At 54.4% G+C, this 56,107-nt stretch carries 58 protein-coding genes and 1 tRNA gene (1 of these 59 cut by a window edge); 32 read left to right on the top strand and 27 right to left on the bottom strand.

From position 1 onward, the window contains the following. On the top strand, window positions 1–105 hold the end of the coding sequence (gene dhbA / locus MWH02_RS11180; RefSeq protein ID WP_271460645.1) for a 2,3-dihydro-2,3-dihydroxybenzoate dehydrogenase. Its footprint begins 654 nt before the window's first position; only the last 105 of its 759 coding nucleotides appear in the window; the start codon falls outside the window, past its left edge; its stop codon occupies window positions 103–105. Window positions 106–108: 3 nt separating this feature from the next. Next, a complete protein-coding gene (locus MWH02_RS11175; RefSeq protein WP_110868079.1) occupies window positions 109–525 on the top strand; it encodes a hotdog fold thioesterase in 417 nt (138 codons plus the stop codon). A 147-nt stretch (window positions 526–672) separates the two neighbouring features. On the opposite strand, the gene cgtA is transcribed toward MWH02_RS11175, so the two are convergent. The 3 genes from cgtA to rplU form a co-directional block, all read right to left on the bottom strand. Further along, on the bottom strand, window positions 673–1,848 hold the full coding sequence (gene cgtA, locus MWH02_RS11170) for an Obg family GTPase CgtA (protein WP_101762271.1): 1,176 nt from the start codon (window positions 1,846–1,848) through the stop codon (window positions 673–675). Window positions 1,849–2,097: 249 nt separating this feature from the next. After that, window positions 2,098–2,355 (bottom strand): 50S ribosomal protein L27, encoded by a 258-nt coding sequence (gene rpmA / locus MWH02_RS11165; RefSeq protein WP_007886647.1) that lies wholly within the window; start codon window positions 2,353–2,355, stop codon window positions 2,098–2,100. 15 nt (window positions 2,356–2,370) lie between these two features. Further along, window positions 2,371–2,682, bottom strand: coding sequence for a 50S ribosomal protein L21 (rplU, locus tag MWH02_RS11160; protein ID WP_007886644.1), 312 nt, complete (start codon window positions 2,680–2,682; stop codon window positions 2,371–2,373). Between the two features lie 252 nt (window positions 2,683–2,934). Between rplU and ispB the strand changes: the two genes are divergently transcribed. Beyond that, window positions 2,935–3,906, top strand: coding sequence for an octaprenyl diphosphate synthase (ispB, locus tag MWH02_RS11155; protein ID WP_101762272.1), 972 nt, complete (start codon window positions 2,935–2,937; stop codon window positions 3,904–3,906). A gap of 237 nt (window positions 3,907–4,143) precedes the next feature. Further along, a complete protein-coding gene (locus MWH02_RS11150) occupies window positions 4,144–4,425 on the top strand; it encodes a helix-turn-helix domain-containing protein (protein WP_271460644.1) in 282 nt (93 codons plus the stop codon). Between the two features lie 68 nt (window positions 4,426–4,493). On the opposite strand, the gene murA is transcribed toward MWH02_RS11150, so the two are convergent. The 7 genes from murA to mlaF form a co-directional block, all read right to left on the bottom strand. Beyond that, window positions 4,494–5,753, bottom strand: coding sequence for a UDP-N-acetylglucosamine 1-carboxyvinyltransferase (murA, locus tag MWH02_RS11145; protein WP_271460643.1), 1,260 nt, complete (start codon window positions 5,751–5,753; stop codon window positions 4,494–4,496). A 46-nt stretch (window positions 5,754–5,799) separates the two neighbouring features. Beyond that, on the bottom strand, window positions 5,800–6,057 hold the full coding sequence (ibaG, locus tag MWH02_RS11140) for a BolA family iron metabolism protein IbaG (RefSeq protein WP_008104351.1): 258 nt from the start codon (window positions 6,055–6,057) through the stop codon (window positions 5,800–5,802). A gap of 114 nt (window positions 6,058–6,171) precedes the next feature. Further along, the gene (mlaB, locus tag MWH02_RS11135) at window positions 6,172–6,477 is read right to left on the bottom strand and encodes a lipid asymmetry maintenance protein MlaB (protein ID WP_008104353.1); all 306 of its coding nucleotides are present in this window, start codon (window positions 6,475–6,477) and stop codon (window positions 6,172–6,174) included. After that, entirely contained in the window at window positions 6,477–7,112 is a 636-nt protein-coding gene (gene mlaC / locus MWH02_RS11130) for a phospholipid-binding protein MlaC (RefSeq protein WP_101762276.1), read from the bottom strand. Before mlaC ends, mlaB begins: the two co-directional genes overlap by 1 nt. An 18-nt stretch (window positions 7,113–7,130) precedes the next feature. Continuing rightward, window positions 7,131–7,667: an outer membrane lipid asymmetry maintenance protein MlaD gene (gene mlaD, locus MWH02_RS11125; RefSeq protein ID WP_101762277.1), complete on the bottom strand. Its 537-nt coding sequence runs from the start codon at window positions 7,665–7,667 to the stop codon at window positions 7,131–7,133. A 4-nt stretch (window positions 7,668–7,671) separates the two neighbouring features. Next, entirely contained in the window at window positions 7,672–8,454 is a 783-nt protein-coding gene (mlaE, locus tag MWH02_RS11120) for a lipid asymmetry maintenance ABC transporter permease subunit MlaE (RefSeq protein ID WP_271460642.1), read from the bottom strand. 4 nt (window positions 8,455–8,458) lie between these two features. Next, window positions 8,459–9,274, bottom strand: coding sequence for a phospholipid ABC transporter ATP-binding protein MlaF (gene mlaF, locus MWH02_RS11115; protein ID WP_008104360.1), 816 nt, complete (start codon window positions 9,272–9,274; stop codon window positions 8,459–8,461). A 227-nt stretch (window positions 9,275–9,501) separates the two neighbouring features. Between mlaF and MWH02_RS11110 the strand changes: the two genes are divergently transcribed. The 11 genes from MWH02_RS11110 to npr all read left to right on the top strand — a co-directional run bounded on the left by MWH02_RS11110 (window position 9,502) and on the right by npr (window position 17,503). After that, complete coding sequence (locus tag MWH02_RS11110) at window positions 9,502–10,485, top strand: calcium/sodium antiporter (protein WP_101762278.1); 984 nt, start codon at window positions 9,502–9,504, stop codon at window positions 10,483–10,485. A gap of 13 nt (window positions 10,486–10,498) precedes the next feature. Next, the gene (gene kdsD, locus MWH02_RS11105) at window positions 10,499–11,479 is read left to right on the top strand and encodes an arabinose-5-phosphate isomerase KdsD (protein WP_101762279.1); all 981 of its coding nucleotides are present in this window, start codon (window positions 10,499–10,501) and stop codon (window positions 11,477–11,479) included. A 12-nt stretch (window positions 11,480–11,491) separates the two neighbouring features. Next, on the top strand, window positions 11,492–12,058 hold the full coding sequence (gene kdsC / locus MWH02_RS11100) for a 3-deoxy-manno-octulosonate-8-phosphatase KdsC (protein WP_222185112.1): 567 nt from the start codon (window positions 11,492–11,494) through the stop codon (window positions 12,056–12,058). Continuing rightward, a complete protein-coding gene (gene lptC / locus MWH02_RS11095) occupies window positions 12,055–12,627 on the top strand; it encodes an LPS export ABC transporter periplasmic protein LptC (protein WP_101762281.1) in 573 nt (190 codons plus the stop codon). The genes kdsC and lptC overlap by 4 nt, the downstream gene beginning before the upstream one ends. Then, on the top strand, window positions 12,602–13,156 hold the full coding sequence (gene lptA, locus MWH02_RS11090) for a lipopolysaccharide ABC transporter substrate-binding protein LptA (RefSeq protein WP_271460641.1): 555 nt from the start codon (window positions 12,602–12,604) through the stop codon (window positions 13,154–13,156). The genes lptC and lptA overlap by 26 nt, the downstream gene beginning before the upstream one ends. Window positions 13,157–13,161: 5 nt before the next feature. Beyond that, window positions 13,162–13,887, top strand: coding sequence for an LPS export ABC transporter ATP-binding protein (lptB, locus tag MWH02_RS11085; protein WP_008104371.1), 726 nt, complete (start codon window positions 13,162–13,164; stop codon window positions 13,885–13,887). Between the two features lie 48 nt (window positions 13,888–13,935). Continuing rightward, window positions 13,936–15,375 carry an RNA polymerase factor sigma-54 gene (gene rpoN, locus MWH02_RS11080; protein WP_101762282.1) on the top strand — a complete coding sequence of 480 codons (1,440 nt, stop codon included), beginning with the start codon at window positions 13,936–13,938 and terminating at the stop codon, window positions 15,373–15,375. Between the two features lie 21 nt (window positions 15,376–15,396). Beyond that, window positions 15,397–15,684, top strand: a complete 288-nt coding sequence (gene hpf / locus MWH02_RS11075) for a ribosome hibernation promoting factor (protein ID WP_101762283.1) — start codon at window positions 15,397–15,399, stop codon at window positions 15,682–15,684. A gap of 160 nt (window positions 15,685–15,844) precedes the next feature. After that, window positions 15,845–16,327, top strand: a complete 483-nt coding sequence (ptsN, locus tag MWH02_RS11070) for a PTS IIA-like nitrogen regulatory protein PtsN (protein ID WP_176970221.1) — start codon at window positions 15,845–15,847, stop codon at window positions 16,325–16,327. A 52-nt stretch (window positions 16,328–16,379) separates the two neighbouring features. Beyond that, window positions 16,380–17,234, top strand: coding sequence for an RNase adapter RapZ (rapZ, locus tag MWH02_RS11065; protein WP_101762285.1), 855 nt, complete (start codon window positions 16,380–16,382; stop codon window positions 17,232–17,234). Then, complete coding sequence (gene npr, locus MWH02_RS11060) at window positions 17,231–17,503, top strand: PTS phosphocarrier protein NPr (protein WP_008104379.1); 273 nt, start codon at window positions 17,231–17,233, stop codon at window positions 17,501–17,503. Before rapZ ends, npr begins: the two co-directional genes overlap by 4 nt. Window positions 17,504–17,508: 5 nt before the next feature. Here the strand turns inward: npr and mtgA are convergent, their stop codons facing one another. Together mtgA and arcB are read right to left on the bottom strand one after the other, a co-directional pair. Beyond that, window positions 17,509–18,231 (bottom strand): monofunctional biosynthetic peptidoglycan transglycosylase, encoded by a 723-nt coding sequence (mtgA, locus tag MWH02_RS11055; protein ID WP_271460640.1) that lies wholly within the window; start codon window positions 18,229–18,231, stop codon window positions 17,509–17,511. A gap of 875 nt (window positions 18,232–19,106) precedes the next feature. Beyond that, complete coding sequence (gene arcB, locus MWH02_RS11050; RefSeq protein WP_192412546.1) at window positions 19,107–21,461, bottom strand: aerobic respiration two-component sensor histidine kinase ArcB; 2,355 nt, start codon at window positions 21,459–21,461, stop codon at window positions 19,107–19,109. Window positions 21,462–22,363: 902 nt separating this feature from the next. Between arcB and MWH02_RS11045 the strand changes: the two genes are divergently transcribed. Together MWH02_RS11045 and MWH02_RS11040 are read left to right on the top strand one after the other, a co-directional pair. Beyond that, window positions 22,364–27,895 carry a glutamate synthase-related protein gene (locus MWH02_RS11045; protein ID WP_192235892.1) on the top strand — a complete coding sequence of 1,844 codons (5,532 nt, stop codon included), beginning with the start codon at window positions 22,364–22,366 and terminating at the stop codon, window positions 27,893–27,895. Window positions 27,896–28,024: 129 nt separating this feature from the next. Then, complete coding sequence (locus MWH02_RS11040; protein ID WP_101762289.1) at window positions 28,025–29,779, top strand: sulfite reductase subunit alpha; 1,755 nt, start codon at window positions 28,025–28,027, stop codon at window positions 29,777–29,779. A gap of 52 nt (window positions 29,780–29,831) precedes the next feature. On the opposite strand, the gene sspB is transcribed toward MWH02_RS11040, so the two are convergent. From sspB to zapE, 5 genes are all read right to left on the bottom strand, one after another. Then, complete coding sequence (gene sspB, locus MWH02_RS11035; RefSeq protein ID WP_064737765.1) at window positions 29,832–30,320, bottom strand: ClpXP protease specificity-enhancing factor; 489 nt, start codon at window positions 30,318–30,320, stop codon at window positions 29,832–29,834. Window positions 30,321–30,323: 3 nt separating this feature from the next. Then, window positions 30,324–30,965 carry a stringent starvation protein SspA gene (gene sspA / locus MWH02_RS11030; RefSeq protein ID WP_008104394.1) on the bottom strand — a complete coding sequence of 214 codons (642 nt, stop codon included), beginning with the start codon at window positions 30,963–30,965 and terminating at the stop codon, window positions 30,324–30,326. 329 nt (window positions 30,966–31,294) lie between these two features. Further along, entirely contained in the window at window positions 31,295–31,687 is a 393-nt protein-coding gene (gene rpsI / locus MWH02_RS11025) for a 30S ribosomal protein S9 (RefSeq protein WP_007886600.1), read from the bottom strand. Window positions 31,688–31,702: 15 nt separating this feature from the next. Further along, window positions 31,703–32,131 (bottom strand): 50S ribosomal protein L13, encoded by a 429-nt coding sequence (gene rplM, locus MWH02_RS11020; protein ID WP_007886599.1) that lies wholly within the window; start codon window positions 32,129–32,131, stop codon window positions 31,703–31,705. Window positions 32,132–32,369: 238 nt separating this feature from the next. Beyond that, window positions 32,370–33,497, bottom strand: coding sequence for a cell division protein ZapE (zapE, locus tag MWH02_RS11015; RefSeq protein WP_271460639.1), 1,128 nt, complete (start codon window positions 33,495–33,497; stop codon window positions 32,370–32,372). Between the two features lie 190 nt (window positions 33,498–33,687). Here zapE and zapG point away from each other — a divergent pair, with 190 nt between their 5' ends. The 3 genes from zapG to degS all read left to right on the top strand — a co-directional run bounded on the left by zapG (window position 33,688) and on the right by degS (window position 36,733). Beyond that, the gene (gene zapG / locus MWH02_RS11010; protein ID WP_064737767.1) at window positions 33,688–34,092 is read left to right on the top strand and encodes a Z-ring associated protein ZapG; all 405 of its coding nucleotides are present in this window, start codon (window positions 33,688–33,690) and stop codon (window positions 34,090–34,092) included. 104 nt (window positions 34,093–34,196) lie between these two features. Continuing rightward, window positions 34,197–35,567 (top strand): serine endoprotease DegQ, encoded by a 1,371-nt coding sequence (gene degQ / locus MWH02_RS11005; protein ID WP_101762291.1) that lies wholly within the window; start codon window positions 34,197–34,199, stop codon window positions 35,565–35,567. 86 nt (window positions 35,568–35,653) lie between these two features. Then, complete coding sequence (degS, locus tag MWH02_RS11000; protein WP_110868088.1) at window positions 35,654–36,733, top strand: outer membrane-stress sensor serine endopeptidase DegS; 1,080 nt, start codon at window positions 35,654–35,656, stop codon at window positions 36,731–36,733. A 23-nt stretch (window positions 36,734–36,756) separates the two neighbouring features. Here the strand turns inward: degS and epmA are convergent, their stop codons facing one another. Next, window positions 36,757–37,734: an elongation factor P--(R)-beta-lysine ligase gene (epmA, locus tag MWH02_RS10995; protein ID WP_101762293.1), complete on the bottom strand. Its 978-nt coding sequence runs from the start codon at window positions 37,732–37,734 to the stop codon at window positions 36,757–36,759. A 136-nt stretch (window positions 37,735–37,870) separates the two neighbouring features. Here epmA and MWH02_RS10990 point away from each other — a divergent pair, with 136 nt between their 5' ends. Continuing rightward, the gene (locus tag MWH02_RS10990) at window positions 37,871–38,395 is read left to right on the top strand and encodes a lipocalin family protein (protein WP_271460638.1); all 525 of its coding nucleotides are present in this window, start codon (window positions 37,871–37,873) and stop codon (window positions 38,393–38,395) included. Window positions 38,396–38,434: 39 nt separating this feature from the next. Here MWH02_RS10990 and MWH02_RS10985 read toward each other — a convergent pair whose 3' ends face one another. After that, on the bottom strand, window positions 38,435–38,569 hold the full coding sequence (locus tag MWH02_RS10985) for an entericidin A/B family lipoprotein (protein WP_007886592.1): 135 nt from the start codon (window positions 38,567–38,569) through the stop codon (window positions 38,435–38,437). Between the two features lie 145 nt (window positions 38,570–38,714). After that, on the bottom strand, window positions 38,715–39,281 hold the full coding sequence (efp, locus tag MWH02_RS10980) for an elongation factor P (RefSeq protein WP_034826669.1): 567 nt from the start codon (window positions 39,279–39,281) through the stop codon (window positions 38,715–38,717). A 42-nt stretch (window positions 39,282–39,323) separates the two neighbouring features. Between efp and epmB the strand changes: the two genes are divergently transcribed. After that, window positions 39,324–40,352, top strand: coding sequence for an EF-P beta-lysylation protein EpmB (epmB, locus tag MWH02_RS10975; RefSeq protein ID WP_192235896.1), 1,029 nt, complete (start codon window positions 39,324–39,326; stop codon window positions 40,350–40,352). 37 nt (window positions 40,353–40,389) lie between these two features. Here the strand turns inward: epmB and MWH02_RS10970 are convergent, their stop codons facing one another. The 4 genes from MWH02_RS10970 to MWH02_RS10955 form a co-directional block, all read right to left on the bottom strand. Then, window positions 40,390–40,737, bottom strand: a complete 348-nt coding sequence (locus MWH02_RS10970) for a DUF4156 domain-containing protein (protein ID WP_008104416.1) — start codon at window positions 40,735–40,737, stop codon at window positions 40,390–40,392. Between the two features lie 197 nt (window positions 40,738–40,934). Further along, window positions 40,935–42,587 carry a chaperonin GroEL gene (groL, locus tag MWH02_RS10965; RefSeq protein WP_101762297.1) on the bottom strand — a complete coding sequence of 551 codons (1,653 nt, stop codon included), beginning with the start codon at window positions 42,585–42,587 and terminating at the stop codon, window positions 40,935–40,937. 46 nt (window positions 42,588–42,633) lie between these two features. Next, entirely contained in the window at window positions 42,634–42,927 is a 294-nt protein-coding gene (locus MWH02_RS10960) for a co-chaperone GroES (protein ID WP_101762298.1), read from the bottom strand. Window positions 42,928–43,118: 191 nt separating this feature from the next. Next, window positions 43,119–43,571 carry an FxsA family protein gene (locus tag MWH02_RS10955; RefSeq protein ID WP_192236087.1) on the bottom strand — a complete coding sequence of 151 codons (453 nt, stop codon included), beginning with the start codon at window positions 43,569–43,571 and terminating at the stop codon, window positions 43,119–43,121. Between the two features lie 375 nt (window positions 43,572–43,946). Between MWH02_RS10955 and aspA the strand changes: the two genes are divergently transcribed. The 5 genes from aspA (at window position 43,947) to MWH02_RS10930 (ending at window position 49,415) form a co-directional block, all read left to right on the top strand. Beyond that, window positions 43,947–45,383 (top strand): aspartate ammonia-lyase, encoded by a 1,437-nt coding sequence (aspA, locus tag MWH02_RS10950; RefSeq protein ID WP_101762300.1) that lies wholly within the window; start codon window positions 43,947–43,949, stop codon window positions 45,381–45,383. A gap of 117 nt (window positions 45,384–45,500) precedes the next feature. Next, complete coding sequence (locus MWH02_RS10945) at window positions 45,501–46,802, top strand: anaerobic C4-dicarboxylate transporter (RefSeq protein ID WP_101762301.1); 1,302 nt, start codon at window positions 45,501–45,503, stop codon at window positions 46,800–46,802. Between the two features lie 83 nt (window positions 46,803–46,885). Beyond that, complete coding sequence (locus MWH02_RS10940) at window positions 46,886–48,586, top strand: protein-disulfide reductase DsbD (protein ID WP_271460637.1); 1,701 nt, start codon at window positions 46,886–46,888, stop codon at window positions 48,584–48,586. A 66-nt stretch (window positions 48,587–48,652) separates the two neighbouring features. Beyond that, window positions 48,653–49,231 carry a division control transcriptional repressor DicD gene (gene dicD / locus MWH02_RS10935; protein WP_101762303.1) on the top strand — a complete coding sequence of 193 codons (579 nt, stop codon included), beginning with the start codon at window positions 48,653–48,655 and terminating at the stop codon, window positions 49,229–49,231. 108 nt (window positions 49,232–49,339) lie between these two features. After that, window positions 49,340–49,415 (top strand) — tRNA-Phe (locus tag MWH02_RS10930). An 88-nt stretch (window positions 49,416–49,503) separates the two neighbouring features. Here the strand turns inward: MWH02_RS10930 and MWH02_RS10925 are convergent. Beyond that, window positions 49,504–49,803: a helix-turn-helix domain-containing protein gene (locus MWH02_RS10925; protein ID WP_176970147.1), complete on the bottom strand. Its 300-nt coding sequence runs from the start codon at window positions 49,801–49,803 to the stop codon at window positions 49,504–49,506. Continuing rightward, window positions 49,790–50,155, bottom strand: a complete 366-nt coding sequence (locus MWH02_RS10920; protein ID WP_192412568.1) for a type II toxin-antitoxin system RelE/ParE family toxin — start codon at window positions 50,153–50,155, stop codon at window positions 49,790–49,792. The genes MWH02_RS10925 and MWH02_RS10920 overlap by 14 nt, the downstream gene beginning before the upstream one ends. Before the next feature lie 461 nt (window positions 50,156–50,616). Here MWH02_RS10920 and MWH02_RS10915 point away from each other — a divergent pair, with 461 nt between their 5' ends. Next, complete coding sequence (locus tag MWH02_RS10915) at window positions 50,617–51,312, top strand: RraA family protein (protein WP_101762304.1); 696 nt, start codon at window positions 50,617–50,619, stop codon at window positions 51,310–51,312. Between the two features lie 134 nt (window positions 51,313–51,446). On the opposite strand, the gene MWH02_RS10910 is transcribed toward MWH02_RS10915, so the two are convergent. Then, on the bottom strand, window positions 51,447–52,367 hold the full coding sequence (locus MWH02_RS10910) for a DMT family transporter (RefSeq protein WP_271460636.1): 921 nt from the start codon (window positions 52,365–52,367) through the stop codon (window positions 51,447–51,449). Between the two features lie 270 nt (window positions 52,368–52,637). On the opposite strand from MWH02_RS10910, the gene MWH02_RS10905 reads away from it, so the two are divergent. The 4 genes from MWH02_RS10905 to MWH02_RS10890 are packed head-to-tail and all read left to right on the top strand — an operon-like array spanning window position 52,638 to window position 55,964. Next, window positions 52,638–53,477: a transporter substrate-binding domain-containing protein gene (locus MWH02_RS10905; RefSeq protein WP_271460635.1), complete on the top strand. Its 840-nt coding sequence runs from the start codon at window positions 52,638–52,640 to the stop codon at window positions 53,475–53,477. Window positions 53,478–53,479: 2 nt separating this feature from the next. Continuing rightward, window positions 53,480–54,190, top strand: coding sequence for a 5-oxoprolinase subunit PxpB (pxpB, locus tag MWH02_RS10900; protein WP_101762307.1), 711 nt, complete (start codon window positions 53,480–53,482; stop codon window positions 54,188–54,190). Then, window positions 54,187–55,173: a 5-oxoprolinase subunit C family protein gene (locus tag MWH02_RS10895; protein ID WP_110868096.1), complete on the top strand. Its 987-nt coding sequence runs from the start codon at window positions 54,187–54,189 to the stop codon at window positions 55,171–55,173. Before pxpB ends, MWH02_RS10895 begins: the two co-directional genes overlap by 4 nt. Before the next feature lie 20 nt (window positions 55,174–55,193). After that, on the top strand, window positions 55,194–55,964 hold the full coding sequence (locus tag MWH02_RS10890) for a 5-oxoprolinase subunit PxpA (protein WP_271460634.1): 771 nt from the start codon (window positions 55,194–55,196) through the stop codon (window positions 55,962–55,964). Window positions 55,965–56,107 lie beyond the last annotated feature (143 nt).

The raw sequence follows: 56,107 nt of genomic DNA, 5'->3' as shown, positions 1-56,107 counted from the left end.
CCGCAGGAGATCGTTGCTAACGTGATGTTCCTCGCGTCGGATCTTGCCAGCCACGTGGTGCTGCAGGATATTGTGGTCGACGGTGGCGCAACGCTGGGATCCTAAGTTATGGCAATCTGGAAACGTTCGGTCGATGTTGAAACGTTGAATAAGATGGGTGAAAACTCGCTGGTGGCACACGTTGGCATTGTGTTTACCAACATCGGTGAAGATTATCTCGAAGCCACCATGCCGGTGGATGCCCGCACGCATCAGCCGTTTGGCCTGCTGCACGGCGGCGCTTCTGTGGTGCTGGCGGAGTCGATGGGATCGATTGCCGGTTATCTCAGCATCGAAGAAGGTAAAAGCGTGGTGGGGATTGAGGTGAGCGCCAGCCACCATCGTGCAGTAAGCAGCGGTGAAGTGCGCGGTATTTGCCGCCCGTTACACCTTGGTGCGCGTAATCAAAGCTGGCAGATTGAGATTCGTAACGCCCGCGACCAACTGTGCTGCACCTCGAGATTGACGGTGGCGGTGCTGGGTTAGCTCATCTGCTGCCTGATGCCCTCACCCCGGCCTTTCCCACAGGAAGAGGTAGATGCTGTAGCTCGATCGGTTCCCTCTCCCGCCTGCGGGAGAGGGTTAGGGTGAGGGAATAAAAAAAGCGGCCTTCGGGCCGCTTTTTTTGTGCGATTAACGCTGGTAAATGATTTCGACGCCTTCGTCGTCCTCTTCGTCCCAGTCGTCATCCCAATCGTCGTCTTCTTCCACTTCCTGCGCCGTTTCCATGGCTTCACGGTGATAATCATCCCACATGAAGGCCACTTTCTCTGGCTCTTTAGTTTCTTCTTCGGCTTCTTTTGGATTTTCGATGATAAAGCTCATCACATCCCAGCAAAGATCTTTCACGCCATCATGGCTAGCCGCAGAGATTAGGTAATATTTTTCTTCCCAGCCTAATGCTTCCACTACCGCTTTGGCACGGCTTTCCGCTTCTTCGCGGCTCAGCAGGTCACATTTGTTGAATACTAACCAGCGCGGCTTCTGGAACAGTTTATCGCTGTATTTCTCCAGTTCGCCGAGAATGATGCGGGCATTTTCTACCGGATCAGATTCATCGATAGGGGCAAGATCGATCAGGTGCAACAGCACGCGGCAGCGCTCAAGGTGCTTCAGGAAGCGAATACCCAGACCTGCGCCATCCGCTGCGCCTTCAATCAGGCCCGGAATGTCGGCGACAACAAAGCTCTTTTCATTGTCCATACGCACCACGCCAAGGCTTGGCACCAGCGTAGTGAACGGATAATCCGCAACTTTGGGTTTCGCTGCGGATACCGAGCGAATAAAGGTCGATTTACCGGCATTCGGCAGACCCAACATACCAACGTCAGCCAGCAGCATCAGTTCCAGTTGCAGATCACGCTTCTCGCCCGGTGTTCCCATGGTTTTTTGACGCGGGGATCGGTTAACTGAGGATTTAAAGCGCGTGTTACCAAGGCCATGCCAGCCGCCTTTCGCCACCATCAGCTTCTGCTCATGACGCGTCATGTCGCCCAGCGTTTCGCCGGTACCCTGGTCAATTACGCGGGTACCAACGGGCACTTTAACGATAATGTCTTTACCACGTTTACCGGTGCAATCACGGCTTTGGCCATTCTGGCCACGTTCGGCACGGAAAGACTTTTCAAAGCGATAATCGATCAGGGTGTTGAGGTTTTCATCCGCCAACAAATACACGTCGCCGCCGTCGCCGCCGTCGCCGCCATCCGGGCCGCCTCTTGGAATATATTTTTCACGGCGGAAGCTTACGCAACCATTGCCGCCATCACCCGCGACCGCAAGGATCGTCGCTTCATCTACAAACTTCATTTTATTTCTCCGTCACGCTGTCGTTCACGGCAGCTTGCAGGCCGCAAACGGGTCCGCCAGGGTCTTCTGCGCTGACCGACGGCGGATAATACAAGACTGGCAAAGCCAGGAGTACATAAATTGTACAACAACTGTGCTAAAGCGTAACTGTTATCCAGCAAGCTCAGTAGCAGAATGTAAAAAGCCCCGCAAAGCTGCGGGGCCTTTCATTCGTGTATTCAGACGTTAGACGTCTGCAGCACGACAACCTTACTCAGCAACGATGCTGATATATTTACGGTTGTTCGGGCCTTTAATCTCGAATTTTACTTTGCCGTCTGCGGTGGCAAACAGGGTGTGGTCACGACCACAACCTACGTTGCTACCTGCGTGGAATTTAGTGCCACGCTGACGAACGATGATGCTACCTGCCAGAACAGATTCGCCACCGAAACGTTTTACACCCAGACGTTTTGCGTTGGAGTCGCGACCGTTACGGGTCGAGCCACCAGCCTTCTTATGTGCCATTTGTCAGATCTCCTCTTACGCGCCGATCACAGTGATTTTCACATCTGTGAACCACTGACGGTGACCAGCTTGCTTACGGTAGTGTTTACGACGACGAAACTTAACGATTTTAATTTTCTCGCCACGACCGTGAGCAACAACTTCTGCCTTGATCACACCGCCTGAAACCAGTGGCGCGCCGATTTTCACGTCTTCGCCATTTGCGATCATCAGAACCTGGTCAAACTCAATGGTTTCACCGGTTGCGATGTCCAGCTTTTCCAGGCGAACGGTCTGACCTTCGCTTACTCGGTGTTGTTTACCACCACTTTGGAAAACCGCGTACATATAAAACTCCGCTTCTGCGCGTGCCTTTCTATTCATCAGGCGGCGCGATAAATATTCACAATAGGGCGCGAATTCTACGCAATACTCCAGCAGAAGACAAGAGCACTTTGCACTCTCTTGCAGAAAAAAAGCGCAAGGCGAATGCAAACGTTTCGCAACCCGATTTTTCAAGTACAATCAGTAACAGATTACCTGAACTCACGCTGTGTAAAGCGCTTACCATGCAAAAAACGAGTAAAGCTGAAAAGACGAATGAACTTAGAACAGATTAATGAATTAACCGCGCAGGACATGGCGGCCGTCAACCAGACCATCCTCGAGCAGCTGAATTCAGAAGTCTCACTGATTAACCAGTTGGGCTATTACATCATCAGCGGCGGGGGCAAACGCATCCGTCCGATGATCGCTGTGCTGTCGGCACGCGCGCTGAATTATCAGGGATCGTTGCACATCACTAATGCGGCGCTGATCGAATTTATCCATACGGCGACGCTGCTGCACGATGATGTGGTGGATGAATCCGATATGCGCCGTGGCAAAGCCACTGCTAACGCCGCGTTCGGTAATGCGGCAAGCGTGCTGGTGGGCGATTTTATCTATACGCGCTCATTCCAGATGATGACCAGCATGGGATCCTTAAAGATCCTTGCGCTGATGTCGGAAGCGGTCAACGTGATCGCCGAAGGAGAAGTGCTGCAGTTAATGAACTGCAACGATCCCGATATCACTGAAGAGAGCTACATGCGGGTGATCTACAGCAAAACCGCTCGCCTGTTCGAAGCTGCTTCGCAAGCGTCGGCGATTTTAGCTGAGGCGACGCCCGCGCAGGAAAAGGCGTTACAGGATTATGGTCGCTACCTTGGCACCGCTTTCCAGTTAATTGATGATTTGCTGGATTACAGCGCAGATGGTGAAACGCTGGGCAAAAATACCGGTGATGACCTGAGCGAAGGTAAACCGACGCTGCCATTGCTGCACGCGATGCACAACGGAACGCTTGAGCAGGCGCAGATGATCCGTAAAGCCATTGAAGAAGGTAACGGTCGTCATCTGCTGGAACCGGTGCTGGCAGCGATGCAACAGACTGGCTCGCTGGAGTGGACGCGCAAACGCGCTGAAGAAGAGGCAGATAAAGCCATCGCAGCACTGCAGGTATTACCCGAAAGCCCGTGGCGCAGCGCCCTCGAAGCGCTGGCGCACATGTCAGTACAGCGCGATTTCTGATTTCAACGGGGGCCTTCTCTGGCCCCGTTTCCTTCCTCACTCTTCTCCCTTTTTACTTACATCTCTTGCATCGCTTTTGCGAAAAGCGACGCAGTTTCGTGCGCCGGCCAAACATTTACTGGAAAATTACGGGAAACATTTGCTATAAAAACGCGGGTTTTTTCCAGATATCTCTGCCACGGGAGCGCCTTTTTACAGCGGAGATGAAGTAATAACACGGACATGGAGAAGAGAGTTATGTACACAAGGAAAGCGGATTGGCACCCGGCAGATATCATTGCTGCATTACGTAAGAAAGGCACATCACTGGCAGCGCTGTCACGCGAATCAGGGCTCAGCTCCTCAACGCTGGCCAATGCGCTGTCGCGTCCCTGGCCCAAAGGTGAGTGGCTAATCGCCAATGCGATCAAGGTTCATCCGGCAGACATCTGGCCAAGCCGATATTACGATCCTGTTACCGGCCAGTTATTGGATCGCAAGAAGTGCATACGATCGACGAAGGATCGTAAAAAGATCTGACTGTAATACCAATGAAAAAAAACCAGCCGCGTTGCCGTGACTGGTTTTTTTGATCTACGAAGCAGAAATTATTCGCCGCTTACGCGCTCGATATTTGCACCCATCGCTTTCAACTTATCTTCGATGTGCTCGTAGCCACGGTCGATGTGATAGATACGATCCACTATCGTGGTGCCTTCCGCGATACAACCCGCCAGCACCAGACTCGCTGATGCACGCAGATCGGTGGCCATCACCTGCGCGCCCGACAAGGTTTCTACGCCATGACAAATCGCTGTATTGCTCTCAATTTCCGCGTGCGCGCCCATACGAATCAGCTCAGGGATATGCATAAAGCGGTTTTCGAAGATGGTTTCGGTAATCACACCGGTTCCTTCTGCCACCAGGTTCAACAGTGTGAACTGCGCCTGCATGTCAGTAGGGAAGCCAGGATGCGGCGAGGTACGGATATTCACCGCTTTTGGACGCTTACCGTGCATATCCAGGCTGATCCAATCTTCGCCCACTTCGATCTCTGCACCAGCCTCACGCAATTTAGACAGCACGGCATCCAGCGTATCTGGCTTCGTGTTGTGGCAAACAACTTTGCCCCGTGAAATGGCTGCTGCGACCAGGAAAGTACCGGTTTCGATACGATCTGGCAGCACGCGATAAACGCCGCCGCCCAAACGCTCAACACCTTCAATGGTGATTTTGTCTGTGCCCGCGCCGGTGATTTTCGCACCCAGCGTGTTGAGGAAGTTTGCCGTATCGACAATCTCCGGCTCACGCGCGGCGTTCTCAATGATGGTGATGCCGGTGGCCAGCGTGGCCGCGCTCATGATGGTAACGGTAGCGCCGACAGACACTTTATCCATCACGATATGCGCGCCCTTCAGACGGCCATTGACAGAAGCTTTAACGTAGCCCTCTTCCAGCTTAATTTCCGCACCCAGCTGTTCCAGGCCAGTAATGTGCAGATCGACCGGGCGTGCACCGATAGCGCAGCCGCCCGGCAGTGAAACCTGGCCCTGACCAAAACGCGCCACCAGCGGACCCAGCGCCCAAATCGAAGCACGCATGGTTTTCACTAAATCGTATGGCGCACTGAAAACATTAACTTCGCGAGCATCAACGTGGACCGAACCATTGCGCTCAACGCGCGCACCCAGCAGATTCAGCAGCTTCATGGTGGTATCGATATCACGCAGCTTCGGTACGTTCTGAATCTCTACCGGCTCTTCAGCCAGCAGCGCAGCAAACAGAATCGGCAACGCAGCATTCTTCGCCCCGGAAATGGTCACTTCACCACTTAAACGGGTGGGGCCTTGCACACGAAATTTGTCCATTAACACCGCTCTCAATTATCTATCAATAAAACAACCGGTGAGGCACTTAGAAACCGTTGAGTTTACGGTCGCGCGCCCACTCGGCTGGGGTATAAGTTTTGATGGAAACCGCATGAATACGGTTATCCGCAATATATTCCATCAGCGGCGCGTACACAGCCTGCTGCTTCTTCACGCGGCTCAGTTCGCCGAACATTTCGCCCACCGCGATGACCTGAAAATGGCTGCCATCGTTGCTAAGTACGTGTACTTCTTCTAATGCCAGCGCCTGCATCAGCACGGCCTGAACTTCACTATTTTCCATCGCTCATTACTTCGCTTAATAATAATAAGGCAGACATCTTAGAGGAAAGCGTCTGACTCTTAAATACGCAAAAGCCCCTGAAAAAATCAGGGGCTTAGCATCGACATCATTTGATCAGGCGATTTTTTCCGCAGAAACAATAATCTGCTGCAGGTTATACAGCGTGATCAGTGACTGGAGTTTATCGGAGATCCCAGAGAAAAGTGGTGCGCTGCCTTGAGCACGCGCAATTTCACGCAGATGCACCAACAGCGCTAAACCCGCTGAATCCACCCTTTCCAGCCCGGCGACATCAATGGTGGTGATATCCGCCACCGCAGTGTCACGTTCCTGCCACAAGGTCAGCAAAGTATCACGATCTAATTTGCCGCTTAAGGCCAGCGTGCTGGCAGTGCGCTGCCAGCGTAACGGTTCACTCATTATTGCTTTTTATCCAGGGTGATCGGCTGTGCGGCATAGGTTTTCAGCTGAGCCGTCAAGCCATCAATGCCTTTGGTACGCAGCAGATCGCCCCACTCATTCTGTTTCGTGGTGATCATGCTGATGCCCTCGGCCACCATATCATACGCCTGCCAGTTGCCAGTTTGGCTGTTCTTACGCCACTGGAAATCGAGACGCACAGGCGGACGCCCATTAGGATCGATGATGGTGACGCGAATCGCCACGATATTGGCATCGCCAATCGGCTGCTCCGGCTGAATCTGGTAGGTTTGACCGTTGTACAGCGCCAGCGCCTGGCCGTAAGCCTGTGCCAGATAATCACCGAACGCGGCAAAGTAGGCATCACGTTGCGCCGGTGTCGCATCGCGATAATAGCGACCAAGAACCAACGCACCGGCATATTTTATCTGTACGTACGGCATCAGTTCCTGACGTACCACTTCGCGTAGATAGTTCGGATCCTGCTTAATCTTCGGCTGTTCGTTTTTCAGGCGGGTGAAGGTCTTTTCCGCCGCTTCGTTCATCAGCTTGTAAGGATTAGTTTGATCCGCTGCGGCGTTGGCTGCCAGCGGTGCGATTGCCAACAGGGCAATCATCAGTAAACGTTTAAACATCATGTTTTACCTCGTAGGTTATTCCGTTGTTGCAGGTGCTGCCGGTGCACTCTGCGCACCCTGTGATTTATCGTCAGATTTGTTATCGCCGCTTTTATAGAGGAATTGACCGATCAGGTCTTCCAGTACCAGCGCCGACTTGGTGTCACGCAGCGTGCCGCCATCTTTCAGCATAGAAGAGCCAAGCTCGGGATCGTCAAAACCTAAATTCAGCGCTAGGAACTGCTCACCGAGTAGGCCTTGAGTGCGGATGGCTAATGAGCTGGTGTCGGGAATCTTATTAGCGTATTTATCGCTAATATCCATGGTCACACGCGGTGAGAGGGTTTTCTCATCTAGCGCAATATCTGACACCCGGCCAATCAACACGCCGCCAATTTTCACCGGAGAACTGACTTTCAGTCCGCCGATATTATCGAAGGTGGCATACATCTTCCACGTTGGTTCGGTGCCGATAGTTTTGAGATCGGCAACGCGCAGGCCGAGGAATAACAGCGCCAGCAGCGCAGCCAGCATGAAGACGCCAACCCAGATTTCGTTTTTCTTGCTTTGCATTGCATCAATTCCCAAACATCAGTGCTGTCAGCACAAAATCCAAACCGAGTACCGCCAGTGAAGCATGCACCACGGTACGCGTTGTCGCACGACTGATCCCTTCCGAGGTCGGGATGGCATCATAGCCATTAAAGAGCGCAATCCAGGTTACCGTGACGGCAAAGACTGCGCTTTTGATCATGCAGTTAACGACATCAGTGCGGAAATCTACCGCGTTCTGCATCGCCGACCAGAAGAAACCGGGATCGATCCCTTTCCAGCTCACGCCAACCAGCGCGCCACCGGCAATACCAACGGAGGTAAAGATCAACGCCAGCAACGGCATGCTGATAAATCCGGCCCAGAAACGCGGTGATACCACGCGACGTAGCGGATCGACGGCCATCATCTCCATGCTGGAGAGCTGTTCGGTGGCTTTCATCAGCCCGATTTCAGCGGTTAACGCTGAACCCGCACGGCCTGCAAACAGCAACGCCGTGACGACCGGACCGAGCTCACGCAGCAGCGAGAGCGCCACCAGCATGCCAAGGCTGGTTTCCGCATTGTAAGTGGTGAGCACCAGATAGCCTTGCAGACCCAGCACCATGCCAATAAACAAGCCAGATACCACGATGATCAGTAACGATAACACGCCCACGCTATACAGCTGTTTCACCAGCAGCGGCGCATGGCGACGAAACGCCGGCTTACCGACTAACGCATGAAATAACATGAGGCCTGCGCGGCCAAAAGCGGCACAGGTATTGATTCCCTGACGTCCAAATGACGCTAGCGCCTGTAACAACATCAGTTTACGTTCTCCCTGAGCGGGTCAAGTCGCTGAGATAATCGCCAGCGGCAAAGCGGAAAGGCACCGGACCATCCGCATGACCCTCGATAAACTGGCGCACACGCGGATCGGGATTTTCCCGCAGTTCCGGCGCGCTACCCTGAGCAATGATTTTTTGTCCGGCAACAATATAGGCATGATCGGCAATGCTCAAGACCTCAGGCACATCGTGTGAAACCACGATGCAGGTCAGGCCCAGAGCATGATTCAGTTCGTCAATTAACTTCACCAGCACGCCCATGGTAATCGGATCCTGGCCGACAAAAGGCTCATCGAACATGATCAGTTCGGGTTCCAGCGCGATAGCACGCGCCAGCGCCGCACGGCGGGCCATACCGCCAGAAAGTTCGGCAGGCATTAGTTTAGCGGCTCCACGCAAACCCACCGCTTCCAGCTTCATCAATACGGTGCTGTGCAACAGCTCTGGCGGCAGCTGCGTATGTTCACGCAACGGCCAGGCAACGTTTTCATACACGTTGAGATCGGTAAACAGCGCGCCGGACTGAAACAGCATGCTCATTTTTTTACGCGCTTCGTACAATTTGGTGCGGGAAAGCGTCGGGATATTTTGATCGCGGAACCAAATCTCGCCTTTATCAGGCTGTAATTGCCCACCGATCAGACGCAATAATGTGGTTTTGCCAATTCCGGACGGGCCCATAATCGCGGTGACTTTACCGGCAGGTACCGTTAACGAGATGTCGTCGAAGATAGTACGATCTCCGCGCGTGAAACTGACGCCACGAACCTCAACCAGATTCGTTTGCTGCTGGATCATCTTTACCTCTTTATGCGGATCGGGCGCTATCAAAGCTGTGGATGGTAGCCTGGTAGCCTCGAATGCACGATAGTTTTACAGAAACTTACCCACTTAGTGTGGCGAAAACGGCCTTAAAATTTACTTTTGCCTCTCAGACAGTCAAAATCAGCGCCTGTTAGTGCGTGCAGAATGTTTTTACCCGTCGGACAAGGTTCGCCGACACCTCCATCCATCAAGGATTTTTAATGTTCGTAGCCTCTGCCTTGCTGTTTATCGGATTGATATTACTGGTTTACGGTGCCGACCGTTTGGTATTTAGCGCCGCGATACTCTGTCGATCCTTTGGCATCCCACCGCTGATCATTGGTATGACGGTGGTAAGCATTGGCACATCATTACCGGAATTGATCGTCTCGTTTTCGGCCGCACAGCATGGGCAGATGGATTTAGCGGTTGGCACCGCGTTGGGCTCGAACATCACCAATATTCTATTAATTCTGGGCGGCGCGGCACTGCTCCACCCATTGACAGTACACTCCAATCTGATTCGGCGCGAATTGCCATTAATGCTGCTAGTCTCACTGCTCAGCGGCATCATGCTGTTTGATAACTATTTAAGTCGACTCGACGGCATCGCATTACTGCTGATTGCATTGGGTTATCTGCTGGTGGTGATTCGCATTGCTCGTCGTGCTGAACGCGATAACAACGACACGCTAACCCGCGAACAGCTGGCGGAGCTGCCGCGCGATGAAGCCGGCAACACCGTGGCCTTTCTGTGGCTGGCGGTTGCACTGATTATTTTGCCGATGTCGACGCGTATGGTGATCGACAACGCTACCGTCTTTGCCGACTACTTTGGTGTGAGCGAACTGGTGATGGGCCTGACGCTAATCGCCGTCGGCACCAGTTTGCCCGAACTGGCCACCGTGGTGGCTGGCGCGCTGAAAGGTGAGGACGATATCGCGATCGGTAACCTGATCGGCGCCAATATTTTCAATCTGGCGATTGTTCTCGGCCTGCCGGCGCTGATTCATCCCGGCAGCGTTGATGCGCATGCCTTCGCACGTGATTACTGGGTGATGCTGGCAGTGAGCGTACTGTTCGCCCTGCTCTGCCTGCTGCGCAAACGCCGTATTGGTCGTATCGCAGGCACACTATTATTAGGTGGTTTTATCGCGTGGGTGCTGTGGCTATGGCTGAGCCCCATGCTTATCACAAGCTATTAAGGACGGACTGACCATGTCACATCAGCAACCGGATTTCGATTTTCAGCAAGCAGGCAAAGCGGTGCTGCGCATCGAACGCGAAGGGCTGGAGCAGCTTGATCAATATATCAATGATGATTTCGATCGCGCCTGCGCGATGATCTTTGCCTGCCGCGGCAAAGTGGTGGTGATGGGCATGGGCAAATCCGGGCATATCGGGAAAAAAATGGCCGCGACTTTTGCCAGCACCGGTACACCCTCGTTCTTTGTGCATCCCGGCGAAGCCAGCCACGGCGATCTCGGGATGGTCAGCACCAATGATGTGGTTATCGCGATTTCTAACAGCGGTGAATCCGGAGAAATCCTTGCGTTGGTGCCGGTGTTAAAGCGCCAGAAAGTGCAGCTGATTTGTATCACCGGTCGTCCAGATAGTGCGATGGGCCGCGCTGCGGATGTGCATCTGTGTGTGAAAGTGCCGCAGGAAGCTTGTCCGCTCGGCCTGGCACCAACCACCAGCACCACCGCGACTTTAGTGATGGGCGATGCGCTGGCCGTGGCGTTGCTGGAAGCACGCGGATTTACCCAGGAAGATTTTGCGCTGTCGCATCCCGGCGGTGCGCTGGGCCGCAAACTGCTGCTACACGTTAGCGATATCATGCACAGCGGCGATGAGATCCCGCACGTAAGCCGTGATGCGTCGATGCGGGATGCGCTGCTGGAAATTACCCGTAAGAATCTCGGTTTGACGGTCATCGTCGATGACCTAATGAAAATCGAAGGCATCTTCACCGATGGTGACTTGCGTCGCGTGTTTGATATGGGCATCGATTTCCAGAAAGCCACCATTCAGGAAGTGATGACCAGCGGCGGCATTCGCGTGCGCCCCAATATGCTGGCCGTTGACGCCCTTAATTTGATGCAAAACAAAAACATCACCGCCTTGCTGGTGGCCGATGACGATCGCCTGCTCGGTGTGGTACATATGCATGACATGCTGCGCGCTGGCGTGGTCTAACAGGAAGAAATAATGAGTGCTGAAACGGCGATGGTCGAGACTTGCTACGGTCCGGTGAGCGCGGACGTCATGGCGCGTGCTGCGAAGATTCGCCTGCTGATTTGTGACGTTGATGGCGTGATGTCCGATGGCGTCATTTATATGGGCAACAGTGGTGAAGAGCTGAAAGCTTTTAACGTGCGTGATGGTTATGGCGTGCGTTGCCTGCTGACCTCCGGCGTCGAAGTGGCTATTATTACCGGCCGCAAAGCAAAACTGCTGGAAGATCGCTGTAAGACGCTCGGCATTACGCATCTTTACCAGGGACAATCGGATAAGCTTTTGGCCTGGCGGGAACTCCTGGATAAACTGTCATTAACGGCCGATCAGGTCGCCTACATTGGCGATGACCTGATCGACTGGCCGGTAATGGCGCAGGCGGGGTTGGGCGTTGCCGTTGCTGATGCTCACCCGATTTTACTGCCGCGCGCGCATTATGTGACCCGCATTGCCGGTGGTCGCGGTGCGGTACGTGAGTTGTGCGATCTGATTTTGATGGCGCAGAACAAATTTGAGGATGCCAAAGGGCAATCAATATGAGTAAGAGCAGGCGTTGGATGACGCTGATCCTGGCCTTGATCGCCTTAGTGCTGATCGGCTGGAATCTCACCAACCAGGATGACGACAGAACGCCGGTGGCAACCAACGATCAAGCGCCAACCTACACCAGCGAGAAATCGAACACGGTGGTGTATAACCCCACAGGCGCGCTGGGCTATAAGCTGGTCTCCGATAAAGTGACCTACTTTGCTGCCGATGAGATAAGTTGGTTCGATAATCCGGTGATGACCACCTATGACGTTAATAAAGTGGCGACATGGTCGGTGCGCGCCGATAAGGCAAAGCTGACCAAAGATCGTATGCTTTATCTTTACGGCAACGTTGTTGTCAATTCTTTGACTCAGGATTCACAGCTTGAGCGCATCCTTACCGATAACGCTCAGGTTAATTTGGTCACCCAGGATGTGACATCTGACGATCAAGTCACCCTTTTTGGCCGCAGTTTTAATTCCACTGGCATGAAAATGCGCGGCAATTTACGGACGAAACATGCTGAGCTGCTTGAAAAGGTCAAAACTTCCTATGAAATTCAAAATGAACAAAAATAGCCTTAAGTTATTGCTGGTGAGTACGCTGCTGGCAACGAGCCTGCCTGCGCTGGCATTAACCGGCGACTCAGACAAACCGGTAAATATCGACTCCGTTAACCAAGCGTTGGATCTGCAGGGCAACGTCGCGACCTTTACCGGCAACGTAATTGTGACGCAGGGTTCCATCAAGATTACCGCCGATAAAGTGGTGGTCACTCGTCCGAGCGGCGATAGCAAAAAAACCATCGTTGATGCTTACGGCACGCCAGCCACCTTCTATCAGATGCAGGATAACGGCAAGCCGGTGCAAGGCCACGCCAGTAAACTGCACTATGAATTGGCGAACGATTTTGTTGAGCTGACCGGCAATGCCTTCATTCAGCAGCAGGACAGCAACATCAAAGGCGACCGCATTACTTACCTGGTGAAAGAGCAGAAAATGCAGGCGTTCAGCCAGGGCGACAGCAAGCGCGTGACCACCGTTCTGGTACCGTCGCAGCTGCAGGACAAAAACGGTTCGTCCGCGAGCCCTAAAAAGAGTAACTGATTGCTATGGCTACACTAATCGCTGAAAACCTGGCGAAAGCCTACAAAGGCCGCCGCGTGGTGGAAGATGTTAGCCTGCAGGTAAAATCCGGCGAGATTGTCGGCCTGCTGGGCCCAAACGGTGCCGGTAAAACCACCACCTTTTACATGGTGGTGGGTATTGTGCCGCGCGATGCCGGCCGCATCGTGATTGATGATGAAGACATCAGCATTCTGCCGCTGCATGCGCGCGCCCGTCGCGGCATCGGCTATCTGCCGCAGGAAGCCTCGATCTTCCGTCGCCTGAGCGTGTACGACAACCTGATGGCTGTGCTGCAGATCCGTGATGATTTAACCGAAGAACAGCGTCAGGATCGGGCCAACGAGCTGATGGAAGAGTTCCATATTGGCCATCTGCGCGACAGCATGGGCCAGGCGCTGTCGGGTGGTGAACGCCGTCGTGTGGAAATTGCCCGCGCGCTGGCGGCTAATCCGAAATTCATCCTGCTGGACGAACCTTTTGCCGGTGTTGACCCGATCTCGGTTATCGACATCAAGAAAATCATCGAGCATCTGCGTGACAGCGGCCTTGGCGTGCTGATTACCGACCACAACGTGCGTGAAACCCTCGCGGTGTGTGAACGCGCTTATATCGTCAGCCAGGGACATTTAATTGCCCATGGCACGCCTGATGAAATTCTTGTAGATGAGCAGGTTAAGCGTGTTTATTTGGGCGAAGAGTTCAGACTCTGATAAGGTGTTGTAACACCCTACGTTTGCTTAGGAAATTCTTACCGAATTATGAAGCAAGGTTTGCAACTCAGGCTCAGCCAACAGCTGGCGATGACTCCACAGTTGCAGCAAGCCATTCGCTTGCTGCAACTCTCTACGCTTGAACTCCAGCAAGAACTGCAACTGGCGCTGGAAAGCAATCCGCTGCTTGAACAAACCGAACTGCACGAAGAAGTTGACGCACGTGAATTTCAGGATCAGGAAAGTGATTCGTTAGACACGCGCGAAGCGCTTGAGCAGAAAGATATGCCTGAAGAGCTTCCGCTCGACGCTACCTGGGACGAAATCTACACCGCAGGCACACCGTCAGGCACCGGCACCGATTACCAGGATGACGAACTGCCGATCTACCAAGGCGAAACCACCCAATCGCTGCAGGATTACCTGATGTGGCAGGTTGAGTTAACGCCGTTCACTGATACCGATCGCGCGATTGCCACGTCAATTGTTGATGCCATTGATGACACCGGCTACCTCACCGTCAGCTTACAAGACATTTATGACAGTATTGGTGATGAAGAGCTGGCGCTGGAAGAAGTCGAAGCCGTGCTCAAGCGCGTGCAGCGTTTTGATCCAATCGGCGTCGGTGCACGTGATTTGCGTGATTGCCTGTTAGTCCAGCTGTCGCAATATGCTGCCGACACGCCCATGCTGGCGGAAGCACGCCTGATTGTTAGCGAACATCTCGATCTGCTGGCCAACCATGATTTCCGCAGCCTAATGCGCGTAACCCGTCTGAAGGAAGAAGTGCTGAAAGAGGCGATGCTGCTGATTCAGTCACTCGATCCGCGCCCAGGCCAGTCAATTAACACCAGCGAACCGGAATATGTCATTCCCGATGTTCTGGTGCGCAAAATCAGCAAGCGCTGGACGGTTGAACTCAATTCGGACAGCATGCCGCGCCTGAAAATCAATCAGCAGTATGCGGCGATGGGCGGAGCTGGCCGTAATGAAAGCGATAACCAGTTTATTCGCAGCAACTTACAGGAAGCCAAGTGGCTGATTAAGAGCCTGGAGAGCCGCAACGACACGCTGCTGAAAGTGACACGCTGTATCGTTGAACAGCAGCAGGCGTTTTTTGAGCAGGGTGAGGAGTACATGCGTCCGATGGTGTTGGCGGATATCGCTCAAGCTGTTGATATGCATGAATCCACCATTTCCCGCGTGACCACGCAAAAGTATTTACACAGCCCGCGTGGCATCTTTGAACTGAAGTATTTTTTCTCCAGTCACGTCAACACCGAAGGCGGCGGCGAAGCCTCTTCCACGGCGATTCGTGCATTAGTGAAAAAATTAATCTCGGCGGAAAACCCCGCAAAACCCTTGAGCGACAGCAAACTGACCTCCATGTTGTCTGAACAGGGCATCATGGTTGCGCGACGTACGGTTGCTAAATATCGCGAGTCTTTATCTATACCGCCATCAAACCAGCGCAAGCAATTGGTTTGACCGAACGAAGAAGGAAGACCTATGCAGCTAAACCTTACCGGACTTAATGTTGAAATTACCGAACCTCTGCGTGAATTTGTAAATACCAAATTTGCCAAACTGGAACACTATTTTGATCGTATCAATCAGGTTTATATTGTTCTGAAGGTAGAGAAGGTGACGCAGGTTGCGGATGCAACACTGCACGTTAACGGCGGAGAGCTGCACGCCACATCGGAAGCGGAAGACATGTACGCGGCCATCGACGGGTTAATCGATAAACTTTCCCGTCAGCTGACCAAACACAAAGACAAACTGAAAAAACACTAACCTTCACGCTTGCAGAGTGCTGACTGATTCGGCACTTAGAGCATAAATGGGGCGGAACTTACCGCCCCGTTTTGTCATCTGCGCAAGCGCCAGCGGGTGAACGGTAATGAAATCAATTGCCTGAAACTCGCGGCTATGTGAACTCGCAAGTGAAACGATGATGAACAACGATCTAACACTGGAATTGAGCTCGGTCCTATCACTGGACTGTACCCGTAGCGGCGTACACTGCCAGAGTAAAAAACGCGCGCTGGAGATTATCAGCGAGCTGGCAGCGAAGCAGCTCAATCTGCCGCACCAGACGCTTTTCGAAGCCATCCTGACCCGCGAACGCATGGGCAGTACCGGTATTGGTAACGGCATCGCCATTCCACATGGCAAGCTGGAAGAGGACACCTTACGCGCTGTCGGCGTGTTTATTAGCCTCGATCAGCCTATCGCTTTTGATGCGGTAGATAATCAGCCGGTTGACCTGCTGTTTGCCCTGCTGGTACCCGCGGACCAGTGTAAAACCCACTTACACACGCTTTCGCTGGTTGCCAAACGCCTCGCAGATAAAACCGTCTGTCGTCGTTTGCGCGCGGCACAGAGCGACCAAGAGCTCTACGCCATTATCACAGAAGCTCAGGAAGCACACTCTTAAGCGAGAAACACTTTTACCGGCGTATTCGCCGGTTTAAAACGGGAGAAATGTGATGGTGCTGATGATCGTTAGCGGTCGGTCAGGCTCAGGAAAATCAGTCGCGCTGCGTGCCCTCGAAGATATGGGCTTTTACTGTGTCGACAACTTGCCGGTAGTCCTGCTACCGGAGCTGGCGAATACCTTAACCGAACGCAATATTTCTGCGGCAGTCAGCATTGATGTGCGTAACATGCCGGAATCACCGGAAGTCTTTGAAGCGGCGCTCAACAATCTGCCCGATGCCTTTTCGCCGCAGCTGCTGTTTCTTGATACCGATCGCAACACGTTGATTCGCCGCTACAGCGATACGCGTCGCCTGCATCCGCTCTCCAGCAAAAACTTGTCGCTGGAGAGTGCTATCGATGAAGAGAACGATCTGCTGGAGCCACTGCGCTCACGCGCCGATCTGATTATCGATACCTCTGAGATGTCGGTTCATGAGCTGGCGGAGATGCTGCGTACCCGCCTGTTAGGCAAGCGTGAGCGTGAACTGACCATGGTGTTTGAGTCATTCGGCTTCAAACACGGCATTCCGATCGACGCCGATTATGTCTTCGATGTGCGCTTCCTGCCAAACCCGCACTGGGATCCTAAGCTGCGTCCGATGACCGGCCTGGATCGTCCGGTGGCCGCCTTCCTCGATCGTCACACCGAAGTGCACAACTTTATCTATCAAACGCGCAGCTATCTGGAACTGTGGCTGCCGATGCTGGAAACCAATAACCGTAGCTATCTCACCGTCGCCATTGGCTGTACCGGCGGTAAGCATCGTTCGGTGTATATCGCGGAACAACTGGCGGATTATTTCCGTTCACGCGGTAAAAACGTGCAGTCTCGTCATCGCACTCTGGAAAAACGCAAATCATGACCGTGAAGCAAACCGTTGAAATTCGTAACAAGCTGGGCATGCACGCGCGCCCAGCGATGAAGCTGTTCGAGCTGGTGCAGAGTTTTGATGCTGAAGTGTTGCTGCGTAACGAATCGGGCACCGAAGCGGAAGCCAGCAGCGTGATTGCGTTGCTGATGCTCGACTCAGCGAAAGGCGGTCATATTGAAATCGAAGCCAGCGGCCCGCAGGAAGAGCAGGCGCTGGCAGCGGTCATCGAACTGTTTGAAGCGGGCTTTGACGAAGATTAAGCCTTTCAATGCAGCTTGTAGCGATTCAGGAAACCCTCGCCGCCTAACTGGCGCATCTGCCGCATAATCCACTGCTGGCGCTGTCGCGTGTAGCCTGAAGGCGCATCGGCACGGAAGCGGATCGGATTGGGTAGAACCGCCGCCAGTAACGCGGCTTCAGACATCGTCATGCGGCTGGCGGGTTTATGGAAATAGCGCTGTGAGGCCTCTTCCACGCCAAATACGCCATCGCCAAATTCTGCAATATTGAGATAAACCGTCAGGATGCGCCGCTTGGTCCACACGGTTTCGATTCCCACCGTGAGTCCCGCTTCCAGCCCTTTACGTACCCAGCTGCGGCCATCCCATAGAAACAGGTTTTTCGCCGTCTGCTGAGACAAGGTTGAAGCTCCGCGCATGCGTTCATTGCCATCGTTATCCAGCACTGATTGAATGGCATCAACATCAAAGCCCCAATGCTCGGGAAACTTTTGATCTTCAGAAGCGATAACCGCTAAAGCCATCCACGGCGAGATCTCGTCCATGCCGACCCAATCCGAGTGCGCCACATAATCAAAACGCCCTGTAAACCAGGCACCGATTTGCCGCTCCATCATTACCGCCGAAAACGGTACCGGTAAAAAAGCAAACAGCAGAATGCCCGCTAACCAGATGCCGAGCCAGGCCAGCAGCACTTTAGCAATCAGTACTTTAATACGTTTTCCCAGCGTCCCTTTACTCTTGCTCATGCAATTTTCTCTTACCTGTTCCCTGTATTAATCAATCACCCAAGTCACAATAGCTAACACCAACGATTAACCACTAAATTTTATCCTCTGATTGGCAAAACGTCAGTGAAATTGTTGCCTGCGCAATCAACGTTCCTCTATTAGAGCCAATCACATCAAGCACTTCCGCCAAAAAGGAATCGGTTCCATGATGTTAAATGCACCGGGCGCTGCGTGCATGAACACTTAACTGAATGTGATATCGCTCACGCAAAAGCTTTCATGAAGCTTAACTATAATTTTTTATGATGTTCGAACTTGTTCATTGATTACAGAGACCAATCTGAAAAATGCGACCAAATCTGTATGATCCTGCCTGCATTGGGCCTCAATGATGGTAAAGCGATTTACCGCACAATTGGTTTACATCATTCAATAAACTATAAACTGGAACTTTCCGTTTAAGGTTTCCAAAACGATTTGGATAAGCCGTCAGAAAACCTTACTTTATTCATCAATATCAGCATGTTAATCTAACTTAACTTCAATTTTTTGTCAGAATCACATTTTCCATGCTCGTGTCAGGCTTTTCCTGCTAACGACTGAAGCAAAACCAGGCAAAAAGCAGAACAATTGGTCAAAAAAGGTGCAATATGGCAAAGAAATTAATTCCTTGCTTGACTGTGTCAGCAAATTAATGTTTTCTGTATTTAATCGCTGCTCAACATCACACAATTTAATGAATCTTGTCGCAAGCATTGGCGAATTTGTTAAGGTGATTTGGAAGCGTTAACCAATACCGAACTGCTGCTTTCTTATTCGATTTCTAATAATAGCAGCAGTGCCCATTTCCCTGGTGTTGGCGCAGTATTCGCGCACCCCAGTTTCGACTGGGGTCATTTTTTTCTAACGTCCTGTAATTTTTCCCGCTCCGCTACCCATTCACGTAACACGTTCACGTCTTTCAGCCACTCTTGTTTTAACTCATCGACCCACTCTTGCACGTTGTCCCACCACGCTGGCAATTCCGGCGACTGAATCTGCTTCGCCAACTGCTGTATATGCAGTAAGCCAACCGAACCTGCCGCACCTTTGATCTTGTGCCCTTCTTCAGCAATGCCTTTTTGATCGCGCGCCATCATGTTGGAATCCAGCACCTCGAGGTAGCCCGGCATCATCTGCTCAAACATGGTCAGGCTTTGGGTAATCAATCCTGGGCCAACCAGTTCAATGTATTGCTCCAGCATCGCCACATCTAACAGCGTGCGCGACTGCGCGTCTGATGATTCGGTGGCGATCTCTTCCAGCTCCGGCTGATAATCCCAGAACTTCTTGATCACCGCCGTAAGCGCTGGCACAGCAAGCGGTTTGCTCAACACATCATCCATGCCGGCATCGAGATACTCTTTTTTGTCTTTCAGCACATTGGCGGTCAATGCCACCAGCGGCGGCAGCGCCACATCTGCGTAATGCTGATGGATGGCACGTGACACGTCGAGGCCCGTCATATCCGGAAGCTGAATATCGAGCAGCACCAGATCGAACTCCTGCGGATCAAACATCGCCAGCGCGTCCGTACCGGTCATCGCGACTTCGACGCTGCAACCCAGCTTCTCCAGTACCGAACGCGCAACAATCACGTTGAGTTCAATATCTTCCACCAGTAATACGTGCAGCGCCGGCAACGGCATACTGTCATCCAGATTGTCGTCTTCCACTTCCTCAGCGACGCGTGGCGCGTTGATCTCCACGGTGAAGCAGGAACCCTGCCCCGCGACGCTACTCACGCTGATATCGCCGCCCATCGCTTGGGCTAAACGACGCGAGACCGCTAAACCGATGCCGGTGCCCGTTGCCGGCTTGCCGCCGTGCTGATCTTTCACCTGGTAATACATGGCGAAGATCTTATCCTGCTCTTCCTGCGGAATGCCCATGCCGGAATCCTGCACTTCAAAGTGCAGCGTTTCATCCTGACGATAGGCAACGCGCACCACAATCTCGCCCTGCTGAGTAAATTTCACGGCATTGCCGATCAGGTTCCACAGAATCTGACGCAGACGCGTGCCATCCGCCGAAATTTTATGGGGCAGCGGCAGCTCCGGCGCCATGACAAATTTCAGCCCTTTTGGCTGCGCCAGCAGACCGGAGAGGTTTTCCAGATCGGCGAGGAAACCGGTGAAATCCAGCGGCTGATTATCCAGCTGCACTTTGCGGCGTTCGATTTTGTCCACTTCAATTACATCATTGAAGATGTTGCCCAGCGTGATGGCCGACACGTGGATGGTTTTGAGGTACTTCAGCTGCTCCTGATTGAGATCGGTATCCAGCAGGATGCGGCTCAGTCCGACGATGCCATTCAGCGGCGTACGCAGCTCATGGCTGATAGTCGAAATAAAGGTAGTCTTCTCACGGCTGGCGTTCTCCAGCGCGTCCTGATAGCGCTTACGCTCGGTAATGTCGCGGCCAAAGCCCATCAGGCCACTGCGTTTTCCGACACGGTCGTAATAGGGCACTTTACGGATTTCGAAACAGGCTTTGCGCCCGTCGGGATATTGCAGCCACTGTTCGTAGGTTAGCGACACATTGTGGCGGAACACCTTCTCATCGGTTTCCAGCACTTTGGTCGCGGCTTCGTCATCGTAGATATCGCGTGGTGTCAGGCCAATCAGCTGCTTTTCGCTCATGCCGGTTAGCAGTTCCATGGCGCGATTACAGCCGGAGAACTGCTTATCAATGTTGCGGTAGAACACCAAATCCGGTGACGCATCAAGGAAGGAGCGCAGGAAGGAGGATTGCTGTTCCAGCTCGATTTGCGCCTGCTCGCGTCGTGCCATCTCTTCGCGCAGCTTATCCATCACCTGCTCGCGCGCCTGCTCGGCTTTGATACGGTCGTTAATTTCCTGATTAAGCTGGGTGATGGTCTCTTTCATCTGCTGGTTCAGCTCGAGATCGCGCGTACGCATCTCTTCCAGCTTATCTACCAGTTTCGACAGGCGCTGGCGCGACTCTTCCAGCTGATCGACCACCACTGAGAGGAAATAGACGGCCCAGGGCGTAATCAACAGACCGAAGAAGATGGAGCGGACGACGTCGATGCTCTCCACATGCCCACGCAATACCATGGTGACGGCCATCTGTACCACCATCGCCAGCACCACCAGCGCTGAGGCTAACAGCAGCGAAAAGCGTACCAGGCCGAGTTTGACCATCAAATCAACGTAGTACTGCGCTAAAAGACGAATCTGTTTCATTACGAGCTCCCTGAACGAAATCTGGCTCATGATAGCGTAATTATCGCTGCGCTGCCCCGCTTCACCCGGCCATATCGCGCAGGTTATGCCCTGTAATGGTGCATCGCAGCGTGATTTCGCCGACGTTCCCTTCTATATGCGCAAAGCGCTTGACTAATTCTGCCAACTGAATAATCTGGAGGGCCGCGCTTTTGCGAACCTTTCCTCAACATCCGGTGCTAATCAGCACCCTGGCAGCCATTCATCCTGATGGTTGCACCTCTTTATTGCATAACCATTCAATTTAAATGACTTCCTACGCATGCTTTGCGTGATTAATTTTACTAATGGCAGCGCCATTTTGATTCAAATATGACGCCATAAGAAAAACAGATACATGCTGTGTATCAACTGCCCCTAACAGCATTAAATGCTGTTATAACCCTTTCTGCCAGCATTGTTTGGATATTAGAGGGCTGGGTCACAGTGAGACGGCTCACACTTCCTGGGGGAATGCGCAGCGGGATATTGACATAAATTTACGCAATAAATTCTTATTAATCATTTAATTAAGTGACAAGAAAGCCTATTACCCGCATCAAAGCTGGCTATTTGACCTGAGTTCGCTTTCCCGATAAGTTGGAATTCCACTGGAAGCTTTCCTGGTGGGCCTGTGTCTCGGCATATCTATGCAGCAAGAAGCCTCCCTCTGGATGCAAGCTATCTCCCGAAAGAGACCGGAATAAAAAGAGCAGCTCATTAAGGACGTGACAACAGTGTCTTGAGAGCCCTTGCTCGGTGCTGCGACGCCTGCTCTTTACTGAGCGGCACAAGAATTGATACCGCCGCGCTGGCTTACATTGTCACGCTGCGGTACACGAAATTATGCAGGTAATGTCAAAAGAAGTTTAAGGAGACTCTCAATGTCCACGCAAAAACCTAATCCCTATGGTTTGTATGACCCATCAGCTGGCAGTGACAGCTGTGGTGTAGGTTTCATTACCCGTAAGGACGGCGAGCAGACTCATGAGATTCTGCGGATGGCCCATAGCGCGCTGTGCACGGTTCCGCACCGTGGCGGCATGTCTGCCGAAGGCGTGGGCGATGGCGCGGGTGTGAACGTCGATCTCTCCCTGAACTTCTTCCGCAAGGTCACCGGTCTGGCGCTGGAAGCCGGACGTTTTGGCGTCGGTAACTTCTTTGTGCCAAAAGACGCAGAGCTGCGTGCAAACGCTGAGCGTCTGGTTGAAGAAACGCTGGCGGCGCATAACTTCCCGGTATTAGTGAAACGCGATATGCCGCTGGACGGCAGCGTGACGCGCCCGGCCGCCCTGCAATTCCAGCTGCCGATTGTGCAGTGGATTTTTGCCGCGCCGCAGGAAGTGACTGAACAACTCGAATTCGAGCGCCAGATTTATCGCGCGCTGCTGGATATCGAAGCGCGCGCCTTTACCGAAAGCGAATTCGGCGGCCTCTATCCGCTGTCGCTCTCTTCGCGCACACAGGTATTTAAAGCGCGTCTGAACTCCAACGAAGTGATTCCTTACTTCAAAGATTTGACCGATGCCGATCATCAGGTGCGCGGGCTGTTCTTCCACACCCGTTTCTCGACCAACACCGATCCGCATACCACCATGGCGCAGCCATTCCGCTTAATGGCGCACAACGGCGAGCTGAACACCGATCGTAAAAACCGCATTGCCGAAGCGGCACTGATGCTGGCGCGCGGTAAAAAAATCGTGCGTCCAAAAGGTCAGTCCGACAGTTCGCGTCTCGACCAGAGCATCCATAGCCGTTTGATGGAAGATAACCTCGACCTGATCAACGCCGTAGTTTCGATGATGCCGCCAGCGTGGGAGAACGATACCTCGCTCTCGAACGAAGTGCGCGCCATGCTCGAGTACTTCTCTTTATATGAAGAGAAGAACGATGGCCCAGCTGCGCTGATCTTCGGTAACGGTGAAGTGATCGGCGCGCGACTTGACCGCCTCGGTCTGCGTCCGCTGCGTTCCGTTGAAACCGCGGAGTACATCGGTGCGATGTCTGAAGCGGGCCAGATCGCCTTCCCACCGGAAAGCGTGCTGCGTCGTGGCCGTATCGAAGCGGGCGGCATGCTCTATTACGATCACAAAGAGAAACGCTCTTACACCACGGTTGAAGCGCTGGAAAAACTGGCCGCTGAAAAAGATTATCTGTCACTGCTGAGCAAAGCGCGTATCGATCTCGCCGACCTGCCAGAAATTCAGGCAGAGCAGCTCGGCTCGCCGCTGCGTTATCGTGGTGACCTCAAAACCTATCAACGTTTTGTCGCCTACTACTACAACCAGGAAAGCTTCAAATTCATGATGGATCCGATGCTGCAAACCGGCGCTGAGAAGATCTCAGCCATGGGTTACGGCAACGCCATCAACGGCCTGTCTGACCACGAAGGCGGCATGGCGCACTACTTCTCACAACGATTTGCCCAGGTTACCAACCCGCCGCTCGACTCCATTCGTGAAGCGGACGGCATGACGCTGCGTGTGGCGCTGGGTGCGAAGCCGCATCTCGGCCGCAGCAAAGGTCAGCAAATCATTGTTCCGACGCCAATCCTGACGCACCTCGACATGCTGCGCCTGCGCGAGCAAACCGTCGCTCCTTATGCGCGTTTCGAGATGCTGTATGAACCGGTGGTCGGCAAAGATATCGTCAGCCGTGCGGCCAACGCCAACGCGCTGGAAAAAGCCATTGATGACTTAGCCCAGCAGGTAGTCGATTTCGCACGCCAGCAAGGCGGCATCGCGGTGATCACCGACCGTCATATCTCTTCAACTCACGCAGCGATCCCGATGCTGCTGATGGTGTCGGCGATCAACCAACGTCTGGTGCAGGAAGGTCTGCGTCTGGATGTTTCGCTGGTGGTCGAAAGTGGTCAAAGCATCTCTTCACACCATATCGCGGCGACGCTGGGCTTCGGTGCTTCTGCCGTTTACCCACTCGGCGTGCAAATGCGTGCGGAAGAGAAATTCGGTGAAGGCGAAGAAGGCAATAAAGCCTTTAAACGCTATGCCAAAGCAGCCGAAAAAGCGCTGATGAAAACCATGGGTAAAGTCGGCCTGTGTACCGTTGAGAGCTACAGCTGCGGCGAGTTCTTCGAGCCGAACTTCCTGAATACCGACGATCCGGTATTGAAAAAGTATTTCCCGAATATCAAAACGCCGGTTGGCGGCGCGGGCTTCCCGGCGATCGCCCAGATGGCAGTAGACTGGCATCAAAGCGCATTAAAAATTCAGGGCGAAGCGGAAGTGCCGTTGCTCGGCCTGTTCAAAGAGCGTGCTGAAGGCGCGGGCCACTCATACGGCACCATCGCGGTGCGTACCTTCATTGATATGACGGAACAACCGATTCGCTTTGCTAACAAAGAGCGCGAAGAGGACAACTTTATTCGTTTGATGACGCTGGCCAAACTGGATAATGCGTTCAACATCAAAGCGGAAGCCTTTAAAGACAGCAGCTTCGAGCGCATCCCAAATGATGTGATCGACAGCTTTGCCATCACGCCAGATTATCGTCAGTTCTCCAGCCTGATGCATGCCGAGCGTAAACGCCGTCCTGCGGCGCTACGTGACATCCTCGCGCTGCCGTGCGATTTGACCCACGTGGACAGCGAAGCCGAATTCGGCCGCAAACTGGGCCGCTACTCGCTGGTGAACAACGGCTTCGCTACGCGTGGCCTGAAATGTGAAGCAGTGAACGGCAGCCTGAACCAGTTCGAGCTGCGTCTGATCGATGCCATTGCTGGCCTGAAACCGGAAAGCGAGCGTTTGGAAGCGCTGGCGCGGGCGCTGAAAACCCGTTTCACCGACGATATCGAAAGCAGCAACGTGGCGGATGGCGTGCTGCACATCACCGCTTACGGCAAAGCGGCCGATTATCTGTCGCTGATCTTCACCGCGCTGCCATCGCTGCCGCTGGAAGAGATTCAGCCAGCCCACGAAATCACCCGTACCTTTGCTTCCGGTGCGATGAGCCACGGTGCGTTGGTTGCGCCGGCGCACGAAGCTGTCGCGCATGGTACTAACATGGTTGGCGGCATGAGTAACTGTGGTGAAGGTGGCGAGCACTATTCACGTCACGGCACCATCCGCGCGTCACGTATCAAGCAGTTGGCATCCGGGCGTTTCGGCGTGTGGGCGGCTTATCTTGCTGATCCAATGCTGGAAGAGCTGGAGATCAAAATCGGTCAGGGCGCGAAGCCCGGTGAAGGCGGCCAGCTGCCGGCACCAAAAGTGACCGTTGAGATTGCCGCAGCGCGTGGCGGTACGCCGGGCGTTGAGCTGGTTTCACCGCCGCCGCACCACGACACTTACTCTATCGAGGATTTGGCGCAGCTGATCCACGACTGTAAAGCCGCGCGCGTGCGCGTCATCGTCAAACTGGTTTCCTCTGAAGGTATCGGCACCATCGCCGTCGGCGTGGCGAAAGCCGGCGCGGATGTCATTAACGTCGCGGGTAACACCGGCGGCACCGGCGCAGCGTCCGTTACCAGCCTGAAATATACCGGCCGCGTCGCGGAAATCGGCATCGCTGAAGTGCATCAGGCGCTGTGTGCCAACGGCCTGCGCGACAAAGTGCAGCTGCGCTGCTCCGGCGCGCAGCAAACCGGCAGCGATGTGATCAAATCTGCCCTGCTCGGCGGCGATAGCTTCGAGTTCGGCACCACCGCGCTGATGATGCTGAAATGCGTGATGGCGAAAAACTGTAACGTCAAATGCCCGGCCGGTTTAACCACCAACGCCGAAGCCTTTGATGGTGATCCGCGTCAGCTGGCGCAGTACTTCATCAACGTGGCGCAGGAAGTGCGTGAGTTCCTCGCCCGCCTCGGTCTGCGGTCTCTGCGTGAAGCGCGTGGCCGTTCGGATCTGCTGCACTTGATGGATCACCCGCTGGAAGTCGGCAAACTGGATCTGCGTGCGATGTTGACCGTGGTGCCAGAGCAGAAAATTGCCAAGCCGGTGTATCTGGAAAAAGACTTTGAGCTGGATGATGGCTGGGTCAGCGAGCTGAAAACGCAGCTGGTTGGCGCGGCAAGCCGTGAAATCGCGCTGGGCGCGGGCATCACGCTGAACAACCGTAACAAAAGCGTCGGTGGTCAGCTGGCGATCGATATCGAACGCATGCTGAACCATGAACTCTCGACAGAGCAGCTGGCTGCATTGCCAGCGGTGCTGAAAGACGATCGCGGTCGTCACTATCTGGCGCCAGCCACCGTGCTGATTAACACCAGCGGTTCTGCCGGCCAGTCGTTCGGCGCGTTCTGCAACGACGGCATGCAGATGAAGCATTACGGCACCTGTAACGACGGTGTCGGCAAAGGCCAGTGCGGCGGCGAGTTGGTGGTGATGTCACCAGGCGGCGGCGCACAGGATAGCGATGGCAACGTGTTGATCGGTAACTTCGCGCTGTTTGGCGCCACCGGCGGCCGTCTGTTCGTTCAGGGCCAGGCGGGTGACCGCTTCGCCGTGCGTAACTCCGGCGCAACCGCGGTAGTGGAAGGCGTTGGTGACTTCTGCTGCGAATACATGACCAACGGCGCCATCCTCAACCTTGGCACCTTTGGTAAAGGCTTTGGCAACGGCATGAGCGGCGGTTTCGCTTACCAGTACGATCCGTATGGATCGCTGGCAGCCCACGCAGCAGGTGATTCGGTGCTGTTTGGTTCTATCGCCGATGAAGATGAAATGGCGCAGGTGCACAAACAAGCGGTGCTGACCATGCTGAACTGGCATCTGGAAGCAACCCAATCGCCACGCGCGGCCTGGCTGCTGGATAACTGGGAAACCGAGTGCCACCACTTTGTTTATGTGATGCCGCGTTCGCTGCTGCTGTATCAGGATGGCACCGAAATCCTGAAAGCCAAATCACGTAAAGACCTGCTTGAAGAGCTGTCAACCTCGCTGGCTGCGCATCAGGTTGCGAAGTTCAAATCAGCGTGGCGTGACGGTAAAACCATTGCCAACGGCGCAGTTCCAGCTTATGGCGCGACCGATACGCTAGAGATGTTTGTTCTGCTGAACAACTACACCGTTCTCAGCCTCGCGCAGCAGCTGGCGCTGGGCAAGCTGCCAAAAGGCACGGCGGTGGAAGATCCAGCAGTAGAAAAAGCGGTACGTAATCTTCTGATGACCGAAGATTTCACGCTCATCAGCAAGCTGCAACGTCATGCACGCTCGGCGATTGAGAGTTACAGCGATGACGAGCTGGCAAGCCTGATCGCCGCGAAACGAATGTCAGATTACAAAGCGGCATTAACGCAGCGCAACATTCGCTCGATGGACAGCCTGGCGACTTACGGCTGGATCATCTATCAGGATGCCTGCAACCGTGAAGTGCTTGGTCATCTACCTGATTTTGAAGAGCTGTTTGCGCGTGCTGCATTGCCAGAAATCGCTGCTGCGGTCGGGAAACTTTCCTGATTACAGCGCCAATGAACAAGTGTAATTTTGACCTTTCCCTCAATACTTCATGGTGCAGAAAGGCGGCAAACGCATCTGCAACCTGAAGTATGACAGGGATAAAATTTTGAACAGGATTGAGCCTTACCGATGAAAATTCCTTACATTCCTGAAGATGCACCGTTTAACGGTGAGCAGAAATACTGGCTGGCGGGCTTCCTCGCCGGTCTCCATTCGCGCCTGCTGGTATTAGAAGACAAGCAGAGCGCACCGGCTGCAGGTGCCAGCACCAATACGCAGTTGCACATCCTGTTCGGTTCACAGACCGGCAACGCTGAAGCGCTGTCGCAAACGGCCGCTAAAGCCGCACGCGCCAAAGGTTTGGTGCCGGTGGTTCAAGCGCTGGGCGAAGTGGATCTGGATGTGTTCGCTACCATGCGTCACGTGCTGATCGTCACCTCGACCTACGGCGAAGGCGAAATGCCGGACAACGCCCAGCTGTTCTGGAACGCGATTTCAGCCAGCACCGCGCCGCGTCTGGAGCAGATGCACTTTGCGGTATTGGCGATTGGCGACACCGGCTACGACGGTTTCTGCCAGGCAGGTAAATTCATCGATATGCGTCTTGAGCAGCTCGGTGCAAAACGCGTCGCCGATCGTATCGACTGCGATATCGACTTCGAAGAGCCATCCAGCGCGTGGATTGGTACGGCGATGCCGCAATTCGCCGCCAGTGCAGGCAGCAGCGGTACAGCATTAGAAAGCGCGCCAGAAGCGCCGGTCATTCCGGGCAGCAATAAGCAAAACCCCTATGCGGCTGCGTTGGTGACTAACAAGCGTCTTTCGGCAGAAGAGTCGGCGAAAGATATTCGTCACTTCGAGTTTGATCTCACCGACAGCGGTTTGAAATATGAAGCGGGCGATGCGCTGGGTGTGATCCCGGTGAACGACGCAGCACTGGTTTCACTGCTGCTGACTCAGCTGAAAGCAGATTACGAAACGCCAGTTCCCAGCTTTGATCGCAACCTCGGCGATCTGCTGACTTATCAGTTCGAAATCTCCGAGCCGTCACGCAAACTGATTGAGTGGGTTGGCCAGCACACCACCAACCAGGAACTGCGTCACGTCTTGCAGCACGACGATAAAGATACCCTTGCCGTTTGGCTGTGGGGCAAAGACACGCTGGATCTGCTGCAGCTTGAGCTGACGCGCAGCCTGTCGGTGCCGGAATTCGTTGCCATGCTGCGTCCGTTACAGCATCGCGCTTACTCCATCTCGTCAAGCTCGAAAGCCCACCCAAATCAGGTACATCTGACCATTGCTTCCGTGCGCTATCACAGCAGCGGCCGCGAGCGTAAAGGCGTGTGCTCAACTTATCTGGCTGAACGTGTACGTCGCGGCGAAAAGCCGGCGATCTTCATCTCACCAAACAAAGCGTTCCGTGTACCGTCAAACGGCAATGCGCCGCTGATCATGGTTGGTCCAGGCACCGGTATCGCACCGTTCCGCGCCTTCCTGCAGGAACGTCAGGCAACGGGCGCAGAAGGTAAAAACTGGTTGTTCTTCGGTGACCAGCATCAGGCACATGATTATATCTACGAGGAAGAGTTGCAGGCATGGCAGGAGAAAGGTCTGCTGACTAATCTGGATCTGGCCTTCTCGCGCGATCAGGAAGAGAAGATCTACGTGCAGAACCGCATGCTGGAGAAAGGCGCTGAGCTTTACGCCTGGCTGCAGGATGGCGCTTACTTCTACGTGTGTGGCGACGCATCTCGCATGGCAAAAGACGTTGATGCGGCGCTGTATGAAGTGGTTCGTCAGTTCGGTGGTTTGTCCAGCGAGCGCGCGGCGGCTTACGTTGATCAGCTGAAGAAAGATAAACGCTACCTGCGCGACGTCTACTAAGACGCGCAGGCATAAAAAAACGGGCCAATCGGCCCGTTTTTTATTGCACGTTTTACTTCACCACACGCAGTGAAGGTCGTCCGCCACGCGGCGGCGGCTCATCATCTGGCGAATGATCGTCGTCAGTCGCATCATCCGGACGATCGCCATCAATCACAGACATCATTGTCTCTTCCTGACCGCTACCTTCCTGCTCGTCCGTCGCCAGCTCGTAAGCCGGTTCCGGCTCGAACATGGTGCCAGCGCCGTTTTCACGGGCATAAATCGCCAGAACTGCAGCCATCGGCACAGAAACCTGACGCGGGACGCCACCGAAACGCGCGTTGAAACGCACTTCATCATTGGCGAGGTCAAGATTGCCTACCGCACGCGGCGCGATGTTCAGAACGATCTGTCCATCACGCGCATATTCCAGCGGCACCTGCACACCAGGCAGATTGATGTCGACCACCAAATGCGGCGTCAACTGGTTATCCAGCAACCAGTCGTAGAACGCCCGCAACAGGTAAGGACGACGCGCCGTTAGTTGCGACATTTCCATACATTAGCCCCGAGCTTGCAGGCGCATTTCACGTTCTGCTTCCGTCAGTGACGCAAGGAAAGAGTCACGTTCAAACACACGCGTCATATAGCCTTTCAGCTCTTTAGAACCGGCGCCAGACAGGTCAACGCCCATCTGCGGCAGACGCCACAGCAGCGGCGCCAGATAGCAATCCACCAGGCTGAACTCTTCGCTCATGAAGAACGGTGTGCGTGCGAACAGTGGTGCAATCGCCAGCAGCTCTTCGCGCAGTTGCTTGCGCGCTGCATCGGCTTCGGCACCGTTGGCGGTTTCGATGGTGCGCATCAGGCTGTACCAATCCTGCTCAATGCGGTGCATCATCAGACGGCTTTCACCGCGCGCTACCGGGTAAACCGGCATCAGCGGTGGATGCGGGAAACGCTCATCGAGGTATTCCATGATGATGCGTGATTCATACAGCGTCAGTTCACGGTCGACCAGCGTCGGTACGGTGCGATACGGGTTGAGGTCAATCAGATCCTGCGGCAGGTTATCCGTTTCAACCTGCTCGATCTCCACGCTGACGCCCTTCTCAGCCAGTACGATACGTACCTGATGGCTGAAAATGTCAGTCGGACCAGAAAACAGCGTCATTACCGAACGTTTGTTGGCAGCGACAGCCATGAAAACCTCCAAGTTTGTTCACAAAAAGATACTGCGAATAGCCAACCACGCGGCGACTCACCGGCTCATCAGATTCGCCTACCGTCAGCGTCAGGAGCATCGACCGGTCTTCCGGACAGGAACGACATGCACAACGCTGCGTCTTGCAGGCGCAAAGTGACAGTGAGTTTACCAGATTTTAAGCAGCTTGTGGGGCGGGCGTGATGATTTGCGGGCAAAATGCGGGTAAAGCTCGCGTTTTTCGTGGGAAAAAATCATTAATGCAGGCAATAAAAAACCCGCCGAAGCGGGTTTTTTGAGCCAACTGCCGCTGCCGAAGCAGCAAACAATTAACGCTTGGAGAACTGCGGACGACGACGTGCTTTACGCAGGCCGACTTTCTTACGTTCAACTTCACGCGCATCACGGGTAACGAAGCCCGCTTTACGCAGTTCAGAACGCAGAGACTCGTCGTACTCCATCAGAGCGCGTGTGATACCGTGACGGATCGCACCAGCCTGACCAGAAATACCACCACCTTTAACGGTGATGTACAGGTCAAATTTACCAACCATATCAACCAGCTCCAGCGGCTGACGCACGACCATGCGTGCAGTCTCGCGACCGAAGTACTGCTCCAAAGAGCGCTGGTTAATTACGATGTTACCGCTACCCGGCTTGATGAAGACGCGAGCGGCAGAGCTTTTGCGGCGACCAGTGCCGTAGTTTTGAGTTTCAGCCATTGCCTATAATCCCGATTAAATGTCAAGAACTTGCGGTTGCTGCGCCGCGTGGTTGTGCTCGTTGCCTGCGTAAACTTTCAGTTTACGGTACATAGCACGACCCAGTGGGCCTTTCGGCAGCATGCCTTTAACCGCGATTTCAATCACACGCTCAGGACGGCGCTCGATCATCTCTGCAAAGGTCGCTTGCTTGATACCACCGATGTGGCCAGTGTGGTGATAGTAAATCTTGTCAGTACGCTTGTTGCCGGTTACAGCAACTTTTTCTGCGTTCAGAACGATGATGTAATCACCGGTATCAACGTGCGGAGTGTATTCCGCTTTGTGCTTACCACGCAGACGGCGCGCCAGTTCAGTCGCCAGGCGACCCAAGGTTTTGCCCGTTGCGTCAACAACATACCAGTCACGCTGTACGGTTTCTGGTTTAGCTGTAAAAGTTTTCATTGAAAAGCTTACCCAAATAAAAAGTTACACGTTGGTGAAATCCCAAACGCTAAGTAAACGATTGAGGCTCACACGACCATTTTGCCCAGCAAGCCACCCCTTCAAGTGAGTTACCGGATCACATCGAGTTCTTGGGAAAGAAAACCGATGCTGTAACGTGGGGTCGCAAGATTATAGAGAAGTCGAACTCAAAGATCGAACCTTTTTGCATCTAAAACCTACGATTTATGCCACGTCATCAGGGCAGATGCGGCAGACGCAAATACTCTTCGCTCTGCATCTCCTGCAAACGCGACAAGCAGCGCTGATACTCAAACTTCAAGCGTGTGCCCTGATAAATTTCAAACAGTGATGTTTCAGCCGCGACAACCAGTTTCACGTGGCGTTCGTAGAACTCATCGACCAACGCAAGGAAGCGGCGCGCCTGATCTTCGGTCTTATAAATCATCACCGGCACATCATACAGCAAGACGCTGTGAAAACGGCGCGAGAGCTCAATATAGTCGTGCTGACTGCGCCCTTCGCCGCACAGCGTCAGGAAATTGATCGCCAGCACGCCTTCATGCACGCCCAGCGTGGGCATCTGGCGATGGTTAATTTCCAGCACCGGCGCGTCTTCACGCGCTTTGCCGGACAGCGCGCGGAACATGCGCTCCATTTCGCTATGCGTGCCATCGTTGAGCGGGAAGTTCCACAAATGCGCCGACGTTAGTGTGCGCAAGCGGTAATCGATACCCGCGTCCACATTCATCACTTCACAATGACGCTTGATTTGTTCGATGGCAGGTAGGAAACGCGGGCGCTGCAGGCCGTTGCGATAGAGCTCATCCGGCGGAATGTTCGAGGTGGCTACCAGCGAGATGCCGCGCGCAAACAGCGCTTCCATCAGCGTGCCGAGCAGCATGGCGTCGGTGATATCCGAGACAAAAAACTCATCGAAACAGAGAATGTCAGTTTCCGCTTTAAAGCGATCGGCGACAATCAGCAGCGGATCGCTGTGGCCTTGCAGCTGCGTCAGTTCCTGATGGACACGTAGCATAAAGCGGTGGAAATGCAGGCGCAGCTTACGATCACCAGGAATTGACTGAAAAAACAGATCCATCACCCAGGTTTTACCGCGTCCCACACCGCCCCACATATACAGGCCGCGCACTGGCGCTTCGCGGGTGCTTTTCTCTTTATTCATTATCTTAGACAAGCGTCCAAACAGACCTTTGGCAGCCGGTTCAACCTGTTGCTGGCGGGCAATCAATCCTTGCTGGATGGTATCTAAGCGGGTAATCGCTTCTCGTTGTACGTCATCCGGGCGAAATTCGCCCTGCGACAGCGCCTGCTCGTAGCGTGCAAGCGGAGATGAGGTTTGCATGGTTCTCTCAGAATCCCTGAAAAAGTCCGATTCACGGGTCGGTTGACGAAAATTAGGCCGCTCTACACTAAGCGATGCAGCCCGATAGTTCCACTTCCAATAGATTATTGGGTATAGTGGCTGCTATTGAAGTTGATGTTGCAACAGAAGCAATGCCCTACGAAACAACGGAAATTACACGGGAGTCATTATGACCTGGGAATACGGGCTGATTGGTTTAGTGATTGGCATTATTGTCGGCGCAGTCGTCATGCGTTTTGGCAACAAGAAGCTGCGTGAGCAGCGTAGCATGCAGTATGAACTGGAAAAATCGAAGGCTGAGCTGGCGGATTACCGCGAGGAGCTCACCAACCACTTCGCCCGCAGCGCCGAGCTGCTGGACAATATGGCGCATGATTATCGCCAGCTGTATCAGCACATGGCGAAAGGGTCTAACGACCTGCTGCCAAATCTGCCCGGCGAGAAAAATCCGTTTGCCTACCAGTTAACGGAAGCCGAAGCGGATAACGATCAGGCGCCGGTGCAGATGCCGCGTGATTACTCTGAAGGCGCATCCGGCCTGTTACGTGGCAGCGACCGCGCTCCGCGTAATTAATCCTTTTGGGGCACAGCTTAGCTGTGCCCTTTTTGTTTTCGAACACAAACCACAAACTACTGTCACACTTCTTTTATCCCTTTCGCAGCGAGAGCGTTGTAGCAATGAAAAAACAAGCACGTCTGTTAAGCGCATTAGCCTTAGGTATCGGGATGAGTTTGGCTGCGGCGCCGAGTGCGCTGGCAACTCTTCCCGCCCAGATTCAGGGACAAGCATTGCCAAGCCTGGCACCGATGCTGGAAAAAGTTCTGCCCGCAGTAGTGAGCGTGCGTGTTGAAGGTACCGACAGCGGTCAGCAGGCGCAGGATATTCCTGAACCACTGAAGCGCTTTTTTGGTCAGGCACCGGGACAATCGCAGCCGCAGCCTTTTGAAGGTCTGGGTTCTGGCGTGATCATTGATGCCGCTAAAGGCTATATCCTCACCAATAACCATGTGGTCAGCAACGCCGATAAAATCAGCGTGCAGCTGGGTGACGGCAACGAATATGACGCTAAGTTAATTGGTCACGATGAACAAACCGACATCGCATTGATCCAGGTTGAAGGCGCGAAAAACCTGACGCAGGTGAAAATCGCCGACTCTGATTCGCTGAAAGTGGGTGATTTTGCCGTGGCCATCGGTAATCCGTTTGGTCTGGGTCAAACCGCCACGTCGGGCATCATCTCTGCGCTCGGTCGTAGCGGCCTGAATCTGGAAGGACTGGAAAACTTCATTCAGACCGATGCCGCGATTAACCGCGGTAACTCCGGTGGTGCGCTGGTGAACCTGAATGGTGAGTTGATTGGGATCAACACCGCGATTCTGGCCTCAAGCGGCGGCAACATCGGCATAGGCTTCGCCATTCCCGCCAACATGGCGATGAATCTGGCGCAGCAGCTGATTCAGTTCGGTGAAGTAAAGCGCGGTCAGCTTGGCATCAAAGGCACGGAAATGACCGCCGATATCGCCAAAGCGTTTAACGTTGATGCGCAGCGCGGCGCCTTTGTTTCGGAAGTGCTGCCGAAGTCAGCCGCCGAGAAAGCGGGCATCAAAGCCGGCGATATCATCACCTCCATCAATGATAAGCCAATCACCAGCTTTGCTGAGCTGCGTGTGAAAGTCGGCACCACGCCGCCGGGCCAGGATGTGAAAATCGGCCTGCTGCGTGAAGGCAAACCGGTCAACGTCACTGTCACGCTGGAACAGAGCGCGCAAACCACCGCCAGCGCGCAGCTGATGTCGCCTGCACTGCAAGGCGCAACGCTGAGCGACGGCGCGACCAAAACCGGTGATAAAGGCGTGAAAGTCGATGCCATTGAGAAAGGCACGCCAGCGGAGCAAGTCGGTTTGCAGAAAGATGATGTGATCATCGGCGTAAACCGCAATCGCGTCGCTTCTATTGCCGAAATGCGCAAAGTGCTGGAAGGCAAACCGCCGGTGCTGGCACTGAACGTGGTGCGCGGCGAAGAGACGATTTACCTGCTTCTGCGATAATCCTCGCAACAGGCGGACAAGCAGGTGTTTGTCCGCCTTTCTCATGCTATTCTGCCCTGCGATCTCACCTGGCTTGAAATAACACCATGTTTCTTAAACTTTTGCGTTCTGTGGTGATGGGCCTGATCGTGGCTGGCTTACTGCTCGTCGCGATCCCTGCGCTGCGTATGGGCAGCAACGTCACCTTTGATCAAGACAACAGCGACGATGAAGCACCCGTTAGTTTTAATCAGGGTGTGCGACGTGCCGTGCCCGCGGTCGTTAACGTCTATAACCGCAGCGCCCACGGCAACAATAATCGCGGCATCACGACGCTGGGTTCCGGCGTCATCATGAACGGCAAAGGCTACATCCTCACTAACAAACACGTGATTAATAACGCCGACCAAATCATCGTCGCGCTGCAGGATGGACGCTTCTTCGAAGCCACCTTAGTGGGTTCCGATGCCATGACCGATTTAGCGGTGCTGAAAATCAGCGCCTCCAACTTGCCGGTTATCCCCATCAACGCCAAACGTATCGCGCACATCGGCGACGTCGTCATGGCGATCGGCAACCCATACAACCTCGGCCAAACCGTGACGCAAGGCATCATCAGCGCCACCGGACGCGTGGGTCTGAGCTCATCCGGACGACAAAACTTCCTGCAGACCGATGCCTCGATCAATCAGGGCAACTCGGGCGGCGCATTGATTAACTCGCTGGGTGAACTGATGGGCATTAACACCCTGACGTTTGATAAAAGCAGCGATGGCGAAACGCCGGAAGGGATTGGTTTCGCCATTCCCACCGCGCTGGCGAGCAAAATCATGGATAAGCTGATTCGTGATGGTCGGGTGATTCGCGGCTACATCGGCATCACCGGGCGCGAACTGCCGCCGCTGCACGGCCAGGGAAGTAATCTTGATCGCGTGCAGGGCATTATCGTTAGCGACGTCACGCCTGGCGGCCCCGCCGATAGCGCCGGCATTCAGGCCAATGACGTGCTGCTGGAAGTGAATGGTAAACCGGCGCTCTCGGCGCAGGAAACCATGGATCAGGTGGCAGAAATTCGGCCGGGCTCGGTGATTGACGTGCAGATCTTGCGTAATGAAAAGAAAATGACCTTGCCGGTGACGATTCAGGAATTCCCGGAAGTGACCGCGCCCGCCACCACCACGCCATAAGGGCGCTTGCGCGCCCTGATGATTTAGCTGCGATCGACCGGGAAGGCGATCACTTCGCTTAGCGAGCTGGCTTTCAGCGCCAGCATGATCAAACGATCCACGCCCAACGCCACGCCAGAACAGGCAGGCATACCGTGCGCCAGCGCATCCAGCAGATAGGTATCGATAGGATGTTGCGGCAGGCCACGCGCAGCACGACGACGATTGTCCTGCTCAAAGCGCTGACGCTGCTCGCGGCTATCGGTTAATTCACGGAAACCGTTCGCCAGCTCAATCCCTTTGTAATAGACCTCAAAGCGCTCGGCGACGCGGTGATCTTCCGTACTGATCTCCGCCAGCGCGGCCTGCGTCGCAGGGAAATGGTAGACGAAGCACGGCTTATCGTTACCAATCTTCGGCTCAACGCCCAGCATAAACAGCAGCTGCAGCAGCGTATCGCGGTCTTCTTCACGATTGGCCAACTCGCCCTCGCCCAGCTTCTCCGCCACTTCGCGTAGCTGCGCTTTATCAGCCGATAACGGATCGACTTCCAGATGGCGGATAAACGCCTGCTGGTACGACAGAGATTCCGCGCTGTCGCACTCCAGCACCTGCTGCATCAAATCGTCCACCTCATTCATGAGGCGGTACATGTCGTAGTGCGGACGATACCACTCCAGCATGGTGAACTCGGGATTGTGGTGACGCCCGGCCTCCTCATTACGGAAGCTGCGACCCATCTGGTAAATCGGACCACTTCCGGCCGCCAGCAGGCGCTTCATGTGATATTCCGGACTGGTCATCAGCCACAGATCGCGCCCTTCGGCTGCGCCTGGCCCAACAAAACGCGTCTGGAACGGCACCAGATGGATGTCAGTGATGGTCGCCTGGCTCATCGCCGGCGTATCGACCTCCAGCACGCCGCGATCGGCAAAGAAACGACGTATTTCCGCCATGATAGCGGCGCGTTTCAACAAATTGGCAATGGGTGCGCTCGGCTGCCAGCTTGCCGTTTCGCTCATGTTGATGACTCCTCATACAGATAAGGGGTGGAAGTCTACCCGCAATGCCGATGGCAAACAACGGCAGCGGGCGCAGGCAGCAATTTGCTAGCGGGCAGCTATACTTAACCCATTAAAATCGTAGAGGAATCCCACAATGTCCCCATGGAAAACCCTGCTTGCCAGCCTGAGCGCTTTTCTCTCCGTTGCCTGCTCAACCGCGCCGCCTAAAGGTGTCACGGTAGTAGAAGGTTTCGACAGTCAGCGCTATCTCGGCCAATGGTATGAAATCGCCCGCCTCGATCACCGCTTTGAGCGCGGATTACAACAGGTTACCGCTAATTATAGTCCGCGCGAGGATGGCGGTTTGAAGGTGATCAATCGCGGCTACAATCAGCAGAAACAGCGCTGGCAAGAGAGCGTTGGCAAAGCCTACTTCACCGGCGATAAACAGCGCGCCGCGCTGAAAGTGTCGTTCTTTGGCCCGTTCTATGGCGGCTACAACGTGATCGCACTGGATCCTGACTATCGCTATGCGCTGGTGTGCGGGCCGAATCGTAGCTACTTGTGGATTCTGTCACGTACGCCGCAGCTGGATGAAAGGGTTAAGCAACGCCTGGTTGAACAGGCCAGAAGTGCCGGATTCCCGGTGGATGAGCTGATTTGGGTGGAGCAGAAATAAGGAGGACCGGTGCGAAAGTCGCTTTCGCACCGGACTATCTTACTGTGCGCTGCGCTGGATTGCCTTGCCGCCCGCCGAAACGTCTTCGCCAACACCACGCGTGGTGTTACAAGCGGTCAGAACGGATGAGAGCACCAGCACGGAAAAAATCGCGACAATACTTTTCTTTAACATAGCCATATCCTTTTTGGTTGCAGTAAAAGTACAGCTCTTAAAGCATAGTCTTGATCTGTAAAACTGCGGATTGGACGGATGAAAAAAGAGAAGGGAAACACACAGTGAGAAAAAAGGCGCATCAATGATGCGCCTGATTTGACGATTATTTTACGCGAGAAACGTATTCGCCAGAGCGGGTATCTACTTTTACTACTTCGCCAATCTGTACGAACAGTGGCACTTTGATTACCGCGCCAGTCGACAGCGTAGCGGGCTTACCGCCGGTACCTGCGGTATCACCCTTCAGGCCTGGATCGGTTTCGATAACTTCCGCTTCGATGAAGTTCGGTGGCTGAACAGCGATCGCTTTATCGTTCCACAGGGTAACGATACAATCCGCATTGTCCTGCAGCCACTTGGTCACGTCATCCAGCACTTTAGATTCGATCTGATACTGCTCGAAAGATTCTGGGTGCATGAAGTAGTAGAAGTCGCCGTCGTTGTAAGAGTATTGCAGCGTCATATCACGAACGTCTGCGCCTTCGGCAGAGTCAGTAGATTTGAAGGTCTTCTCAACGCGAGAACCGGTCAGCAGACGACGCATTTTAACGCGCGCAAATGCCTGGCCTTTACCCGGCTTAACGAACTCACTGGCTTCGATGGCATATGGCTCGCCTTCGAACATGATTTTAAGACCGGGACGGAAATCGTTGCTAAGATAAGTCGCCATAAAGGCCCTCTGTAAATATTGAACTGGTAAATAGCCAAAAAAATGGCACACATTGTAACCCTAAATCCCCCCGTCAGAGAAGATTGGTTGCAGCAACTAGCTGATGTTGTCACCGAACCTGCTGAATTACTGCAACTTTTATCTCTTGATCAGCATGCTGATCTGGCTGCAGGCGCGGATGCGCGCAAGCTTTTCGCCCTGCGCGTACCGCGCGCCTTCATCGCACGCATGAAAAAAGGCGACGCGACCGACCCGCTGCTGCTGCAAGTGCTCACCAGCCGTCAGGAATTTATCGATGCGCCAGGTTATAGCACCGATCCGCTGGATGAACAAAGCAGCGTGGTGCCGGGTTTACTGCATAAGTATAGAAACCGAGCGCTGCTGCTGGTAAAAGGCGGCTGTGCGGTCAACTGCCGCTACTGTTTCCGCCGCCATTTCCCCTATCAGGATAATCAGGGCAACAAGCGCAACTGGCAGGCAGCGATTGACTACATCGCCACGCATCCGGAACTGGACGAGATCATCTTCTCCGGCGGCGATCCGCTGATGGCGAAAGATCATGAACTGGCATGGCTGGTGGGCGCGCTGGAGAAAATCCCGCATCTCAAACGCCTGCGTATTCACAGCCGCTTGCCGGTGGTGATCCCGTCGCGTATCACCGAAAGCTTGTGTCAGATTCTGGCGGACACGCGCCTGCAGGTATTGATGGTGAGCCATATCAACCATGCGCAGGAAATTGATGATGAGCTGCGTTACGGCATGCAAATGCTGAAGCGTGCCGGCGTGACGCTGCTCAATCAGAGCGTGTTGCTGCGTGATGTGAATGATGATGCGCAGACGCTAGCGGATCTCAGTAATGCGCTGTTTGATGCTGGCATTCTGCCCTACTACCTGCACGTGCTGGATAAGGTGCAAGGCGCGGCGCACTTCTTTGTGTCAGATGAGGAAGCACGTGGGCTGATGCGCCAGCTGCTGCCGATGGTTTCCGGTTATATGGTGCCGAAACTGGCGCGCGAGATTGGCGGCGAGCCAAGCAAGACGCCGCTGGATTTGCAGCTGCGTCAGGCATAAAAAAAGCCGCATCAGCGGCTTTTTTTACAACTGCAACTTACGGGCACTTATACACCTGGCCGGTCATTTTGCTGTCGAGCGGTGCGAAAGCTGACAGCAGATTCTGCGTCGGGCTGGTGGCGCCATAAATCACGTTGCCGCCCATTTCTGCCGCGCGGTTGCGTAGGTCGTTAGCTGCGCCACGCAGTGAACTGCCTTCACCGCCTGAACCGCTCAGCCAGTTGCTCTGAGAGCCGGTAAGCGTTCCCAGCAGCTGACATTGACTTGCGGGTTGTTGGTCGACGAAGGTCACACGTTCGCCGCCAGCACTCAGTTGATTGGAGCTGCTACAGCCCGCCAGCAGTAAAGTTCCGACTGCCAGACCGAGCAAGAGGTTAATCCGCATTGTAATCCCCATTTATTATCATCAGTGTCGGGCGGCAGCGTAGCAGAAAAGCGCACTTTTTTTCTGAACATTCATTGCCCTAAACCCATAAAGCCGAAGTATTGCACCCTTACTTATACCTTGTTCCCCAGCAAAAGAAAAACCCCCGACCGTTTCCGATCGGGGGTTTTCCAGATGACTTAAGCAGTCAGGGGCAATTACATCATGCCGCCCATTCCGCCCATGCCACCCATACCGCCAGCGCCGCCTAAATCAGGTGCGTCGCTTTTTGGCAGGTCAGTCACCATCGCTTCGGTGGTGATCATCAGGCCCGCAACCGATGAAGCGTACTGCAGCGCAGAACGAGTCACTTTGGTTGGATCCAGGATACCGAAGTCGATCATGTTGCCGTACTCTTCAGTCTGCGCGTTGTAACCGTAGTTACCGTCGCCTGCTTTCACGTTGTTAGCAACAACTGAAGGCTCTTCGCCGGCGTTGGAAACGATCTGACGCAGTGGCGCTTCCATTGCGCGCAGCGCAACTTTGATACCCACGTTCTGATCTTCGTTATCGCCTTTCAGGCCAGATGCGGCGATTTTCGCTGCAACGCGAACCAGCGCCACACCACCACCGGCAACCACGCCTTCTTCGACCGCAGCACGGGTCGCGTGCAGGGCATCTTCAACGCGTGCTTTCTTCTCTTTCATTTCAACTTCAGTTGCTGCGCCCACTTTCAGCACGGCTACGCCGCCTGCCAGTTTCGCTACGCGCTCCTGCAGTTTCTCTTTGTCGTAATCAGAGGTTGCTTCTTCGATCTGCTGACGAATCTGCGTTACGCGGCCAGAGATAGCGCCTTGATCACCCACGCCATCGATGATGGTGGTGGTGTCTTTGTTGATCACAACGCGTTTTGCCTGACCCAGATCTTCCAGGGTGGCTTTCTCCAGCTCCATACCGATCTCTTCAGAGATCACGGTACCGCCGGTCAGGATAGCGATATCCTGCAGCATCGCTTTACGACGGTCGCCGAAGCCAGGTGCTTTAACCGCAGCTACTTTGACGATACCGCGCATGGTGTTCACCACCAGCGTTGCCAGGGCTTCACCTTCCACGTCTTCTGCAATGATCAGCAGTGGCTTACCGGCTTTCGCAACGGCTTCCAGCACGGGCAGCATTTCGCGGATGTTAGAGATTTTCTTGTCAGCCAGCAGGATGAACGGAGTTTCCAGCTCAACTGCGCCTGTTTCTGGCTTGTTGATGAAGTACGGAGACAGGTAGCCGCGGTCAAACTGCATACCTTCAACCACGTCCAGCTCGTCTTGCAGGCCGGTGCCTTCTTCAACGGTGATAACGCCTTCTTTGCCCACTTTGTCCATCGCGTCGGCAATCAGTTTGCCCACGGTTTCATCAGAGTTAGCAGAGATGGTACCAACCTGTGCAATCGCGCGTGAATCCTGGCAAGGCACAGACAGGGTTTTCAGTTCTTCAACGGCGGCGATAACGGCTTTATCGATACCGCGCTTCAGATCCATCGGGTTCATGCCCGCAGCGACGGCTTTCAGGCCTTCGGTGATGATGGCCTGAGCCAGTACAGTTGCGGTGGTGGTGCCGTCGCCTGCTGCGTCGTTCGCTTTAGAGGCCACTTCTTTCACCATCTGTGCGCCCATGTTTTCGAACTTGTCTTCCAGCTCGATTTCACGCGCAACAGAAACACCATCTTTGGTGATGGTCGGTGCACCAAAAGATTTATCCAGAACCACGTTACGGCCTTTCGGGCCCAGGGTAACTTTTACTGCATCTGCCAGTACGTTTACGCCACGCAGCATTTTTACGCGTGCGTCATTACCGAATTTTACGTCTTTAGCTGCCATTTCAAATATCCCTTAAATTCGTTTCGTTCAGTGAATTGCGCGTAAATTACGCTTCAACAACTGCCAGGATGTCGCTTTCGGAGATGATCAGAACTTCTTCGTTGTCGATTTTCTCGGTTTTAGCACCGTAGCCTTCGCTGAAAATCACCAGATCACCCACTTTTACGTCCAGTGGCTTAACTTCACCGTTTTCCAGGATGCGGCCTTTGCCAACAGCCAGGATTTCACCGCGGGTAGATTTACCGGCAGCTGAACCGGTCAGCACGATGCCGCCCGCTGATTTAGCTTCGACTTCTTTACGCTTGACGATAACGCGATCGTGCAATGGACGAATTTTCATTTGATAGCTCTCCTTTAGAAAGTCCAATCATTCATTTTTGGGGTTGAGCCGGACAGCAGGGCTTCCAGCCTCGTGCTGGAAGAGATAGGGGCAATAAGTGGGCTTTCAAGGGCAAAAAATATAAATATTTTCGTTTCTGCAACAGACGGCGAAAAAAGCAACAAAAAGGCGGCTTGCGCCGCCTTGATTATCTAGTGGTCTTTGTCATGACCTATTTGGTCCTGATCTTTGCGCTCATATTCACCGTCCACGGTGAAACCCGCATCCGGACCGGCGCCCGGTCCGCGCCATACGCGCAAGTGCGGCATCAGCTTCAACGTCAGATGCTTCTGCACCGGCGGCAACAGCAGCAGTAAACCGAGGAAGTCGGTGAAGAAACCGGGCAACAGCAGCAGGAAGCCGGAGATAATCAGCGAAACGCTTTTGGTCATCTCAGCCGCCGGGCTTTCGTTACGCGCCAGCTTCTCCTGCATCAAACGGAAGTTCTTCATGCCCTGATTTTTCACCAGCGACACACCAATACACGAGGTGAAGATCACCAATAGCATGGTGAGCAGCACGCCCAGCGCATGCGCGACCTGAATGAAGATTGAGATCTCAATCCAGGCCAAAACAAAAAAAATCACGAACGGTAACCAGCGCACCGAGTTCTCCTGTGAGTTGGAGCTGCCCCGCAAATGGCCAGGCAGCAGAAAGGGAGGGTCTGTATGACCGTATTGATAGAGATGGGCATTTGCACCGGCATTTTCAACCGATCCTGCCATTTTTTTACCACTGACTTAAAATTGCGAAGTACATCACATATCGTTATTACCGCTGGGCCTGCAAAAGCCCGTAAAGTGATCTGTGCACAAACAATTCTGTAACATCAGAATATGATCGTGCCCGTCAGTGCGAAGATGGATAATATGTCGGCGCTGACATTCCACGACAATATAATCGCTTCACCTGCACGTTGTTTGCCGCCCGTCCATCCCGACGCCCGGCAGTAACCAGGCAGCAATAACAAGAAGGTAATCATGGCGAACAACATTCGTATCGAAGAAGACCTGTTAGGCATGCGCGAAGTTCCGGCAGACGCTTACTACGGTGTTCATACTCTGCGTGCGATTGAAAACTTCTATATTAGTAATAACAAAATCAGCGACATACCGGAGTTTGTGCGCGGTATGGTGATGGTGAAGAAAGCAGCCGCGCTCGCCAACAAAGAGTTGCAGACCATTCCCCGCAATATCGCCAACACCATTATTCAGGCCTGTGATGAAGTGCTGAACAACGGTAAATGCATGGATCAGTTCCCAGTTGACGTCTATCAGGGCGGCGCGGGCACCTCGGTCAACATGAACACCAATGAAGTGCTGGCCAACATCGGCCTGGAGCTGATGGGCCACCAGAAAGGTGAATATCAGTACCTCAATCCCAACGATCACGTGAACAAGTGTCAGTCCACCAACGATGCTTATCCAACCGGTTTTCGTATCGCGGTGTACGCTTCGATCCTGAAACTGCTCGACGGCATCAATCAGCTGAGCGAAGGTTTCCAGCGCAAAGCGGTTGAATTCGAAAGCATTCTGAAAATGGGCCGTACTCAGCTGCAGGATGCGGTGCCGATGACGCTTGGCCAGGAGTTCCACGCGTTTAACGTGCTGCTGAATGAAGAGACTCGCAGCATTCTGCGCACCGCTGAACTGCTGCTGGAAGTGAACCTCGGCGCCACCGCCATCGGCACACGTCTCAATACGCCGGATGGCTATCAGCAGCTGGCGGTACAGCGTTTGGCGGAAGTGAGTAATCTGCCGGTGGTGCCTGCAGAAGATTTGATTGAAGCCACCTCCGACTGCGGCGCGTACGTGATGGTGCACTCGGCGCTGAAACGCCTGGCCGTGAAACTGTCGAAAATCTGTAACGACCTGCGCCTGCTCTCCTCCGGTCCGCGCGCCGGCCTGAATGAGATCAACCTGCCTGAACTGCAGGCCGGTTCATCAATCATGCCCGCCAAAGTCAATCCGGTGGTGCCAGAAGTGGTGAATCAGGTGTGCTTCAAAGTGATCGGCAATGACATCACCGTCACCATGGCGTCAGAAGCGGGTCAGCTGCAGCTCAACGTGATGGAGCCAGTGATTGGCCAGGCGCTGTTTGAATCGATCAGCATCCTGACTAACGCCTGCTTCAACCTGCTGGAAAAATGCGTCAACGGCATCACCGCCAACAAAGCGGTGTGTGAAGCTTACGTGTTCAACTCGATTGGTATCGTCACTTACCTCAACCCGTACATCGGCCATCACAACGGCGATATCGTCGGTAAGATTTGCGCCGAAACCGGTAAGAGCGTACGTGAAGTGGTGCTGGAGCGCGGCCTGCTAACGGAAACCGAACTGGATGACATTTTCTCCATTCAGAACCTGATGCATCCGGCGTACAAAGCCAAACGTTACACCGACGAAAACGAACAGTAATCCGTTCCGGATCAAGTTGCCAACAGCACGCCCGTATACAATGCGGCGTGCTTTTTTCATTTTGGTGGCTACAACTTTAAGAGTCGGGATTTCTCCGCGGCTCAGGGAGTGGAACGAATGGTAGTAGTGGAGTTGGTTATTGTCCTGCTGGCGATCTGGCTCGGTGCGCGTCTGGGCGGCATCGGTATTGGTTTCGCGGGGGGTTTAGGTGTGCTGGCGTTGACGCTGATTTGCGGCTTGAAACCCGGCGCGATTCCCTTTGATGTAATCGAAATTATCATGGCGGTGATTGCCGCAATTGCCGCGATGCAGATCGCCGGTGGTCTTGATTATCTGGTGGGATTGGCAGAACGCCTGCTGCGCCGCCATCCACGCTATGTCACCTTCCTTGCGCCGCTGGTCACCTATGTCATGACGCTGCTGGCCGGCACCGGTCACACCGCGTTCTCCACCTTGCCGGTGATTGCCGAAGTGGCGAAAGAGCAAGGCGTGCGTCCGTCGCGTCCGTTGTCGATTGCGGTCGTCGCCTCGCAGATTGCCATTACCGCCTCGCCGCTCTCGGCGGCGGTGGTATTCTTCGCTTCAATCCTGGAACCGCATGGCGTGAGTTATCTGGCGCTGCTGGGTGTGGCGATTCCCTCTACCATGGCAGCGATCTTCTGCGCCGCCATCATCACCAGTTTTCTCGGCAAGGAGCTCAGGGATGATGAGAAATATCAGGCGCGTTTAGCGAAAGGTGAAGTGAAACTGCGCGGTGAGCAGGTTTATGACATCAAACCGGGCGCGAAGCGTGCCGTATTGCTGTTCCTGATCGGCATCGCCGCCGTGGTGCTCTACGCCACCGCGATTAGCGACAGTGTTGGCCTGATCAGCAATCCCGTGCTGCCGCGCAACGAAGCCATCGTGGTGTTTATGCTGACCGTTGCCACGCTGATCTGCCTGACCTGTAAAGTCGATACCGGTGAAATCCTCAGCGCCAGCACCTTTAAATCGGGCATGAGCGCCTGTATCTGCGTGATGGGCGTGGCGTGGCTGGGCGATACCTTTGTCAAAGCGCACCTCAACGATATCCAGGCGTTAGCCGGTGACATGCTGCAAGGTTATCCGTGGATGCTGGCGCTGGTGCTGTTCTTCGCCGCCACGCTGCTCTATTCGCAAGCCGCCACCACCAAAGCGTTGATGCCTGCCGCGTTGATGCTGGGCGTCTCGCCGCTGGCCGCCGTCGCGTCCTTTGCGGCGGTTTCCGCGCTGTTCGTGCTGCCGACCTATCCTACGCTGCTGGCCGCGGTGGAAATGGATGACACCGGATCAACCCGTATCGGCAAGTTTGTGTTTAACCACTCCTTTATTATTCCGGGCGTGTTAGCGATTGCCTTCTCGGTGGCGTTTGGCTTCCTGTTTGGCAGCCTGATTCTGTAGCGCGGTTACATCCTGAAAACCTCGTGGCGAAGCGGTCGTGTTATTATCGCGGCCTATTCGCTACCGGAGCTCACTCATTCGCTATGGCTGCACGACTCTTTCGCCTTGCCGGCTTTTGCCTGGCGCTGGTTTTCTGCCTTTCGGCACAAGCCTCACTCTTCTCCCCGAACAACAACAGCCGCTTTGTGCCGGTTGATCAGGCGTTTGGCTTCGATTTCACTCAGCAAGGCAATCAGCTGACGCTCAGCTGGAAAGTGAAGGATGGCTACTATCTCTATCGCCAGCAAATCCACTTCACGCCGCAAAAAGCGCAAATTGCTCCACTCACGCTGCCGCCGGGCCAGCCGCATGAAGATGAGTTCTACGGCAAAAGTGAAATCTATCCGCAGGATCTGCAACTGCCGATCACGCTGCGCCAGGCCGCTGCTGGCGCGACCGTCACCGTGACCTATCAGGGCTGTGCGGCTGCGGGCTTCTGCTATCCGCCGGAAACCCGCGCGGTGCCGCTGAGCGCGGTTGCCGCCAATCAGGCTGCGCCTGCGGTCAGCGCGCAGCCCGCCAATCACAGCACGCCGCTGCCGTTTTCACCGCTTTGGGCGCTGCTGATTGGTATTGGCGTCGCTTTCACGCCGTGTGTGCTGCCGATGTATCCACTGATCTCCAGCATCATTTTAGGAGGCCCGCGCCGCTATTCGATGGGGCGATTGTTCGCGCTGGCGATGGTGTATGTGCAAGGTATGGCGCTGACGTACACCGTACTCGGCATGGTTGTGGCAGCGGCCGGATTACGCTTCCAGGCGGCGCTGCAACATCCTTACGTGCTGATTGGCTTGTCGGCGCTGTTTATCGTGCTGGCGCTGTCGATGTTTGGCCTGTTCTCGCTGCAATTGCCTGCCAGCCTGCAAACGCGCCTCACGCTGTGGAGCAATCGCCAGCAAGGTGGCTCGCTGCCGGGCGTCTTCATGATGGGTGCACTGGCCGGGTTGATCTGCTCGCCCTGCACCACCGCACCGCTCAGCGCCATTCTGCTGTACATCGCGCAGAGCGGTAATCTGTGGGCCGGAGCCGGCACGCTGTGGTTGTATGCCTTCGGCATGGGCCTGCCGCTGATTGCCGTGACGATGTTTGGCAACAAGCTGCTGCCAAAAAGTGGGCCGTGGATGCAAACCGTCAAAGAGGGTTTTGGCTTTGTGATTCTGGCGCTACCGGTATTCCTGCTGGAACGCGTGATTGGCGATCTGTGGGGCATCCGTCTGTGGAGCCTGCTTGGCGTGGCATTTTTTGCCTGGGCATTCAGCCTCAGCCTGCGCGCCAGCGGCAAATGGCGCGTGCTGCAAGTCATCATGCTTGCTGCCGCGCTGGTCAGTGCGCGCCCGCTACAGGATTGGGCGTTTGGCAGCAGCAACAGCGCGCAAGCCGTGGCGCATCTGCCGTTCCACACCATCAATAGCAGCGAGCAGCTCGACAGCGCGCTGCAGCAGGCGCAAGGCCGTATCACCATGATCGATCTCTACGCCGACTGGTGTGTGGCCTGCAAAGAGTTCGAGAAATACACCTTCAGCGATGAGGGCGTGCGTAACGCGCTAAGTCAGGTACAACTGCTGCAAGCCAATGTCACCGCCAATAACGCGCAGGACAACGCGCTGTTGCAGCATCTGCAGGTTTTAGGTTTGCCCACCATTCTGTTCTTCGATGCGCAAGGCAAAGAGATCCCCGATTCGCGCGTCACCGGCTTCCTCAACGCCGCCGATTTCCGCGCACATTTGCAGAATGTGTCACGTTAAACGACACTGTCAGCAGGACACTGCCCGTTCGTCCGCGAGCAGGCCCGCATTCCAGAGGAGAGTCACTTGCAACGTGAACAAATACTCGAGCATGCGTTGAATGTGCTCGAACAAAGTGGCCTGGCCGCCACCACTTCCCTAACTCAGCTGGCTGGTGCAACCGGTCTTGAAGCGGAACAACTCACGCGTTTCTGGCCCGATCGTGATGCTTTGCTGTATGACGCGCTGCGCTATCACGGCCAGCAGATTGACAGCTGGCGTCGTCAGGTGCAGCTTGATGAACACCTCAGCGCCGAACAAAAGCTGTTAGCCCGCTACGAAGTGCTGAGTGAGCACGTCAGCAAAGGTCGTTTTCCCGGCTGCCTGTTTATCGCCGCCTGCAGCTTCTATCCGCAACCCGATCAGCCGGTGCATCAGCTAGCCGAACAGCAAAAGCGCAGTTCGTGGCAATTCACCCATGAAATTCTGGTCGATTTAGCGCTGGATAATCCCAGCATGGTGGCCGATCAGATGGAGCTGATTCTGGAAGGTTGTCTGAGCAAACTGCTGGTGAAACGCAACGTACAGGATGTCGCGACGGCGCGGCGTCTGGCGGAAGATGTACTTGGTATCGCGCTGTGCCGCAAAAATGGTGCGCTGGCGTAGCCTTTTTGTTCACCTTGTCTGAAAAGCAAGCAATCAATCACGATTGCACCGCTTTTTTGACGAAAGCCGTTGACGGCTGTAAGCCATTAGGGTTTAATGCGCCCCGTTGCCCGGATAGCTCAGTCGGTAGAGCAGGGGATTGAAAATCCCCGTGTCCGTGGTTCGATTCCGCGTCCGGGCACCAACATTCTGAAAACCCAGCTTATGGCTGGGTTTTTGCTTTTCTGCGTTCTGAAAAAGATGCCAGTTTCTCACCGACATCTTCCCCCACATCAGATCTGAAATATCCGACCATCTCCGGTGGGAAGTTCAACATTCAGACTCAACTTACCGCCTAACGCTTCTACATATTTTTTCAGGCTGGAAAGTTTTATCTCGTCACCTCGCGCCTCAATCGCTGCGATAGCAGGTTGCGAGATACCCATCTTTTCAGCCAGCTGCACCTGTGAAAGTTCCAGCTCCTCACGCAACTGACGCAGGCGGATCTCCAGAATTTTTTGGTCTGCCTTATTTTTAATGCGCTCTTGGGACTCAGGAGAACGCTGTGCGATCAGCTCTTCAAGTTTTGGCATTGGTTAATTCCTCCAGATGCTGCATGTACTCTTTATCGGCTAGTTTGATCATCGATTGGTAGAAACGCTTCTGATTCACTCCAGTTTTATCCCCCGCACACAGCACGATAGCTTTCCTTGCGGGATCAAACGCGAAAAATGCGCGAATAGGCCTTCCATTACTTTGGACGCGAAGTTCCTTCATGTTGGCAAAACGAGAACCGGTGACCGTATCGACATCCGGTCGCCCCAACATTGGGCCAAACACTTTCAGAACTTCGAGGCTCGACAACACATCTTCAACCATTTCATCATCTTGTTCTTGCAGCCATGCTGCAAAGAGCAAAGTAATTTCGACTTCCCAACTGTTCAAAATTGCCTCTCATAAACTGTAGTTTATATCGACACCATATAAACTAGAAGTTATATTTTGAGAGATGATTTTCATCATGATTTCTGCTTGCCGATGTACTGAACGTCTTAGATTTGAGAGACGCTTCTGAAAATAAATTAAAGACTCAGCTAATACTTTTAATCTATCTCCCCATAATAAAATCCAATAAAATTAATTATCAGTGAGTTAAATTCATCCGAAATAGTAATTCGTGATCCTGTCTCGGTTAGCCGTAACATCCCCTGCGTAACATCTGCGTAATCGCGTAAGCTTAATCACGTGCCAGTAATCATCCGATGATTCAGCTTGTTAGCTGAACACCCTATTCAATGAAGTAATGACTCATCAAAAACAAAAATAAAAATTCTTACTTTTACATTTAATTATTTATCCAGGAACACAACGCGATTAATTAAATCACTCCCTACAGGAAAATAACCATGAGCGCAGGAAACCGAATCTATTTACGTCGTCCCGCCGATGCCGAACCGCTGTTGGAAGCTTTTCGCCGGTTACCGGCTGCGGTGGTGGCGGATTGCATGAGCCGTTTGCCCGCCTTGTCGGCCGAGATCAGCCTGAAAACCGCTCCGCGCCAACCGATCATGTGTGGCCTGGCGGTGACGGTTAAAGCGCGTTCCGGTGACAACCTGATGCTGCACAAAGCGCTGGATATGGCGGGCCGAAACGATGTGATTATTCTGTCGAACGAGGGCGATCGCAGTCAGTCGCTGATGGGCGAAGTGATGGCGACCTATGCCAGACAGCGCGGTATGGAAGGCATTGTGCTGGACGGACCGGTCCGCGATATCGAAGGGTTGTCACGCATGGACTTCCCCATCTACGCCGCCGGTCACACGCCGGGCGGCCCGTTCAAGGATGGTCCGGGCGAGATCAACGTGCCAATTGCCTGCGGTAAAATTCACGTTTCACCGGGCGATATCGTGCTGGGCGATGCGGATGGTGTGATTGTGATTCCTCGCCAGGATGCCGCACGCATTCTCGAAGCGGCGCAGGCGTATTTAATCGTTGATGAACACAACTTCGAGCTGGCGAAAACCGGCTCACTCGAACGCAGCTGGCTGGATGAGACGCTGCGCACCAAGCAGGTTGAAATCATTGATGATGTGTTTCGTTAGAAACAAAACCGCGCGATAAATCGCGCCGCTACCGATGCGTGCACCTATGTGTAGCGGCGCAATTCATTGCGCGATAAATCGCGCCGCTACGGATGCGTACACCTATTTGTCGCAGCGCAAATTATTGCGCAACGCTAAGGCGTACTGCTCACCATCGCCAGTTTGCGCTGGCGATTCTCACGCCACACCGCAAATATCCCGGCCAGCGCTACAATCGATGCGCCCAGCAAGGTGGTGCTGCCCGGCAGGCTGTTCAGGAACAAATAACCAATCAGCATCGACCACACCAGCGTGGTGTAATCGAACGGTGCCAGCAGTGACGCATCGGCGTAACGCAGGCTCAGCGTCACCAGAATCTGCGCCAGACCGCCAAACAGGCCGCAGCCCACCAGCAACAGCAGCTGTACCGCGCTGGGTTTGCTCCAGCCAAACAGCGCCGTCGCCAGGCCAATTACGGTAGTCATCAGTGAGAAATAGAACACGATCGCGCCCGGCTTCTCGATGCCGTTGAGGAAGCGAATTTGCACGTTAGAAGTCGCGGAGCACAGCGCCGCCAGCAACGCACATGCCACACCAATACTCGTCGTCGCGTTGCTGGCCCCATAGGAAAACAGCGCGCCGCTGGTGCTCAGGCTGGAAGAGAGCATGATCAAAATGCCGGATAATCCCACCACCACGGCGACCCAACGCGAAACCCGCACCCGCTCTTTCAGCAGCATCGCCGCCATGATCACGGTAAACAGCGGCGCCGCATAACTCAGCGCGGTGGCATCGGCCAGCGAAATATAGACCAGCGCCAGATAGTTAAAATACATGCCGCCGGTGCCGGAGAAGCCGCGAATAAAGTGACCAAACAGGTTACGCGTCTTGAGATTGTCCAGCACGTTGCCCTGCATTTTCAGCCAAATCAGCAGCGGCAACAGCGCGATAAAACTGCGGAAAAAAATCACTTCGCCGGTGGGAATGGCGCCGTTCAGCCCCTTCACACACGCCAGCATCAAGGTGGCGCACAGCGCGGCCAGTATCTTCAGTAACACGCCTAATCGGGCATTCATGCTTTTTCACTTCTCTCTACCACATGCAATCGGCGGGACTGCCGAGAGGACTTGCAATCAGCCTGGCGAGAAAAGTGTGCGCTGGATAACACTTTTTTGCTCTGCCCGAATAGAAAGAACTTATGCGCCGCTTAGCCATATTTTTTTGCTATTGCACGACAGGGTTTCCCTCTTTTTCGTCTGAAAACAAAGCCGATATAGTCCAGAAAAACGAGAACGCAGGCGCTCCGTCCCGGTGACGCCGTGGTATTCATCATTGAGGAAGTTCACATGACCATGAAAAGACGTACCACCATCGGGCTGGCACTGCTGCCGCTGCTGGCTATTTCGGCTGCTCATGCCGACATGATGGCCAACATCAAATCCAGCGGCGAGCTAAAGTGCGCGGTCTATTCGGACGTGCCGCCCTTCTCTTCTCCGGATCCGAAAACACGTCAGCTGGCGGGCATGGATATCGATCTGTGTAACGCGCTGGCGAAGCAGATGAACGTCAAACTGACGCTGGTGCCCACCTCGGTGGAAGCGCGTATTGCGGTGATTGCTACCGGCCGCGCCGACGTACTGATCGCCAATCTGGCCTACACCAAAACCCGCGGCAACCAGATTCAATTCAGCGATCCCTATTACGTCGCCAAGGAGATGCTGCTGGTCAAAGCACCGCTGGCCGACAAGCCGCTGAGCTATTTCAAGGGCAAACGCATCAGCGCCACTAAAGGCACCACTTCTGAGCAATCAATCCATATCCAAGGCGGCAAAGCGGTGACCTTCCAGGATTCAGCCTCCGCGTTCCTCGCGCTGGAGCAGAACAAATCGGTGGGCTTCGTCACCAACACCATGACCGGCATCAAAACCATTTCGCAGGCAAAAAAAGACGGCATCAATCTGGCGATGATCAAAGAACCGATGGCGCTGGAGCCGATTGGTGTCGGCATGAAGCGTGATGAACCGGCGTTGCTGGCCAGCGTCAACAGCAGCCTGAGGGCGATGGACGATGACGGCACCATCGACAAAATCTGGGATACGTGGATTGGACCCAACACCGAATACAAAATGGTGCGCGAAGAGCGCGTACAGCCGCTCTCCAGTCTGAAATTTGAACCGCTGGAATAACCATGCCCGTGAAGTCGCACTCTGCTCTCCAGCCTGCCAGCGTTCCCGCACTGGCTTGCTCCTCTGCTATCAAGCTCTCCACCATCGGCGCACGCGCGTGGCTGGTGGAAGCGCCAGGCGGTTTCGATCTCCCGGCGCAGCGCCGCATCTGGTCGCTGGCGCGCCTGCTGCATGCCGATGAAGCGATTGAAGCGCTGATCCCCGGCGTCACCAATCTGCTGGTACTGTTCCGCCATATTCCAGCTGATGAAATCGCCGTGCGCATGCAGCTGCATGCCGCATGGGATCAGGCGCAGGCGATCAGTCCGCAGGGCAAACTGATTGAAATTCCGGTGCATTACGGCGGAGAACACGCCACCGATCTCGAGGCGGTGTGCCGCCATACCGGTTTGAGCCCACGCGAGGTGGTGCGTCTGCACCATCAAAGCGAATACACGGTGTTTGCATTGGGCAGCGCGCCGGGCTTCGGTTATCTGCACGGTCTCGATCCGCTGCTGGCGACACCGCGCAAGAAAGTGCCGTCGCTTAGCATGTTGAAAGGAACCGTCACCATCGGTGGCGCGCAAGCGGGCGTTTCGGCGCTGACCGGCCCGAACGGCTGGAACGCGATTGGTTTTGCCGAGCTGGCGGTGTTTGACCCGCTGGCCGCATCGCCCGCGCTGATGGCACCGGGCGATCGCATCCGTTTTCTGCCGCAGAGGATTGAGCTGTGATTGAGATCGAACAGAGCGGTGCGCTCAACACGGTGCAGGATTTAGGTCGCTTCAACTATCGCCACATCGGTGTATCGGTGAGCGGTGCGATGGATCCGCTGGCGCTGCGTGCCGGTAATTTACTCCTCGGCAACGACGAAAATGCGGCGGCAATTGAAGTGCAGCTGTTCCCGTTCCGCGTGCGATTTTTGCAAAACAGCAGCATCGCGGTGACCGGCGCGGATTGCCGCGCCACGCTGGATGGCACGCCGCTGCCGCCGTGGTGGGGCTGCGGCGTGCGTGCCGGGCAAGTGCTGGAGCTGCGTTATCCGCGCAGCGGCGCGCGTGGCTATCTGTGTGTTGCTGGCGGCATTGATGTGCCGCTGGTGCTTGGCTCGCGCAGTACCGCGCTGCGCGGTGGCTTCGGCGGCGTTGAAGGACGTCCGTTGCAGCGTGGCGATCGGCTGGCGCTCGGCGAAAATCGCGGCCCGGCACTTCCACACAGCGGCATCGGCATTGAACCGCCAGACAGCGCATTACACGCCATTTTTCCCCGCAACAGCGCCGGAGACATTCAGCTGCGCGCCATTCCCTCCGGCGAATACCCGCTGTTTGCCGCCGATGCCGCGCGCTTCTGGCAGCAATCCTGGCAGGTATCAAATCAAAGCAATCGCACCGGCTATCGGCTGTCAGGCGATCCGATCTTCCCCTCTGAAACCGTTGAGATGCGATCGTACGGGCTGATCCCCGGCATTGTGCAGGTGCCGCCGGGGGGGGAACCGATCATCCAGCTAAGCGATGCCAATACCGCCGGCGGTTATCCGAAGATCGCTGGCGTGATCGAGCAGGATCTGTGGCGGCTTGGGCAAGTGCTGCCGGGCCAGTCGATCCAGCTGATCCACAGCGATGTGCGTGAAGCGATCGCCATCGAACAGGAAGTGGCGCGCTGGCTGAGCCGTTTGCGCTTTAGCTGCCAGCCACTGCGTAAAGCGCTTACCGTTTAATCCGCACAAGGAAACCAGACATGAAGATTGATGTGAATTCCGATATGGGCGAAGGCTTCGGCGTTTACCAACTGTGCGATGACGCCGCGCTAATGAAAGTGGTGTCATCCGCCAATATCGCCTGTGGTTTCCACGCTGGCGATCCGGCGATCATGACCAACATGGTGCGGCTGGCGAAGGCACATGGCGTGGGCATTGGCGCGCATCCCGGCTTGCCGGATCGCCAGGGTTTTGGCCGCCGCGAACTGCCGTTTAGCGCCGAAGAGATTTGTCAGCAGGTGGCCTATCAGCTCGGCGCGCTGACGGCGATTGCCCGCGCGGAAGGCACCCACGTTTCCCACTTCAGTTTCCACGCCGCGATGGGCAACATCGTCAACCGCGATGCCGACCTGGCGCAACAGGTGATGGAGTTAGTGGCGCGCATCAATAGCGAGCTGATCATCTTCGCCCAGCCCGATACGATCATTGAAGTCGCGGCGCAGGCGGCTGGCCTGAAAACGCTGACGCTGTTCCTGGCCGACCGCGCCTATGACGCGCAAGGCCGTCTGGTGCCGCGCGGCATTGCCGGTGCGGTGATCAACGAGGAAAGCGCGCTGCGCGCCCGCGTGCGCCAGTTTTTGCAGCACGGCACGGTGACGACGATTGAAGGTGAAGAGATTGCGGTGCGTGCGCGCTCGATTCTGGTTCACAGCGACACGCCAGGCTCCCTGGCGCTCGCCACCATTGTGCGCAGCGAAATCGAAGCCAGCGGCCATCAGGTCGCCCCGGCGGCGGAGGTTATCGCGCAATAAAACTTTTTCACTCTCAATCGCACCGTTTAATCGCAGTGCGATTGAGCGTTTATCTCGCTATAAAGCAACTATTTACGCCATCACATTGTGCATAAAAAACACAATAAAGTAGTTGCCCATCCTGATTATTTACCACAGAATTC

This window comes from Pantoea leporis, from assembly GCF_028048155.1.
Classification (GTDB): Bacteria; Pseudomonadota; Gammaproteobacteria; order Enterobacterales; family Enterobacteriaceae; genus Pantoea; species Pantoea leporis.
Note: the sequence above shows the minus strand (reverse complement) of the source record. Positions and strands in the feature narration are given on the sequence as shown.

What these genes read in the sequence shown, in the direction of transcription:
- MWH02_RS11175 (WP_110868079.1), top strand. Translation starts at nt 109, where the DNA reads ATGGCAATCTGGAAACGTTCGGTCGATGTTGAAACGTTGAATAAGATG.
- cgtA (WP_101762271.1), bottom strand. Translation starts at nt 1,848, where the DNA reads ATGAAGTTTGTAGATGAAGCGACGATCCTTGCGGTCGCGGGTGATGGC.
- rpmA (WP_007886647.1), bottom strand. Translation starts at nt 2,355, where the DNA reads ATGGCACATAAGAAGGCTGGTGGCTCGACCCGTAACGGTCGCGACTCC.
- rplU (WP_007886644.1), bottom strand. Translation starts at nt 2,682, where the DNA reads ATGTACGCGGTTTTCCAAAGTGGTGGTAAACAACACCGAGTAAGCGAA.
- ispB (WP_101762272.1), top strand. Translation starts at nt 2,935, where the DNA reads ATGAACTTAGAACAGATTAATGAATTAACCGCGCAGGACATGGCGGCC.
- MWH02_RS11150 (WP_271460644.1), top strand. Translation starts at nt 4,144, where the DNA reads ATGTACACAAGGAAAGCGGATTGGCACCCGGCAGATATCATTGCTGCA.
- murA (WP_271460643.1), bottom strand. Translation starts at nt 5,753, where the DNA reads ATGGACAAATTTCGTGTGCAAGGCCCCACCCGTTTAAGTGGTGAAGTG.
- ibaG (WP_008104351.1), bottom strand. Translation starts at nt 6,057, where the DNA reads ATGGAAAATAGTGAAGTTCAGGCCGTGCTGATGCAGGCGCTGGCATTA.
- mlaB (WP_008104353.1), bottom strand. Translation starts at nt 6,477, where the DNA reads ATGAGTGAACCGTTACGCTGGCAGCGCACTGCCAGCACGCTGGCCTTA.
- mlaC (WP_101762276.1), bottom strand. Translation starts at nt 7,112, where the DNA reads ATGTTTAAACGTTTACTGATGATTGCCCTGTTGGCAATCGCACCGCTG.
- mlaD (WP_101762277.1), bottom strand. Translation starts at nt 7,667, where the DNA reads ATGCAAAGCAAGAAAAACGAAATCTGGGTTGGCGTCTTCATGCTGGCT.
- mlaE (WP_271460642.1), bottom strand. Translation starts at nt 8,454, where the DNA reads ATGTTGTTACAGGCGCTAGCGTCATTTGGACGTCAGGGAATCAATACC.
- mlaF (WP_008104360.1), bottom strand. Translation starts at nt 9,274, where the DNA reads ATGATCCAGCAGCAAACGAATCTGGTTGAGGTTCGTGGCGTCAGTTTC.
- MWH02_RS11110 (WP_101762278.1), top strand. Translation starts at nt 9,502, where the DNA reads ATGTTCGTAGCCTCTGCCTTGCTGTTTATCGGATTGATATTACTGGTT.
- kdsD (WP_101762279.1), top strand. Translation starts at nt 10,499, where the DNA reads ATGTCACATCAGCAACCGGATTTCGATTTTCAGCAAGCAGGCAAAGCG.
- kdsC (WP_222185112.1), top strand. Translation starts at nt 11,492, where the DNA reads ATGAGTGCTGAAACGGCGATGGTCGAGACTTGCTACGGTCCGGTGAGC.
- lptC (WP_101762281.1), top strand. Translation starts at nt 12,055, where the DNA reads ATGAGTAAGAGCAGGCGTTGGATGACGCTGATCCTGGCCTTGATCGCC.
- lptA (WP_271460641.1), top strand. Translation starts at nt 12,602, where the DNA reads ATGAAATTCAAAATGAACAAAAATAGCCTTAAGTTATTGCTGGTGAGT.
- lptB (WP_008104371.1), top strand. Translation starts at nt 13,162, where the DNA reads ATGGCTACACTAATCGCTGAAAACCTGGCGAAAGCCTACAAAGGCCGC.
- rpoN (WP_101762282.1), top strand. Translation starts at nt 13,936, where the DNA reads ATGAAGCAAGGTTTGCAACTCAGGCTCAGCCAACAGCTGGCGATGACT.
- hpf (WP_101762283.1), top strand. Translation starts at nt 15,397, where the DNA reads ATGCAGCTAAACCTTACCGGACTTAATGTTGAAATTACCGAACCTCTG.
- ptsN (WP_176970221.1), top strand. Translation starts at nt 15,845, where the DNA reads ATGAACAACGATCTAACACTGGAATTGAGCTCGGTCCTATCACTGGAC.
- rapZ (WP_101762285.1), top strand. Translation starts at nt 16,380, where the DNA reads ATGGTGCTGATGATCGTTAGCGGTCGGTCAGGCTCAGGAAAATCAGTC.
- npr (WP_008104379.1), top strand. Translation starts at nt 17,231, where the DNA reads ATGACCGTGAAGCAAACCGTTGAAATTCGTAACAAGCTGGGCATGCAC.
- mtgA (WP_271460640.1), bottom strand. Translation starts at nt 18,231, where the DNA reads ATGAGCAAGAGTAAAGGGACGCTGGGAAAACGTATTAAAGTACTGATT.
- arcB (WP_192412546.1), bottom strand. Translation starts at nt 21,461, where the DNA reads ATGAAACAGATTCGTCTTTTAGCGCAGTACTACGTTGATTTGATGGTC.
- MWH02_RS11045 (WP_192235892.1), top strand. Translation starts at nt 22,364, where the DNA reads ATGTCCACGCAAAAACCTAATCCCTATGGTTTGTATGACCCATCAGCT.
- MWH02_RS11040 (WP_101762289.1), top strand. Translation starts at nt 28,025, where the DNA reads ATGAAAATTCCTTACATTCCTGAAGATGCACCGTTTAACGGTGAGCAG.
- sspB (WP_064737765.1), bottom strand. Translation starts at nt 30,320, where the DNA reads ATGGAAATGTCGCAACTAACGGCGCGTCGTCCTTACCTGTTGCGGGCG.
- sspA (WP_008104394.1), bottom strand. Translation starts at nt 30,965, where the DNA reads ATGGCTGTCGCTGCCAACAAACGTTCGGTAATGACGCTGTTTTCTGGT.
- rpsI (WP_007886600.1), bottom strand. Translation starts at nt 31,687, where the DNA reads ATGGCTGAAACTCAAAACTACGGCACTGGTCGCCGCAAAAGCTCTGCC.
- rplM (WP_007886599.1), bottom strand. Translation starts at nt 32,131, where the DNA reads ATGAAAACTTTTACAGCTAAACCAGAAACCGTACAGCGTGACTGGTAT.
- zapE (WP_271460639.1), bottom strand. Translation starts at nt 33,497, where the DNA reads ATGCAAACCTCATCTCCGCTTGCACGCTACGAGCAGGCGCTGTCGCAG.
- zapG (WP_064737767.1), top strand. Translation starts at nt 33,688, where the DNA reads ATGACCTGGGAATACGGGCTGATTGGTTTAGTGATTGGCATTATTGTC.
- degQ (WP_101762291.1), top strand. Translation starts at nt 34,197, where the DNA reads ATGAAAAAACAAGCACGTCTGTTAAGCGCATTAGCCTTAGGTATCGGG.
- degS (WP_110868088.1), top strand. Translation starts at nt 35,654, where the DNA reads ATGTTTCTTAAACTTTTGCGTTCTGTGGTGATGGGCCTGATCGTGGCT.
- epmA (WP_101762293.1), bottom strand. Translation starts at nt 37,734, where the DNA reads ATGAGCGAAACGGCAAGCTGGCAGCCGAGCGCACCCATTGCCAATTTG.
- MWH02_RS10990 (WP_271460638.1), top strand. Translation starts at nt 37,871, where the DNA reads ATGTCCCCATGGAAAACCCTGCTTGCCAGCCTGAGCGCTTTTCTCTCC.
- MWH02_RS10985 (WP_007886592.1), bottom strand. Translation starts at nt 38,569, where the DNA reads ATGTTAAAGAAAAGTATTGTCGCGATTTTTTCCGTGCTGGTGCTCTCA.
- efp (WP_034826669.1), bottom strand. Translation starts at nt 39,281, where the DNA reads ATGGCGACTTATCTTAGCAACGATTTCCGTCCCGGTCTTAAAATCATG.
- epmB (WP_192235896.1), top strand. Translation starts at nt 39,324, where the DNA reads ATGGCACACATTGTAACCCTAAATCCCCCCGTCAGAGAAGATTGGTTG.
- MWH02_RS10970 (WP_008104416.1), bottom strand. Translation starts at nt 40,737, where the DNA reads ATGCGGATTAACCTCTTGCTCGGTCTGGCAGTCGGAACTTTACTGCTG.
- groL (WP_101762297.1), bottom strand. Translation starts at nt 42,587, where the DNA reads ATGGCAGCTAAAGACGTAAAATTCGGTAATGACGCACGCGTAAAAATG.
- MWH02_RS10960 (WP_101762298.1), bottom strand. Translation starts at nt 42,927, where the DNA reads ATGAAAATTCGTCCATTGCACGATCGCGTTATCGTCAAGCGTAAAGAA.
- aspA (WP_101762300.1), top strand. Translation starts at nt 43,947, where the DNA reads ATGGCGAACAACATTCGTATCGAAGAAGACCTGTTAGGCATGCGCGAA.
- MWH02_RS10945 (WP_101762301.1), top strand. Translation starts at nt 45,501, where the DNA reads ATGGTAGTAGTGGAGTTGGTTATTGTCCTGCTGGCGATCTGGCTCGGT.
- MWH02_RS10940 (WP_271460637.1), top strand. Translation starts at nt 46,886, where the DNA reads ATGGCTGCACGACTCTTTCGCCTTGCCGGCTTTTGCCTGGCGCTGGTT.
- MWH02_RS10925 (WP_176970147.1), bottom strand. Translation starts at nt 49,803, where the DNA reads ATGCCAAAACTTGAAGAGCTGATCGCACAGCGTTCTCCTGAGTCCCAA.
- MWH02_RS10915 (WP_101762304.1), top strand. Translation starts at nt 50,617, where the DNA reads ATGAGCGCAGGAAACCGAATCTATTTACGTCGTCCCGCCGATGCCGAA.
- MWH02_RS10910 (WP_271460636.1), bottom strand. Translation starts at nt 52,367, where the DNA reads ATGAATGCCCGATTAGGCGTGTTACTGAAGATACTGGCCGCGCTGTGC.
- MWH02_RS10905 (WP_271460635.1), top strand. Translation starts at nt 52,638, where the DNA reads ATGACCATGAAAAGACGTACCACCATCGGGCTGGCACTGCTGCCGCTG.
- pxpB (WP_101762307.1), top strand. Translation starts at nt 53,480, where the DNA reads ATGCCCGTGAAGTCGCACTCTGCTCTCCAGCCTGCCAGCGTTCCCGCA.
- MWH02_RS10890 (WP_271460634.1), top strand. Translation starts at nt 55,194, where the DNA reads ATGAAGATTGATGTGAATTCCGATATGGGCGAAGGCTTCGGCGTTTAC.